This is a genomic window from Roseibium sp. MMSF_3412 (genome assembly GCF_030733265.1).
In the GTDB taxonomy this organism is placed as follows: Bacteria; Pseudomonadota; Alphaproteobacteria; order Rhizobiales; family Stappiaceae; genus Roseibium.
In genome coordinates, this window is the sequence record NZ_JASHJI010000025.1 from 1 (window position 1) to 57,671 (window position 57,671).

The 57,671-nt window shown below is 59.2% G+C and carries 47 protein-coding genes (1 of these 47 running past the window's edge); 25 read left to right on the forward strand and 22 right to left on the reverse strand.

All coding sequences use genetic code 11. From position 1 onward, the window contains the following. Positions 1 to 2,177, reverse strand: a 2,177-nt coding sequence (locus tag RBB49_RS27335; protein WP_306146141.1) for a M10 family metallopeptidase C-terminal domain-containing protein, incomplete at its 3' end; no start/stop codon positions are given. A gap of 571 nt (positions 2,178 to 2,748) precedes the next feature. Here RBB49_RS27335 and RBB49_RS27340 point away from each other — a divergent pair. Both RBB49_RS27340 and RBB49_RS27345 read left to right on the forward strand, forming a co-directional pair. Beyond that, positions 2,749 to 3,966 carry an NADP-dependent isocitrate dehydrogenase gene (locus RBB49_RS27340; RefSeq protein WP_306146142.1) on the forward strand — a complete coding sequence of 406 codons (1,218 nt, stop codon included), beginning with the start codon at positions 2,749 to 2,751 and terminating at the stop codon, positions 3,964 to 3,966. Between the two features lie 150 nt (positions 3,967 to 4,116). Beyond that, positions 4,117 to 4,758, forward strand: a complete 642-nt coding sequence (locus RBB49_RS27345; RefSeq protein WP_306146143.1) for a glutathione S-transferase family protein — start codon at positions 4,117 to 4,119, stop codon at positions 4,756 to 4,758. A 3-nt stretch (positions 4,759 to 4,761) separates the two neighbouring features. Here RBB49_RS27345 and RBB49_RS27350 read toward each other — a convergent pair whose 3' ends face one another. Beyond that, on the reverse strand, positions 4,762 to 5,457 hold the full coding sequence (locus tag RBB49_RS27350; protein WP_306146144.1) for an aspartate/glutamate racemase family protein: 696 nt from the start codon (positions 5,455 to 5,457) through the stop codon (positions 4,762 to 4,764). 139 nt (positions 5,458 to 5,596) lie between these two features. Here RBB49_RS27350 and RBB49_RS27355 point away from each other — a divergent pair, with 139 nt between their 5' ends. Next, positions 5,597 to 5,989, forward strand: a complete 393-nt coding sequence (locus RBB49_RS27355; protein ID WP_306146145.1) for a hypothetical protein — start codon at positions 5,597 to 5,599, stop codon at positions 5,987 to 5,989. A gap of 30 nt (positions 5,990 to 6,019) precedes the next feature. On the opposite strand, the gene RBB49_RS27360 is transcribed toward RBB49_RS27355, so the two are convergent. After that, entirely contained in the window at positions 6,020 to 7,291 is a 1,272-nt protein-coding gene (locus RBB49_RS27360; protein ID WP_306146146.1) for a cyclic nucleotide-gated ion channel, read from the reverse strand. A gap of 253 nt (positions 7,292 to 7,544) precedes the next feature. Between RBB49_RS27360 and RBB49_RS27365 the strand changes: the two genes are divergently transcribed. Then, positions 7,545 to 8,351 carry an acyltransferase family protein gene (locus RBB49_RS27365; RefSeq protein WP_336623447.1) on the forward strand — a complete coding sequence of 269 codons (807 nt, stop codon included), beginning with the start codon at positions 7,545 to 7,547 and terminating at the stop codon, positions 8,349 to 8,351. 521 nt (positions 8,352 to 8,872) lie between these two features. Next, the gene (locus tag RBB49_RS27370; protein ID WP_306146148.1) at positions 8,873 to 8,998 is read left to right on the forward strand and encodes a hypothetical protein; all 126 of its coding nucleotides are present in this window, start codon (positions 8,873 to 8,875) and stop codon (positions 8,996 to 8,998) included. 78 nt (positions 8,999 to 9,076) lie between these two features. Here the strand turns inward: RBB49_RS27370 and alaS are convergent, their stop codons facing one another. Together alaS and recA are read right to left on the reverse strand one after the other, a co-directional pair. After that, positions 9,077 to 11,734, reverse strand: a complete 2,658-nt coding sequence (gene alaS / locus RBB49_RS27375; RefSeq protein ID WP_306146149.1) for an alanine--tRNA ligase — start codon at positions 11,732 to 11,734, stop codon at positions 9,077 to 9,079. A 256-nt stretch (positions 11,735 to 11,990) separates the two neighbouring features. After that, positions 11,991 to 13,082, reverse strand: a complete 1,092-nt coding sequence (gene recA, locus RBB49_RS27380) for a recombinase RecA (RefSeq protein WP_306146150.1) — start codon at positions 13,080 to 13,082, stop codon at positions 11,991 to 11,993. A 311-nt stretch (positions 13,083 to 13,393) separates the two neighbouring features. Here recA and RBB49_RS27385 point away from each other — a divergent pair, with 311 nt between their 5' ends. The 7 genes from RBB49_RS27385 (at position 13,394) to RBB49_RS27415 (ending at position 20,874) form a co-directional block, all read left to right on the forward strand. Then, the gene (locus RBB49_RS27385; RefSeq protein ID WP_306146151.1) at positions 13,394 to 14,335 is read left to right on the forward strand and encodes a PfkB family carbohydrate kinase; all 942 of its coding nucleotides are present in this window, start codon (positions 13,394 to 13,396) and stop codon (positions 14,333 to 14,335) included. 96 nt (positions 14,336 to 14,431) lie between these two features. Further along, positions 14,432 to 15,361: a pseudouridine-5'-phosphate glycosidase gene (locus RBB49_RS27390; RefSeq protein ID WP_306146152.1), complete on the forward strand. Its 930-nt coding sequence runs from the start codon at positions 14,432 to 14,434 to the stop codon at positions 15,359 to 15,361. A 78-nt stretch (positions 15,362 to 15,439) separates the two neighbouring features. Continuing rightward, a complete protein-coding gene (locus RBB49_RS27395; RefSeq protein ID WP_306146153.1) occupies positions 15,440 to 16,279 on the forward strand; it encodes an NAD(P)H-binding protein in 840 nt (279 codons plus the stop codon). A 241-nt stretch (positions 16,280 to 16,520) separates the two neighbouring features. Next, entirely contained in the window at positions 16,521 to 17,726 is a 1,206-nt protein-coding gene (locus tag RBB49_RS27400) for a cell surface protein (RefSeq protein WP_306146154.1), read from the forward strand. A gap of 59 nt (positions 17,727 to 17,785) precedes the next feature. Then, a complete protein-coding gene (locus tag RBB49_RS27405) occupies positions 17,786 to 18,721 on the forward strand; it encodes a DUF6384 family protein (protein WP_306146155.1) in 936 nt (311 codons plus the stop codon). Between the two features lie 37 nt (positions 18,722 to 18,758). Then, on the forward strand, positions 18,759 to 20,210 hold the full coding sequence (locus tag RBB49_RS27410) for a hypothetical protein (protein WP_306146156.1): 1,452 nt from the start codon (positions 18,759 to 18,761) through the stop codon (positions 20,208 to 20,210). Between the two features lie 169 nt (positions 20,211 to 20,379). After that, complete coding sequence (locus RBB49_RS27415) at positions 20,380 to 20,874, forward strand: hypothetical protein (protein WP_306146157.1); 495 nt, start codon at positions 20,380 to 20,382, stop codon at positions 20,872 to 20,874. 84 nt (positions 20,875 to 20,958) lie between these two features. Here RBB49_RS27415 and RBB49_RS27420 read toward each other — a convergent pair whose 3' ends face one another. After that, on the reverse strand, positions 20,959 to 21,387 hold the full coding sequence (locus RBB49_RS27420) for a VOC family protein (protein WP_306146158.1): 429 nt from the start codon (positions 21,385 to 21,387) through the stop codon (positions 20,959 to 20,961). A 121-nt stretch (positions 21,388 to 21,508) separates the two neighbouring features. On the opposite strand from RBB49_RS27420, the gene RBB49_RS27425 reads away from it, so the two are divergent. After that, complete coding sequence (locus RBB49_RS27425; RefSeq protein ID WP_306146159.1) at positions 21,509 to 22,102, forward strand: TetR/AcrR family transcriptional regulator; 594 nt, start codon at positions 21,509 to 21,511, stop codon at positions 22,100 to 22,102. A 131-nt stretch (positions 22,103 to 22,233) separates the two neighbouring features. Here RBB49_RS27425 and RBB49_RS27430 read toward each other — a convergent pair whose 3' ends face one another. Next, positions 22,234 to 22,653: a nuclear transport factor 2 family protein gene (locus RBB49_RS27430; protein WP_306146160.1), complete on the reverse strand. Its 420-nt coding sequence runs from the start codon at positions 22,651 to 22,653 to the stop codon at positions 22,234 to 22,236. A 214-nt stretch (positions 22,654 to 22,867) separates the two neighbouring features. On the opposite strand from RBB49_RS27430, the gene RBB49_RS27435 reads away from it, so the two are divergent. Beyond that, positions 22,868 to 23,578 (forward strand): DUF1287 domain-containing protein, encoded by a 711-nt coding sequence (locus RBB49_RS27435; RefSeq protein ID WP_306146161.1) that lies wholly within the window; start codon positions 22,868 to 22,870, stop codon positions 23,576 to 23,578. Between the two features lie 96 nt (positions 23,579 to 23,674). Here the strand turns inward: RBB49_RS27435 and RBB49_RS27440 are convergent, their stop codons facing one another. From RBB49_RS27440 to RBB49_RS27485, 10 genes are all read right to left on the reverse strand, one after another. After that, complete coding sequence (locus RBB49_RS27440) at positions 23,675 to 25,282, reverse strand: FAD-dependent monooxygenase (protein ID WP_306146162.1); 1,608 nt, start codon at positions 25,280 to 25,282, stop codon at positions 23,675 to 23,677. A 146-nt stretch (positions 25,283 to 25,428) separates the two neighbouring features. Further along, positions 25,429 to 27,246, reverse strand: a complete 1,818-nt coding sequence (locus RBB49_RS27445) for an SLC13 family permease (protein WP_306146163.1) — start codon at positions 27,244 to 27,246, stop codon at positions 25,429 to 25,431. 88 nt (positions 27,247 to 27,334) lie between these two features. Next, entirely contained in the window at positions 27,335 to 28,222 is an 888-nt protein-coding gene (locus tag RBB49_RS27450) for a DMT family transporter (protein WP_306146164.1), read from the reverse strand. A gap of 9 nt (positions 28,223 to 28,231) precedes the next feature. Next, positions 28,232 to 29,104, reverse strand: a complete 873-nt coding sequence (locus tag RBB49_RS27455) for an ABC transporter permease (RefSeq protein ID WP_306146165.1) — start codon at positions 29,102 to 29,104, stop codon at positions 28,232 to 28,234. Continuing rightward, positions 29,101 to 30,108, reverse strand: a complete 1,008-nt coding sequence (locus RBB49_RS27460; protein ID WP_306146166.1) for an ABC transporter permease — start codon at positions 30,106 to 30,108, stop codon at positions 29,101 to 29,103. Before RBB49_RS27460 ends, RBB49_RS27455 begins: the two co-directional genes overlap by 4 nt. Beyond that, positions 30,105 to 30,908, reverse strand: coding sequence for an ABC transporter ATP-binding protein (locus RBB49_RS27465; RefSeq protein ID WP_306146167.1), 804 nt, complete (start codon positions 30,906 to 30,908; stop codon positions 30,105 to 30,107). The genes RBB49_RS27460 and RBB49_RS27465 overlap by 4 nt, the downstream gene beginning before the upstream one ends. Before the next feature lie 6 nt (positions 30,909 to 30,914). Beyond that, positions 30,915 to 31,718: an ATP-binding cassette domain-containing protein gene (locus RBB49_RS27470; protein ID WP_306146168.1), complete on the reverse strand. Its 804-nt coding sequence runs from the start codon at positions 31,716 to 31,718 to the stop codon at positions 30,915 to 30,917. Beyond that, positions 31,708 to 33,276 (reverse strand): ABC transporter substrate-binding protein, encoded by a 1,569-nt coding sequence (locus RBB49_RS27475; protein ID WP_306146169.1) that lies wholly within the window; start codon positions 33,274 to 33,276, stop codon positions 31,708 to 31,710. The genes RBB49_RS27470 and RBB49_RS27475 overlap by 11 nt, the downstream gene beginning before the upstream one ends. A gap of 293 nt (positions 33,277 to 33,569) precedes the next feature. Continuing rightward, entirely contained in the window at positions 33,570 to 35,108 is a 1,539-nt protein-coding gene (locus tag RBB49_RS27480; protein WP_306146170.1) for an arylsulfatase, read from the reverse strand. A 489-nt stretch (positions 35,109 to 35,597) separates the two neighbouring features. Next, the gene (locus RBB49_RS27485) at positions 35,598 to 36,470 is read right to left on the reverse strand and encodes a LysR family transcriptional regulator (RefSeq protein WP_306146171.1); all 873 of its coding nucleotides are present in this window, start codon (positions 36,468 to 36,470) and stop codon (positions 35,598 to 35,600) included. 111 nt (positions 36,471 to 36,581) lie between these two features. Here RBB49_RS27485 and RBB49_RS27490 point away from each other — a divergent pair, with 111 nt between their 5' ends. From RBB49_RS27490 to RBB49_RS27515, 6 genes are read left to right on the forward strand one after another with little or no spacing between them, the layout of a single operon-like run. Beyond that, positions 36,582 to 37,409: a putative hydro-lyase gene (locus tag RBB49_RS27490; RefSeq protein ID WP_306146172.1), complete on the forward strand. Its 828-nt coding sequence runs from the start codon at positions 36,582 to 36,584 to the stop codon at positions 37,407 to 37,409. Positions 37,410 to 37,441: 32 nt separating this feature from the next. Next, positions 37,442 to 38,488, forward strand: coding sequence for a TRAP transporter substrate-binding protein (locus RBB49_RS27495; RefSeq protein ID WP_306146173.1), 1,047 nt, complete (start codon positions 37,442 to 37,444; stop codon positions 38,486 to 38,488). A 10-nt stretch (positions 38,489 to 38,498) separates the two neighbouring features. Beyond that, positions 38,499 to 39,032: a TRAP transporter small permease subunit gene (locus RBB49_RS27500; protein ID WP_306146174.1), complete on the forward strand. Its 534-nt coding sequence runs from the start codon at positions 38,499 to 38,501 to the stop codon at positions 39,030 to 39,032. Then, positions 39,029 to 40,309 (forward strand): TRAP transporter large permease, encoded by a 1,281-nt coding sequence (locus tag RBB49_RS27505; protein WP_306146175.1) that lies wholly within the window; start codon positions 39,029 to 39,031, stop codon positions 40,307 to 40,309. The genes RBB49_RS27500 and RBB49_RS27505 overlap by 4 nt, the downstream gene beginning before the upstream one ends. An 11-nt stretch (positions 40,310 to 40,320) precedes the next feature. After that, positions 40,321 to 40,974: a DUF2848 domain-containing protein gene (locus RBB49_RS27510; RefSeq protein WP_306146176.1), complete on the forward strand. Its 654-nt coding sequence runs from the start codon at positions 40,321 to 40,323 to the stop codon at positions 40,972 to 40,974. Between the two features lie 40 nt (positions 40,975 to 41,014). Next, positions 41,015 to 42,295 (forward strand): amidase family protein, encoded by a 1,281-nt coding sequence (locus RBB49_RS27515; RefSeq protein WP_306146177.1) that lies wholly within the window; start codon positions 41,015 to 41,017, stop codon positions 42,293 to 42,295. A 56-nt stretch (positions 42,296 to 42,351) separates the two neighbouring features. Here RBB49_RS27515 and RBB49_RS27520 read toward each other — a convergent pair whose 3' ends face one another. Continuing rightward, positions 42,352 to 44,307, reverse strand: coding sequence for a M10 family metallopeptidase (locus RBB49_RS27520; RefSeq protein WP_306146178.1), 1,956 nt, complete (start codon positions 44,305 to 44,307; stop codon positions 42,352 to 42,354). Positions 44,308 to 44,851: 544 nt separating this feature from the next. On the opposite strand from RBB49_RS27520, the gene RBB49_RS27525 reads away from it, so the two are divergent. Together RBB49_RS27525 and RBB49_RS27530 are read left to right on the forward strand one after the other, a co-directional pair. Next, positions 44,852 to 45,979: an efflux RND transporter periplasmic adaptor subunit gene (locus tag RBB49_RS27525; RefSeq protein WP_306146179.1), complete on the forward strand. Its 1,128-nt coding sequence runs from the start codon at positions 44,852 to 44,854 to the stop codon at positions 45,977 to 45,979. Then, positions 45,972 to 49,091 (forward strand): efflux RND transporter permease subunit, encoded by a 3,120-nt coding sequence (locus RBB49_RS27530; RefSeq protein WP_306146180.1) that lies wholly within the window; start codon positions 45,972 to 45,974, stop codon positions 49,089 to 49,091. Before RBB49_RS27525 ends, RBB49_RS27530 begins: the two co-directional genes overlap by 8 nt. Before the next feature lie 39 nt (positions 49,092 to 49,130). Here the strand turns inward: RBB49_RS27530 and RBB49_RS27535 are convergent, their stop codons facing one another. Further along, positions 49,131 to 50,885, reverse strand: coding sequence for a CAP domain-containing protein (locus RBB49_RS27535; RefSeq protein ID WP_306146181.1), 1,755 nt, complete (start codon positions 50,883 to 50,885; stop codon positions 49,131 to 49,133). A gap of 578 nt (positions 50,886 to 51,463) precedes the next feature. On the opposite strand from RBB49_RS27535, the gene RBB49_RS27540 reads away from it, so the two are divergent. The 3 genes from RBB49_RS27540 (at position 51,464) to RBB49_RS27550 (ending at position 55,471) form a co-directional block, all read left to right on the forward strand. Beyond that, positions 51,464 to 52,735 (forward strand): DUF3179 domain-containing (seleno)protein, encoded by a 1,272-nt coding sequence (locus RBB49_RS27540; protein WP_306146182.1) that lies wholly within the window; start codon positions 51,464 to 51,466, stop codon positions 52,733 to 52,735. Between the two features lie 54 nt (positions 52,736 to 52,789). Further along, positions 52,790 to 54,460, forward strand: a complete 1,671-nt coding sequence (locus tag RBB49_RS27545) for a sulfatase-like hydrolase/transferase (RefSeq protein WP_306146183.1) — start codon at positions 52,790 to 52,792, stop codon at positions 54,458 to 54,460. Positions 54,461 to 54,745: 285 nt separating this feature from the next. Further along, the gene (locus RBB49_RS27550; protein WP_306146184.1) at positions 54,746 to 55,471 is read left to right on the forward strand and encodes a hypothetical protein; all 726 of its coding nucleotides are present in this window, start codon (positions 54,746 to 54,748) and stop codon (positions 55,469 to 55,471) included. 25 nt (positions 55,472 to 55,496) lie between these two features. Here RBB49_RS27550 and RBB49_RS27555 read toward each other — a convergent pair whose 3' ends face one another. The 3 genes from RBB49_RS27555 to RBB49_RS27565 all read right to left on the reverse strand — a co-directional run. Then, the gene (locus RBB49_RS27555) at positions 55,497 to 55,832 is read right to left on the reverse strand and encodes a cupin domain-containing protein (RefSeq protein WP_306146185.1); all 336 of its coding nucleotides are present in this window, start codon (positions 55,830 to 55,832) and stop codon (positions 55,497 to 55,499) included. 225 nt (positions 55,833 to 56,057) lie between these two features. After that, a complete protein-coding gene (chrA, locus tag RBB49_RS27560) occupies positions 56,058 to 57,386 on the reverse strand; it encodes a chromate efflux transporter (RefSeq protein ID WP_306146186.1) in 1,329 nt (442 codons plus the stop codon). Positions 57,387 to 57,390: 4 nt separating this feature from the next. Continuing rightward, positions 57,391 to 57,671: the 3' portion of a sulfurtransferase/chromate resistance protein gene (locus RBB49_RS27565; protein WP_306146187.1), read on the reverse strand. 538 nt of this gene lie beyond the right edge of the window; only the last 281 of its 819 coding nucleotides appear in the window; its start codon lies off the right edge, out of view — the gene reads right to left on this strand; it ends in the stop codon at positions 57,391 to 57,393.

Genomic DNA, 57,671 nt, shown 5'->3' on the forward strand with positions numbered 1-57,671 from the left:
GTGAAGGTCTCCGTTGCGGTTTCCTCATCGCCCAGATCGTCGAACGCACCGTTCTGGTCATAGGAGAACGTGCCGTCCGCATTGACCGTCAGCAGCGCACCGGAGTCCAGCACGATCTGAGACCCCACCGACGCCGACGAGCCGTTGACAGAAGCGATCGAAAGTGCGTCACCGTCCGCATCCGTGTCATTGGCCAGAAGGTTCTCGCCCGTGAGCAGACCGTCCTCGTCGACCGTGTAGCCGTCATTTTCGGCATCGGGTGCGGTGTTTTCATCGGCCTCAAGCGTGTCGAGGATTGACTGGTAGCTGACCGTTTGATCCGCAAAGCCCAGCCATTCGACCGTGATGTCAACGAGATCGACCGCGACATTGATCACCTGAAGGAATGACCCGCTGACCGCGAAGCTGTAATCGGAAAGATTGCCTGCGAAGAGCACGGTGTCCGAACCCGACCCGCCCAGATAAGTGTCCGAGCCCTCACTGTCGTGGAAGGTGTCGTTGCCGCCATTTCCGCTCAGGACGTTGTTTGCGCTGTTACCGTAGAATGTTTCAGAACCGGCTCCGCCGATCGCATTTTCAATGACAGTGCCTTCCGCGATCGTCAGGTTGCCCGTGCGCCCGCCGATATTGGATGCCGTGACGGACGTGGACTGACTGTCATTCGCGATGAGACTGATCAGCGAGTTGTTGCCGTAGCCCGAGAGGTCGAGCGTATCGATGCCGCCACCATCGACAAGTGTCGACGCCGTCTTGTTGGCATAACTCGACCACTGGGCCCAGATGTCACTGACATCCGAGGTCACCGTCGTGTTGAAGCCCCACGTCGTGTTTTCCGTGAACGCATTGGCGACCCCGAACCCCTGGGAGCCGTAGATTGCGTCGAGAGCCATCCAGTCGACGGACATCGGTGTCTGCAAGAGAGCACCGGAAGCATCGACATTGGTGTTCTCGCCCTGGCTGAAATAGGACATCATTGATGCCTGCCAGCTGTCGTTGGCGAAGTTGTTGCTCTGACCGAAGGTCGCCGATCCGTTGTAATTGCCCTGGTGACCCAAGCCGAGCGCGTGGCCGATTTCGTGGAAGATCGTCTGGAGCGTGTAGTCGTTATAGGTCGATGTGCCGCCCGACCATGAACTGGCGACATTCACATAACTCGTCGCGATGGTGCCGTTGCTGTAGTAGCTGTAATTCGCCCAGGCGCCGGACGAGTTGTCGCTGAAGAAGAAATCGACCTGAGACGTGCTTGTCGACGTCGTTTCCTCGAAATCGATGCCTAGGGTTGCCTCGAAAAGCTTGAAAGCCTCGCGCACCAGCACCTTGCGGTCTTCGGTGATGCCGTTGCTGTCCGAAGAAAAACCGGAAACGTTGTAGTAGAGCACGCCGTTATTGGCGTCGGTGCCCGATGAACCGAGATTGTGCGACAGTGTTCCATCGGAATTGGATGTATTCAAACCCTTGTCGGCCCAGTAACCGCTGGTCAGGTAGTCGGCCATATCGCCGAGCGTCGCTGTTGCCGCTGACGCTCCGGCTGTGTTCATGCCACCTTCGGAGTCGGCGTTGAGCGTGACACTGTCCTCTTCTCGGGCGCCGCAGCCGGGACATGGACACGTCTGGTCATGAAGGATGACGCCATCTTCGCCGACAACGGGTGCAAATGCGGAAAAGACTGCATCCGTTGCGCCGTCTTCACCTTCCCGGGTGCCGGTTTCTTCCGATTGAGAGGACGCGTTGTCAGGTGCGGTTTCGGCATCCGGAGCTGGCTGGCCGATGCTTGTGTCGTGTCCCTCCGGCTGACTTGCAGGAGCACCGTCGTCTCGCTCCCCTTCGAAAAGCGCATCGAGCAGTTTCTTGACAGGTCCGGCCGCGTCGTCTGCGTTCTCATTGCCTGAAGCGGCTCTGAGACCCGGGCCGCTGTTTTCCGCGTTGACTGCGGAGTTGCCCTCACCCGATGAGAATATGGTTTTCCAGGCTGGCTTGTCTCCGAGAAACTGCACCCAGTTTGCCGCAACAGAGCCTTCGGAAGCCTCATCGCTCAAACGCTCATCAATCGCGGAGATGCCTTGCGCCAGCTCCGACTGCCATTGTCCGGACTTGAATTTTGTCGCCAGGGAGAAATCAAATGCGGCCCTGGGGATGACTGGCCCGTTTTTGAAACCGAAGGAAAATGCCGGATGCATGCAGCCTCGCAAAACAGATTGCTCAAGAACCGCTTGTTCAAAATTTCCAAGCAGCTACCAATAATTTTGTTTGAGGCAATCAAAACATTCCACCAACTTCGGGTATACTAGATCAAGAAATACAAAGTATACTTTTTTAAAATTTGACTCTTTTTTTCGAATTATGTTTCTTTTTCATAGTTAAATTATTGTAAATTCGATCAAGTAAACTTACTGACACTCAGAAAGTGCCTTGAAAGGTTTGAATTTTTGATTTGGCACGGCAGTATTTTTACCAATGATTAGGGTCGTATCTGTTTCCTCCCATCCTGTATCGGCACTGCAGCGGGTCGCGTAAAGGCAGAAAATAAATCCAAAAAAGTCCGAATTTCCCGGTTTTCGCCCATTCATTTTTGCTCTCCAAGGCCCCGCACGCGGCCCCGGCCATTGCAATAAGAGCGTCCCGGAATGACGCTATTGCGGCGTCGACAAATATTGTATACAAGCGCGCACAATAAATATCCGCTAAAACAGGTGCCGGAGCACACCCTTTTTCAGATCCCGCCCCCGACCAAACGAGGCAGACCCGTCCATGTCAAAGATCAAAGTCGACAAACCCGTCGTGGAACTCGATGGTGACGAGATGACGCGCATCATCTGGGCTTTCATCAAGGACAAGCTGATCCACCCCTACCTTGATGTCGACCTTCTCTATTACGACCTCTCGATTCAGAAGCGTGACGAGACGGACGACCGGATCACCGTCGACGCCGCCAACGCAATCAAGGAACACGGGGTCGGTATCAAATGCGCCACCATCACACCCGATGAAGCCCGTGTTGAAGAATTCGGCCTGAAACGCATGTACCGGTCCCCGAACGGTACCATCCGCAACATCCTTGGCGGTGTGATCTTTCGTGAACCCATCATCATGCAGAACGTGCCGCGCCTCGTGCCGGGATGGACTCAGCCGATCATCGTTGGCCGTCATGCGTTTGGCGACCAGTACAGGGCGACCGACTTCACCTTCCCCGGCAAGGGAAAGCTGACCATCAGGTTTGTCGGCGAGGATGGAACCGAGATCGAGCGGGACGTATTCGATGCGCCCTCCTCCGGTGTTGCGATGGCCATGTACAATCTGGACGACTCGATCCGCGATTTCGCGCGGGCGTCCCTGAACTACGCACTCCAGCGCAAGGTTCCGTGCTATCTGTCCACCAAGAACACAATCCTCAAGGCCTATGACGGCCGTTTCAAGGATCTGTTCCAGGACATTTATGATGCCGAATTCAAGGAGCACTATGATGAGGCCGGCATCTGGTACGAACACCGCCTGATCGACGACATGGTCGCCTCTTCGCTTAAATGGTCCGGCGGCTACGTCTGGGCCTGCAAGAACTATGATGGCGATGTCCAGTCCGACACGGTTGCCCAGGGTTTCGGCTCTCTCGGCCTGATGACGTCGGTCCTGATGACGCCGGACGGCAAGACCGTCGAGGCCGAAGCCGCCCACGGCACGGTCACCCGCCACTACCGCCAGCACCAGAAGGGCGAGAGCACATCGACAAACTCGATCGCCTCGATCTTTGCCTGGACAAGAGGTCTGGCACACCGCGCCAAACTCGACGGCAACGATGAACTGGCCAGGTTTGCACGTACACTGGAAACGGTTTGCATCGACACGGTCGAATCCGGATTCATGACCAAGGACCTCGCCCTGCTCGTCGGGCCGGACCAGGGCTGGCTGACCACGACCGGGTTCCTCGACAAGATCGATGAAAATCTTGCAAGGGCGATGAACGCGAACTGAGCGGCAACGCCCAAAGCGACAGGATGTGACCCACGTCCTGTTTCCAGGCAGAGAATGAGGTTAGGTTTCCGGCAAAGCTCAGGCCACTTCATCTGGGCACCAAATCGAAGCACGTGCAGATACATCGCACACAAGCGAATGAGGGACACCGTGATCGAACTGTTCGGCGCCGACTATTCCGTTTACGTGCGCTCCGCGCGCCTGGCACTTGAAGAAAAGGGACTGGACTACACCCTCTCGCCGATTGACGTGTTCGCGCCCGAAGGCGTTTCGGAAGACTATCTTGCGCTTAACCCGTTCGGAAAGATCCCGGCGTTCAGACACGACGGTTTCGTTCTCTTTGAGACCAGTGCCATTCTTCGCTATGTGGACGAGGCGTTCGACGGACCCTCTTTGCAGCCCTCGGCTGTTCGTGAAAGGGCGGTCATGAACCAGATCCTCTCGATCCTCGATTCTTTTGCCTACCGGACATGCGTCTGGGAGATTTATGTCGAACGCGTTGCCAAGACCCGGGATGGCAGCACCGCCGACGAGGTCAGGATTTCCTCAGCGCTCGGTGAAGCGCGAACGATCGTCAGCACACTGGAAAGATTGCTCGAACCCGGACCCTTCATGCTTGGAAGCCGGCCATCTCTGGCAGATTGCCACGCCGCTCCGATGCTGCACCTCTTCGCGCAGGCCGAGGAAGGCGCGATGCTCTTGAAAAGAGCGCCCGGTCTGGCGAACTGGCTGGACAACATGCGCTCACGGCAGAGTTTTCAAGATACCGCGCCGCGCCAGAGCCCCGAATAGCCCTCACACGCCAAGCGCAAAGTCGAGTGCGGCCTTCGCATGAAGCGCCGTCGTGTCGAAAGCCGGAATTTCAAAGTCTTCCTGCGAAACCAGCAGCCCGATTTCCGTGCAGCCGAAAATCACGCCGTCCGCGCCGGCCCCGGTTTCCTTCTTTACGATGTCCAGGAAAGTCTGCTTGGAATCCGCCCAGATCTCTCCCTGGCAGAGCTCCTCATAAATGATCCGGTGGATTTCAGCCCTGTCGTCCGCGCCGGGAACCGTGACGGAAACACCGTGGTTGCGCGCCAGGTGCCCCTTGTAGAAATCCTGCTCCATCGTATAGGCCGTTGCCAGCAGCAACGGACGGGAACACCCTGCCTCCCGGATGGCCGGCGCAGTTGCATCCGCGATGTGAAGGAGCCGGATATCGATTGCGTCCTGAACCTCTTCAGCCATCTTGTGCATGGTGTTGGTGCAGATGACGAGACACTCCGCGCCGCCCCGTTCCATTTGCCGGGCTGCGCTCACCATGGCTTCGGCCGCGCTGTCCCAGTCACCTGCCGCCTGAAAGGCCGCGATCTCGGCGAAATCGAAGGACCATGTCAGGCACTTGGCGGAATGCAGACCGCCCAACCTCGCACGCGCCATCCTGTTCAGATACTGATAATAGGTGACTGTGCTTTCCCAGCTCATTCCACCAAGCAAGCCAATGGTTTTCATGTTAGCGTTTCCGGGTTTCAAGGAGCTTTTCTTTTCGAGTCGGATGTCAGGGAAATCCATTATGCACAAGACTTTGTGGCCCAGTGGGCACTTGATAAATTTTCACAGCCTTGCAATCGCGATCTTGAGTCTGTTGCTGTTGGCGGGTTCCACCTTAGGCGGCGTCGCGCAGTCCGTCTACGAACCGCCGCGCGGTTCTGCGGAACGGCGCGAGATCCTCGACGCGGTCCGGCCGATGGTGGAAGCGCGCGTCGGCCCGCCGGTTGAGTTCGTTGTCGGCTGGATGCGGTCCGGGGCAGGCTGGGCTTTCGTCAATGTCAATCCGCAGCGTCCTGGCGGCGGCAAGATCGATCCGTTTCTGACCACATTCGCCAGCCAGGCGGAATACATGGACGGTCTCTCCACCTATGCGCTGCTGCGGTATCAGTATAATCGCTGGAACCTGGTCGATTTCGTGGTAGGCCCGACCGACGTGTTCTGGCAAGGCGATCCGCTCTATGCGCAGGTTCCACTCGGACTGACGCCTTATTGAACCGGCGATCCGCCCCGCTTGGGGCCTGTTTCAGGATTGTTTGGGAGGGTCGGCCGCGGTGTCTTTTTCGAAAGACAGTTCCGGTTCGTCGCCGCCTTCGTTCGAAGAGGCATAGACACCTGCCTGGTGCAGCTCTTCTTCGGCCAGTTCTCCCAGCACCTTCTTGCCTTCATGGACGCGCTCACGTGCCTCGTCCATGATCTTCTTGCCAAGCGAGGCATCCTTGTCCAGCAGGCGGTGCAGCGCTTCCGATTCAAGAACAAGCAACTGGCAGTCGCGATAGGCGGTCACGGTTGCTGTTCGGCGGCTCTGGTTGATGAGAGCCAGCTCGCCGAAAAAGCTTCCCTCACCGAGATAGACCGTGTCGTGCTTGAGGTTGATGGCAACCTCACCTTCCGAAATGAAGTACATTCTGTCCGCAACGTCGCCCTGGGCGGCGATGATCCCGCCCTTGCGGACCGTCTGGGCCTGCAGAAGCTTCGACACTTCGGCAATTTCGGTTGCCGTCAGATCCTCAAAGAGCGGCACGCGCGCCACCATGGACCAGGTCACCACGAAATCGCGCGAGTGGATCTCGCGCGCAAAGGCCGACGCAATGATCCCGACCGGCAACGCGATCAGGCCATAGCCCATTAGCATGACGAAGCTGCCGAGCAGTTTGCCAAGGTTGCTGACCGGGACGACATCGCCGTAGCCAACGGTGGTTATGGTGGTGATCGCCCAGTACATGCCGTGGAGAATGCTGCGGAATTTTTCCGGCTGAACATTGTGCTCGACAAGATACATCAGCGTGGCCGACAGGAGGATCACGCCAAAGATGATCATGCTTGATCCGAGCAACGCCTTCCGCTCACCGACAACGGCCGAAATCAGCGACCTGAGCGCGGGGGAATAGCGGGCAAGTTTCAGGAACCGCAACAGGCGCAGGATCACGACAATCGTGACCGCCTGATTGGGCAGGAACAGAACGAACAGGAGCGGCAACGCGCCAATCAGGTCGATGATCGCGTCCGGATGAACGGCATAGCGCAGACGCGACCAGAGCGGGCCATACCGGCGGAGCGGCGGGTGAAGGTCGGCGACATAGATCCGCAGCACGTATTCCACCAGAAATACGAAACCACTGCCAAGCTGGACAAAGCGAAGGTGATGGCCGAGCGTGGTGCGGACCTGCGGAACGGTTTCCAGAACAGCAAGCACAATGTTCAACAGAATCAGAAAGACCAAGAAATGGCGCAGCGAACGCGCTGCAACCCGTCTTTTGCCTGTGTCTTCAAGCACTTCATAAAGTGCCCGCTTCAAGCTTTGGTCCTGCACCGCCTGCTCCACTCTGGCATCCCGCACATTCATGAATAGCCCAACATCGGCCTGTGAACCAAGAATTCTGTGAGCGGTTGCAGCGAAAACAAAAACTTGCCCGACATAAAACTGATATCAAACAGGTCAGAACCGTTACTGATTCTGGGAGATCGAAATTACAAGGTTACTTTCGATATCTGGTGAAGACCCTGCCGCCCCCAGGCCGGAAAATCGAGCTTCGTCACGGAACGGGAGTATCGATTTACTGCGCTTTGTCGGCGCGATCGGTATCATTCAGTTTCACTGCGATGTGGCCGGTGGCTGGATCGGTCTGGCGGCACTGCCGATGTTTATCATGCTGCTGGTGTACTACGGTGCCGGCAAACCAATCGCACAACAGGCAAGGCGTTTGCTCTTGCCCTGGCTTGCCTGGAGCGCGATCTATGCGTGTCTCAAATACACACGCAGCATCATCAACGGCGCGCCTCTTTCAAGCGAATTTGCCCCCTGGATGGTTCTGACCGGAACGTCATTGCATCTTTGGTTCCTGTCTTTCTCATTTCTGTTTCTTCTGCTTTGCGTGCTGGTGCCGGAGCGAACACCAACGCCCCTTCTCACGCTTGTTTGCGTCATACTCTCCGGTGCGTCCCTTTGGGTCAGCAACACGGCCAACCTGCTGATTCCGCTGGTGCAGTGGATGCCCGTCATTCCTGCCGCGTTCGCCGGTCTGCTGATGCAACGTTTCTCGCATCAAACCGTTGTTCCGGCCGCCCTGGGATGCAGTGCGATCGTTGCGTTATTTTTTGGCCTGGACACGATGACACCCCAACTCGCGATAGCCGGCCTGGCCGTCGCGCTCGCAGTCGCAATTCCAATGCGGCAAACAAAATTGGTCGATACCTTGTCCGGACTGTCGCTCGGAATGTATCTGGTTCATCCCGCCGTGATGGTGTTCATCCTTATCTTCGTCGCCAAGGACGCGGTTTTGTTCTTCCCGCTCGTTCTACTCGGTTCAATTCTGATCACGGCCCTGCTCAAACGGTTTGCGCCTGCAATCGTTTAGGCTGCGGGCAGCGGCATCGAAGCCCTTGCGGTAACGAATAATGGGAACTGAGATCTTCCGGGTCTTGTTTTGACAGGATCTCAAAAATGCCGGCAGCGTTTGTTTTCGCGAAAGCCGGTTCCTCAAAAGGTCACGCGCTTCCCATTCGATCACGCCGTTCGCGCAAAGCTGTGAGAATCCGGCGTCCCAATGTGATTGGGCAAAATTGTCGCAGATCCTATCTCTAGGACACGGACCCAGAAATGAGGCTGAAATGGTTTGAGGCGGCTTGCTTCTCGTCAAGGAGCGGATGCGCAGGGAATGGAGTTCATTTTCAAGCCTTTCGCAACGCCGAGGAGAAGAAAGCCGGTCAAATCCGAAGAACATGGAAATGGCTTCGCCCCGTGGCGTCAGCGTGCTCGACCGGGCAGGAAGCCCGCTCCGCGCACCCTTCCTAACGGGATTTCGCCATTTCACATGCGATCTCAGTCTCATTTATGGGTCCGTACCCTGACGTGGGCACAACCGACAAGGAGAATGAGATGACGATTGAAACGAACAAAGCCCGTGCCGCAGAGACTTCACCGCATCACGTGGTTCTGAAAATGCTGATTGTCTCGACTTTTGCATCCGCCGCCGCCTTGGCTTTGGCTGCAGCACTGCATTGAACCAACTCCAGCATTTCCCAATGAAAAAAGCGTGCCGTTCAGGCACGCTTTTTCATTTTCAGCTGCCGGAAGCGCTGACTACAGACCGGCGAGATGAGACTCGATCGCCTCGATCGCGGAGCCTGCCTTTGAGCCATCCGGGCCACCAGCCTGCGCCATGTCCGGCCGTCCGCCGCCGCCACGGCCGCCGAGGGCTTCAGAGCCGATCCGGACAAGGTCGACAGCGCTGACTTTCTCGGTCAGGTCACCCGTGACGGCTGTCACGATCGCAGCTTTGCCGTCTTCGGCCACACTGATCAGGATGACGACGCCGGATCCCAATTGGGTCTTGGCTTCATCGGCCATACCCTTCAGATCCTTCGGGTTGATCCCCTCAACGGCGCGCGCCATGACCTTGAACGCACCGGCATCCTTCACGGGTTGAGAGCCATCACCGCCGCCGCCCATGGCGAGTTTTTTCTTGGCGTCTGAGAGTTCTTTTTCAAGTTTGCGGCGCTCGTCGACAAGCTGCGCAACCCGGGCCGGAACATCATCCGCGCCGATTTTCAACAAGGCTGCGATCCCGCGCATGCGCTTGTCCTGCGCGTCGAGATAGGCACGGGCCTCGGCGCCGGTCAGAGCCTCGATGCGGCGCACACCGGCCGCAACCGCACTTTCCGAAACAAGCGTGACAAGCCCGATATCTCCGGTGCGCCTGACATGCGTTCCACCGCACAGTTCCAGCGAATAGGGCTTGCCTGACTTGTCGCCGTGCAGCGCCGTTCCCATGGAGACAACGCGCACTTCCTCGCCGTATTTTTCCCCGAAGAGGGCCATCGCGCCGGCTTCGATTGCATCGTCAACCGCCATCAGCCGGGTCTCGACCGGTGCGTTCTGCAGGATGATCTCGTTGGCAAAGGTTTCCACCGTCCCCAGTTCGCCATCGTCCATGGGCTTGGGATGCGAAAAATCGAACCGCAGCCGGTCAGGTGAAACCAGCGACCCCTTCTGGACAACATGACTGCCCAGAACCTCGCGCAGCGCTTCATGTACCAGGTGCGTCGCAGAGTGATTGGCACGAACCGCGCTGCGGCGCGCATGATCGACCTTGAGTTCCAGCGCCAGTCCGGCAACCAGTTCGCCTTCCTCGACAGTCACTGAATGCACGAACAGGCCATCGGCCTTTTTCTGCGTGTTTGTCACAGACACTCTCAAACCGGGCGCGAGCATCACGCCGGTGTCGCCGACCTGACCGCCGCTTTCTCCGTAAAAGGGCGTCTGGTTGAGGACGACGAAGCCGCTGTCACCCGCCGAAAGCTTGTCGATTTCCTTGTCTTCCAACGCAAGCGCGGCAACGACCCCTTCTGCACTCTCCGTTTCATAGCCGAGGAAGTCCGTTGCTCCGTGCTTCTCCTTGAGCGCAAACCAGACGGCTTCCGTCGCGGCGCCGCCCGACCCGGACCAGGCCGCACGGGCCTCTGCTTTCTGCCGCTCCATGGCAGCGGCAAATCCGTCCGTATCAACGGAAATGTCGCGCACGCGCAGCGCGTCCTGGGTGAGATCAAGCGGAAACCCGTATGTGTCGTAGAGCTTGAAGGCGGTTTCCCCATCCAGCTGACCGCCGGCGGTCAGATCTTCCGTTGCACTGTCGAGAAGTCCGAGGCCGCGTTCCAGTGTCTTGCGGAACCGTGTCTCCTCAAGCTTCAGCGTTTCGGTGATCAGGTCTTCCGCCCGGGACAATTCCGGATAGGCCCGCCCCATCTCGCGCACGAGAGCCGGCACAAGCTTGTGCATGAGCGGCTCGCTCGCCCCCAGAAGATGTGCATGGCGCATGCCCCGCCGCATGATCCGGCGCAGCACATATCCCCTGCCCTCGTTTGACGGCAGCACGCCGTCGGCGATCAGGAAGCTTGTAGAGCGCAGATGGTCGGCAATGACCCTGTGACTGCCGAGTGCTTCACCGGCCGCTTCAACGTGGGTTTCGTGCTCCGACGCGGCGATCAGCGCCTTGAACAGATCAATATCGTAGTTGTTGTGGACGCCCTGCAGAACGGTTGCAAGACGCTCGATCCCCATGCCGGTGTCGATGGAGGGGCTCGGAAGATCCAGCCGTTCCTCGCTTGTCTGCTCGTACTGCATGAAGACGAGGTTCCAGATCTCGATGAACCGGTCGCCGTCTTCTTCCGGGCTTCCCGGAGGCCCTCCCCAGATGTGATCGCCATGGTCATAGAAGATTTCCGAGCATGGTCCACACGGTCCGGTATCGCCCATCGACCAGAAATTGTCCGATGTCGGAATGCGGATGATCTTGTCGTCGCTCAGGCCGGCGACCTTCTTCCAGAACCCTGCAGCGGCATCGTCTTCCGCATAGACCGTGACCAGCAGACGATCCTTGGGAAGTCCGTATTCCTTGGTGATGAGGTTCCAGGCAAGTTCGATCGCCCTTTCCTTGAAATAGTCGCCAAAGGAAAAGTTGCCGAGCATTTCGAAGAACGTGTGGTGCCTTGCCGTATAACCGACATTGTCCAGATCATTGTGCTTGCCGCCTGCGCGCACGACCTTCTGGGCCGTAACGGCGCGCGAATAGGGCCGTGTCTCCAGACCGGTAAACACGTTCTTGAACTGGTTCATGCCCGCATTCGCGAACATCAGCGTCGGATCGTTGCGTGGAACAAGCGGCCCGGATTCAACCACTTCATGATCGTTTTTCTTGAAGTAGTCCAAGAACGTGGAGCGGATTTCATTTACGCCGGTCATTCGGGTCTCGCATCGGTCCGGCCCTTCGAACGGGCCAATTGAAAAAGGCTTCCGGCACGAAGTTTCCACATCGGGATCCGCGCCGGAACAGCCTTTTAACTTTGACCTTAAATCCTGTCCAGCAATTGCACGCATTCGCGCCTTCGCCGGACGCATTCATTTGTCAGACGCAGTCACAGCATCAAAAAGGAAAGGCTCTCTCCATTTCCGGAGAAAGCCCTGTCCAATTGCTTGTGCCTGAACTGGTCGAAAGGGATCAGGCCTCCGGTGCGGGTTCCCTGTCTTCCAGAGCGTCTTCGGCACCTTCCGGGTCGATAATTGCTTCGGCGATCAGGCCGGCATTTTGGCGGATGGCCAACTCGATCTCGTCCGCAATTTCCGTGTTTTCCTTCAAGAACTGCTTGGCGTTCTCACGGCCCTGCCCGAGGCGCTGGCTGTTGTAGGAGAACCAGGAACCTGACTTCTCGACGACATTGCCCTTGACCCCGAGATCGATCAGCTCGCCCATCTTGGAGACGCCTTCGCCGTAGACGATATCAAACTCGACCTGCCGGAAAGGAGGTGCCAGCTTGTTCTTGACGACTTTCACCCGGGTCTGGTTGCCGACCACCTCGTCGCGGTCCTTGATCGAACCGATACGGCGGATGTCAAGGCGCACGGACGCGTAGAACTTGAGTGCGTTTCCGCCCGTTGTTGTCTCGGGAGAGCCGAACATCACGCCGATCTTCATGCGGATCTGGTTGATGAAGATAACCATGGTGTTCGACTTGGAGATGGATGCGGTCAGCTTGCGCAGGGCCTGGCTCATCAGACGTGCCTGCATGCCCGGCAGGCTGTCACCCATCTCACCTTCAAGCTCTGCTTTTGGCGTCAGGGCCGCGACGGAATCGATCACCAGCACATCGATCGCCCCGGAGCGGACCAGCGTGTCGGCGATTTCAAGAGCCTGTTCACCCGCGTCCGGCTGCGAAATCAGAAGATTGTCGATATCGACGCCCAGCTTGCGTGCATAGACGGGGTCGAGCGCGTGCTCCGCGTCCACGAAAGCGCAAATACCGCCGTCCTTCTGCGCCTCGGCGACCGTGTGAAGCGCAAGGGTCGTCTTGCCCGAGGATTCCGGCCCGTAGATCTCCACGATCCGGCCGCGCGGCAGCCCTCCGATTCCAAGGGCGATATCGAGACCGAGGGACCCGGTCGACACCGCCTGGATCTCAACGGCCTGCCCCTGCCCCATCCTCATGATGGACCCCTTGCCAAAGGAGCGTTCGATCTGGCTGAGCGCTGCATCAAGCGCTTTTGTCTTATCCATCTGGCTGCTTTCTACGAGACGAAGTGTACTTTGCGACATGGCTCACGCTCCTTATTCCACGATGGACGCGTTGTTTCAATATTGGGATTTGTACTCTATTTGTTCTCAATTGGCAAGTCGCAAGAACCGATTGGTATTAAATCAAGAATTACGTTTTGTTTCCAATATGTTCCGCACAGGCCTCAGCAAAAGTCCCGTTACGTCAAACGAAAATGGAAACAGACCGTGATTCTCCTGGCGGACAGAATCGCAAGCCCTGACACGGTTGCCGTTGACCTCATGATCTGTTAGCCCGCAAACGTCAATGCTGCCGGCCTGGCGGCCTCCTGAGGAACGAAGGTCTCCACCCCGTGCAAACAGCCCTCTCCCGCCGTCTCGTTTCCATTGGCGCCGCCCACGTCGATACGATTGCACATGCAGGAGAAGACATCCGGCGCGAGACCTCGACACCCGCCCGTCTTTCCTCATCGCCCGGCGGTGTCGCCACGAACCTTGCGCGCGCGGTCAGCGCGCTCGGTGTGCCTGCACACCTGGTTGGAACCGTCGGCGATGACGCGGCAGCGATGTCACTGGAGGAGCATCTGACACGCGAAGGCGTGGAACACACATTTGTCCCGCGTCCCGGATGTTCGACAGGCCAGTATCTTGCGCTGCACGATCCTGACGGTTCGCTGGCTGCCGCCTGTGTCGATGACCGTGTTCTGTCCGAAGCGCCACCGGACATTTTTGACCGCGCGATCGCCGATTTGCGGCAGGTTTCCGATAACGACCTGCACTGGTTCGTCGATACCAACCTGCCTGAAAAAACGCTGGCCCGCGTGATAGACCGTATCGGCGGTGGTGCCATCTCCGCCAATGCCGTGTCGGACGCCAAGGCCCCGCGTCTGAGGCCCTTCCTTGCTGATCTGGATTGCGTGTCGCTCAATCGCGGTGAAGCTGCCGCACTGCTGGAGATGCCGGGTCATTCGCCCCCGGAAGACCTGGCAGCCGCGTTGCGCGAGGCCGGCCTGAAACAGTTTATCCTTACGGCAGGCAGCGGTGATCTCTATGCTGCGTCCGAAGACAGCCTGGACCGCATCAGCCCACCCGTCGCAAATGTCGTAAACGTGACAGGGGCCGGCGACGCGCTTGCTGCCGGTTTCCTGGCAGCCAGACTGCGCGGCATCGATTTCTTCAAATCCGTCGGGTACGGGCTCGCGGCAGCGGCACTCACCCTTGAGAGTACGGCCGCATTTGCCGAAGGTTTGTCCTGGGACGAAGTCGTGAAATTTGCCCAAGTGGACAAAATTTGAACTTGGCGCAATCTGGCACCCTCCCTATAAGGTGCCTGAAACGCGGTCCGGAACCTGTGACCTGGAAAAACGTCATCAAGAAAGGCTTCGCCAGAGATGCACTCTCCCGACAAAACGGAACTCAAAAAGCTGATCGTTCAAAGCGACGAGGTTAGCGATGCCTTCGCATCAGGCAAGCCGGTTGTCGCGCTTGAATCGACGATCATCACCCATGGCATGCCTTTCCCGCGCAACCTCGAGACTGCGCGGCAGGTCGAAGCGGATATCCGCAGCGAAGGCGCGGTTCCCGCGACCATTGCGCTGATGGACGGAAAAATTCACGTGGGGCTGAGCGATGAAGACCTCGACCGACTGGCCCGGGCCGAAAACGTGATGAAATGTTCAAGGGCCGATTTGACCTTTGCTCTGGCAACCGGCGCTTATGGCGCAACAACGGTTGCCGCCACGATGATGGCGGCACATCTGGCGGGGATCGACGTCTTCGCAACAGGTGGCATTGGCGGTGTGCACAAGGGCGCGGAAGAGACTTTCGATGTTTCCGCTGACCTCGAAGAACTGGCGCGCACACCGGTGTGCGTGGTCTGCGCGGGTGCCAAGGCTCTGCTGGATCTGCCGAAGACGCTAGAGGTTCTGGAAACGAAGGGCGTCCCGGTGATTTCGTTCGGAACGTCGGAACTTCCGGCATTCTGGTCACGCGAAAGCGGTCTTGACGCCCCCTACTCCCTCAACACGCCTGCTGAAATCGGCGCGCTCTTGAAAATGAGGGCCAACTTCGCCGATCATGGCGGCGTCCTGATCGCCAATCCGGTTCCTGAAGCGCAGGAGATCCCGCGCGCGGAAATGGCCGGTTACATCGATGCGGCAATCGACAAAGCCGGCTCCGAGGGCATCAGGGGCAAGGACGTGACGCCCTATGTCCTTGGCGCGATCCTGGACCTGACAGATGGCCGCAGTCTCGACACCAACATTGCACTCGTCCGCAACAATGCACGTCTGGCGGCAAGGATCGCGTCCGAGCTGACCTGACGCGTTCAGAATTCCGCTTGACGCTCTTGGATCGAAACGGTCTTCTCGGATCTCGATAACATTCCGGGGACCGCCGCCATGAAACTTGCCGTCACCGCAGCATCGGGCCAACTCGGGCGCGCGGTTATTGACCACCTGAAGACATCGCACCCGGTTGAGAACATCGTCGGCATTGCCCGAACCCCTGAAAAGGCGGCAGATCTAGGCGTTGAAATCCGTCAGGGAACCTATGGCGATCGCACCGGGTTTGAACAGGCGCTCGCAGGCGTCGAGGCCATGCTGCTGATCTCCGGAAATGACGCGCCTGAAAAACGGATTGAACAGCACCGGGCCGTGATCGACGGTGCGCGCGCCGCAGGCGTCCAGCGCTTCATCTATACCAGTGTGCAAGGTCCCGAACAGGGAGGCGGTTTTGCTGACATCGTCCGCAGCAACCGACAGACCGAAGCTGATGTGAGGCAATCCGGTCTGAACTGGGCAATCGGCCGGAACGGCATCTATATCGAACCGGACGTTGAATACATTGACAGCTACAAGCGCCTCGGCGGCATTCGCAACTGTGCCGGCGGCGGCTTGTGTGCCTACACCACGCGCACCGAGCTGGCTTATGCCTATGCCTGCCTTCTCAAAGACGGCAGCCATGGCGGCAAGACCTACAATCTGAGCGGCACCCCGATAAGCCAAACCGATCTTGTCGGCTTCATGAACCAGGTTCTCGGCACACGGATGACCTACGAGTTCGTCGACGCGGACAGTTTCAAGGAGGACCGCATCGCAGAAATCGGCGAATTCTACGGAACGGTCGTGGCAGGCATTTATGCGGCGATTGCAACAGGTGCCTTCGACAACGAAAGCCAGTTCATGGCCGCAACCGGACGCGAACACGTTTCATGGCCAGACTTTTTCTCCAAAATCTGAGCAGCGGAAAGTGACCCGGTGACTTGTGCGCCGCCTTTCATGCGCATGAAATGTTCCCAAGGTATCCGGTTTCAGCATTCGCGGCACGGCTTCGCCGTTCAAATATCCCTAAGCCGTTGACACAGCGGCGATAGCCTGCCCTTACTTGCGGCATAAAACATTTGACTGGAATGACCGGGCAGCATTTTACCGGGCGCACCAGGCGCTCAAAAACAGGTCATTTCAAAGAGGAGGCTCAATAATGTCAGAAGCGCCAACACCAGATTCCAATGCACCCGAGACGGCACCGGCAGGCAGCTTCTCTCCGCTTCAGTATCTCGACCGGGCCTTGTCCACGCTGCGCGACATCGGCATTACGCCGGAATCGGAAGCAGACGCTCCGATCAACGCGCTGCTGGAACAGATTTCCGATCTGTCGCCAGACAAGGTTCTGGTAATTTCGCGCACGCTTGCACAGGCTTCCAACTTCAACGAAGTCGTCCGCACGCAGGTCCAGCAGATGGACATTGGCGAGCGCTACGAGGAAATAACCAACGCATTCAATTCCATTCGCGATGACGCAAAGACCCTGGTCGACCAGCTTGCGGACGGCAAGATCTCGTTCACGGAGAACCTGTCCAACAAATGGCGCGATATGCGCCGCGGCACCATCTCGGACCGCTTCCAGGATATCCGCGGGACCTACAAGGACGTAGCCCGCGCCACCAAGGACCAGATCGAGCGGGAGCAGACGATCCTCGAAGCTTACCGGGATTTCCGCGGTGCGCTGAAGCAGGCGGAGGTCACGGCGCTCGAACTGCTGAACATGGCAACGGAGAAGCTGAACGGAAAGAAACTGGCTCTGGAGACAGCCTCCAAGGAGGTCGAAGCCTATGCCGGTGACGACCCGGCGCAGAAGGCACGGCTCGAACTTGCCCGTGATGAGCGGCTTCGCGAAATGCAGGATGAGGAAAAGCGGTACCAGATCGCCAAGGACCTCTCCGACAACCTGACCGTCGGCTACAACACGTCCGAAGTGATCATGGCGCGTCTGGTCCAGACCACCAACGCCAAGGAACGCGTTTATGCCCAGTCCGTCAGTTTCTTCTCAACCAATGAGTCCGTCCTCACGGCACTGAATGCCTCGTTCACCGGATTGCAGGGCCTGCACGAAAGCACTGAAACCCTGAACGCCATGAAAGAGGGCATCAACAAGAGCCTGGAGACGCTGGCCGAAATAGGTGATGCGGTTCAGAAGGAAGCGCTCAAGGCCGGCTATGGTCCGACGGTGGCCGCCGCTTCCGTAAAAAAGCTGGTCGATTCCGTCGTCAATTTCCAAGTGCAGTCCCGGGAGATCATCACCGAGATGCGCGACATGTCGACGAAGAACTCCGAGGAGATCCGGAACGCGGTCGAAGAAGGAAAGCGCCGTCTTGCCAAACTGACCGCACAGGGACAAGGTCTCTGACACCAGTCGGCTGAAGCGGGCCGGCATCCAGCCGGCCCCTCCATGGAAAACAGGTTCTGATGGCTAGCAGGGCAGATAAATCCGACGCGCCGCTCGACGACCTCATGATGGTCATGGATGTCGTTGACACACTGCGCCACGAAGAAAGCCAGGTCGCGCGCGAACTGAAGGCGGACGACCGCGATGCCGCGATGGTGGACAGGCTGCGGCAGGTCTATGCCTCGCAAGGGATCGAGGTTCCCGACCACATTCTCAAAGCCGGTGTGGAAGACCTCAAACGTGACCGCTTCGTCTACTCACCACCCAAGACCGGGTTCCAGCGCACGCTGGCCATGGTCTACATATCCAGGGGCACATGGTCCAAGTGGCTTGCGGGAGCCTGCGCGGTGCTCCTCGTTGCGGTCGTCGCCTGGTACTTTTTCATTGTCATGCCGAAACAGCGCGCGGAGGCAGAACTCACGGCACGCCTGGAAGCACTGCCTTCGGCCTATACCGAACTGGTCGGGCGCATCGACGCCCTGACCGAAGACACCGGTGTGGAGGCGACTGCTGCGACCCTTGCCGAAGACGGCCGCCTGGCGCTTCAGGACGGTAAAAACGAGGCTGCATTCAAGGCGGAACAGGATCTGCGTGATCTCGCTGCGCGGCTGCAGCAGGTGTTCGAAGTTCAGATCGTCTCTCGCGAGGGCGAACCGACCGGGCTGACCCGGATCCCGGAAGCGAACCCGAACACCGAGAACTTCTACATCGTTGTCGAGGCGGTCGACCCGGATGGCAATGTTGTTGAGCAATCCATCCAGTCGGAAGAAAGCGGGAGCGCAGAACGCGTGACCAAATGGGGGCAGCGCGTCTCGGAGAACATCTACGACGCCGTGCGCCGAGACAAGCTGGAAGACGGCATCGTTCAAAAGGGTGTTCTTGGCCAGAAGCGGCGCGGAGAGTTGGACATCAACTGGAACAGCGGAGTGCAGGACGGAGCGATAACCAAATGGTAGCGGCGCTTTCTTCGACCCAGGCCTCGGAGGCTTTCCAATGCTGACCGGGCGGCAGACACTGGGCACCATCGAGCACTCGATGGCGGACCTCAGGCGTGAGGAAGCCGAGCTGAGCAAGCGTATCGAACGCTCCACGCGCGCCGTCACCGACCTTCAGGAACGGCAGAGCGAGGCCTATCGCGATCTTGCCCGTTTCCGGCTCGACACCGACGCCGCCGGAACCCTGAACACGCGCCTGGACAGCGCCGCACGCGAGGCCAGGCGTCTGCTCGACAAGCGCAACGATGACTACAAGGTCCTGAGCGAGCAATTGCGCCAGAGCGAAACGGAGCGCAATCAGAAACTGAAGAAACGCCAGGAACTGGACGAGGCGCGCGATCTGGCGGAGAACCAGATGGACGAGTTGATGGACGCCGTTGACGGCCGTCTGGAGAACGACAGCGCCTACCTGGCACAGCGCGAGGCGACGGAACAGGCGATCGCGACCGCCGAAGCTGCTGCCGACAAGGCCAGAACATCGGAACAGGACCGGGACAGCAAGGGCAAGGCCTATGACGCCGACCCGCTCTTCGTCTATCTCTGGGAGCGCGGTTACGGCACCCAGGACTACACCTATCGCGGCCTCTCCCGTTCGCTGGACCATTGGGTCGCGGGTCTGATCCGCTATGACGATGCCCGTGCGAACTACGCCATGCTCACCGGCATTCCGGACCGGATGGCAAGGCACGCGGAACGCTGCGCGGAGATTGCGGAAGAAGAAGAGGAAAAGCTCGCCGAGTTCAGCCGCAATGCCATGACCGACGCGGCCGGTACCGACCTCGTCGGCTCGATTGAAGCCTATAGCGACGAGATCGAGCAGATCGATGCCGATATCGAAAAGCTGGAGCAGCAGATCGACACGCTGTCAGGCGCGCTTGCCGAGTTCTCCGGTGGTGAAGATGCCGATTTTCAAAAGGCCGAGGAGCATCTGTCGGTGTCGCTCAAGTCCGATGACCTGAACGATCTCTGGCGCGCCGCCATCGATACGCCCTCGCCCGAAGATGAAAAGATCGTGCAACGTATCGAAGACTTCAGGGAGCGTGTCGAACAGGTCGCACGGGAAATTCGTCAGGATCGGGAGTTGCAGCGTGATATCGGCCGCCGGCGTGCGGAACTCGCCGACGTGATCAAGCGCTTCCGGTCCAAAGGCTACGGCAGCTGGGAATCGACCTTTTCCGACGACAAGCTGACCACGGTTCTGCTGGGCGAACTCGTCAAGGGTGCCATAACCGGCGCAGACTATTGGGCCCGCGCAGAAAGATCGCACAAGCGGCGCAAGCCGCGCGGCCGCAAGGTGGCGTTTCCGAATGGCAGCGGCTTGCCGAAATCGATGGGCGGTTTCGGCCGCTCGCGGCGCAGGTCCGGCAAGAGCGGCGGTTTCGGTGGCGGCGGATTCAAACGCGGCGGCAGCTTCGGCGGCGGCGGCTTCAAGACCGGTGACCAGTTCTAGCTGGAGCGCAGCCGGTGCCGGGCCAAGAAGGTCACCGCGTGCTTTGCTTCTTTGCCTGAAACAAGGAAACGTGAGAATCTCACAGTACAGTTGTATCAGGGACGCGACATGGACTAGAAACAGGTGAGATCACCTGTTGAAACACATCTTCTGGATTTTGGACTGCTCAATGCGACACCCCGTCATCTTCAGCCTTTGCGCCCTTTTTCTCGCCGCTTGCCAGTCCTCGTCCAACCAGTCGGCTTCTCTCGGCAACCAGCCCCGGCTGGATGTGCCTGCCGGTGCGCAGAGCGTCAACATCGGTGCCGATCCGGGAACGGTCCGCGCGGCACTCGTTTCCAGCGCCAGGGAAAGAGGAACGGCTGTCCTTCAGGATCAGCCGAACATGGTCATTCTGGAACGGCCCATGGCGGGCGAGAATCCGACGCTCGACAGCGAATTCGGTCCCTCGGACAATGGCGACAGGGTCATTCGCATCCGCGTTCGCTTTACCGGGACGCAGTGTCAGACGCTTGCGGTACAGGACCTTGCCGTCATCAACAACGTCCGCACAGCACTGGAGCAGAGCTTCGTGCTGCCCGGCGACCCCAACACGATGCAAAGCCTTCAGGGCCTGAAATCGCGCGCTGAGCAGAGCAGCAGCTGCCCGCCAGTCGCCTCCTGACCGGGCAGCCTGCATACCTATATCGCATTCAGATTTATGAGCGGACGGCCCGCACGGGCTGACAGCAAGGACGCGTGCCCCCGATCAGACGGGGACGGCTTCCGGGGCGAACTGCGCGAGAAACTCCGCGCTTGGCGGGATCGGCTTGATGACATCGATCATGACGCCATTGGGGTCCTGCGTAATGAAATGGCGCTGGCCGAATGGCTCATCCCGGAGCTCCAGAAGCATTGGCAGTCCTTTTTGCCTGAGCGCCTCGTAGATCGTATCGACGTCCTCCACTTCAAAGTTGAGCAACAGCCCCCCTGCTCCCTTGCCGCGGCCGCTTGCCGGGATGGTTTCATGGGTCTTGTCCATCACCGCAAGGTTCACCTTGTCGTCCTCCTCTGACTGGAGATGGACATACCAGTCGGCTTCAAAGACCGCCTTGAACCTGAAGTGTTCCTTGTAAAAGGCAGTCGTACCTCTGACATCGTCCGTCATCAGAACGGGGTAGTATTGAGTCGATTTCATAGCATCCTCCATCTCTTCATCAGCGACAAACACACCCGATTTCCTTCCAGAAGGGCTTTTCAGGCGCAACAAAAAAACATACAGTATGTTTGTAAGATACATAAACATACAGGCTGCATGTATGCAAGAGGAAAAATCACGCCGCACGCAGGCCGAACGCCGTGCGGAAACAAGATCCGCCCTGCTGGATGCGGCAAGACGGCTGATCGTGGACAAGGGTTATGCGGAAACCGCGACGCCGGAAATCGTGAAACAGGCTGCGGTAACCAGAGGTGCGCTCTATCACCACTTCAGGGACAAGGCGGATCTCATGCGCGCGCTGGTGCATCAGGAATCCCGCGCCGTTGCGGCGGAAATCGATGCGGATACGGATACGGGCCAGTCACCGCTCGATGCCTTCATGGCAGGCGCAAAGGCCTATTTCTCTGCAATGTCCCACCCGGGACGAGCGCGGATCCTTCTGCTTGAAGGACCCGCCGTTCTGGGGGTTGAGGAAATGGCCGCGATCGACCGCGAAACCGGCGGCGCGACGATCCTTCAGGGACTGCAGCACGCGGCAGATCATGGCGCATTCAAGGATGTTCCGCTGGAACCCCTCGCCGATCTGCTGTCTTCAGCCTTCGACAGGGCCGCACTGGCAATTGCCAATGGCGAGGATCGCGAGGCCTATGAAAAGGCCACGCGGCGGCTGCTTGAAGGCATGCTCAAGGTCTGACGCACGCGCGTATCAAGAGGCTTTGACAATCGGAAGCGACCCGGAAACGTCCGCGGTCCGCCGCCTCCTCAATACGGTTTCCGTCCAGCATAGAGCCTGAAAAGTCGCGCGCGGTGCTCACAGGCAGCGTCTCACGCGCGTGCTGCGGATATCAGCCCTGCGGTATCGTAAAACTCGTAGAAGAAAACGATTTTTCCGTCCTTGAACTTCACGAAATCCAGTTTCGGTGTATCCAGCAACGTGCCGGTTTTCCTGTTTGTCCAGGCGGTTGAGCCATAGGCACAGATCCGGTCGCCGTCGACCACATATTCATCGATCGTGTAATGCTCCATCGCCCAGTCGGCTTTCAGGCCTGAAAGATACTGGATCACCTCGGTCTTGCTGCAGCAGGGTTTGGTGAAATCGACGCTCGGGTCCCGCGCCATCGCGAGGGACCGGAAGTCTACCGTGTCGTCAAAAAGGTTCAGCCATGCATCGACGCTTTCGCCCTTGGTCTCGTTCCAGAGCTCGTAACAACGTTTCAGCGCATTCAAATTGTCAGCAGTAGCCATGTTGCTCACCTCCCCATCAGATAAAGCAGAAATCTTGCCAGCGTGAAATATACATAAAGCACGCAACCCAAGATAGATTTCACACGCCTTTTCTCTCTCTACGTCACCACTGAAGAAGACGGCAGGCAGGCCAAACCCACAAATATGCCTGCCCGCCCCATTCCTGACTCAGAATCCGCTTATTTCAATTGCGGGCGAGAAAAATGGATGGCGGATGAAGCGCAGAGAGTTTCTGATCGGGGCGGGATGTGTGGCCGGCGGTGGCCTGGCAGCGGCAGCCATGATACCGGGACAACTGGAAGCCGGCCTGCAGATCGCGCAAGACGCAATCGCACACAGCAGGGAGCCGCTTGTCCGGATAAATTTTCAGCGTGACCCACTGGAAGCCGAACCCTGGGCGGAAAAGCTGATTTCAGCCGCCGAAGACCAGATTGGCGTCACGGTTATCTACGACCCCGCCTATGTGGGCCTGACCTTCCCAAACGGCGATCTTCCCCGTGAAAGGGGTGTATGCACCGACGTTGTCATCCGTGCCTATCGCGATGCCTTCGGCTTCGACCTGCAGGAAGAAGTCAATGCGGACATGAAGCGCGATTTCAACGCCTATCCGAAGAACTGGGGGCTAAGGCGCCCGGACAGGAACATCGATCACCGCCGCGTTCCAAACCTCAGGGCCTTCTTTGAACGCAAGGCGGCGTCGCTGTCGGTGAGTGACGATCCATCGGTCTACCTTCCCGGTGACCTTGTCTCCCAGATGCTGCCGGGCAACCTGCCGCATATTGCGATCGTGACCCACTACCGGTCACAGGATGGGAAACGGCCGCTTGTCATTCACAACATCGGAGCGGGAACGCGCCTGGAAGACCGCCTTTTCGATTTCCCGATAACGGGCCACTACCGGTTCCGGCCTGGTGTCAGCAGCTGAGATCACGTATCCGGTCAGAGCACCTGATACCACCCTGATTTGCGACGCGCCGGTTTCAACGAACGGCTGCGCGATGCCCCGGCACGCTCCACGCCGTTATCCGACGGTCAGTCCGGTTTGCTCGAAATAGGTACCGGCGCTGGCCAGGTCCGAGCTGCGATAGGCCACATATCCATCCGGACGAACCAGATAGATGCAGGGAAGGTCCGCTCCGTAGATGCGGTGCATGTTGCGCTTTTGGTCGATGATCACGGCATGGCCCGGAAATGCGCTGCCTGTCTCTTCGGCTGCCACAATGTAAGGCTTCAGCCACCGGGCCAGATCCCTGGCCGCATCCGCTGCCTTCCGGACCGCCTCGACGGCCGGGCCATCCGAAGCGCCGCAAAAGAAGAACAGTCTGAATTGATCATCCGCGGGCAGCCTGAACAGGCTCGTCGGCTGCCCGTTGTAAACCAGATCCGTTGCATCGGGAGCACGCAGTCCGGGCCCGGGGCCGCTCTGAAAGATATCGGCAGGCGAAACGCTGAGCGGGCTGGCACTGTAGTCGAGATCGACTTCCTGCAAGTGGCGCGCGGCGTCCAGACGCGCAGCGTCCGGAGTGTAAAGGTGCGAAATGAAGGTTTCCCGATCGCCCGGCGGGAGTTCGGCGTAGCTCTCCATTACCTGCGTAATTTTCCGTGTTGTTTCAATGACCTCCGCGGCAACAATTCTCCGCTCTGCTTCGTATGTGTCCAGCAAATCGGCGGATGCGCTGCCCCTGACGGCCTGCGCCAGTTTCCAGGCCAGGTTGTGGGCGTCCTGGATCCCCGTATTCATGCCCTGCCCTGCCAGAAGACTGTGGATGTGGGCGGCATCACCCGCCAGAAAGATCCTGTCCTGCCGGTAGCGTGGAACAAGACGGTAGTTGATCCGGAAGAAACCGAGCCAGTGCGGATCGCGCAATCGCAGGGAGGCCCCGGCCCTTTGCGAAACGATGGTCTGCAGCTGCTCGAGTGTCGGCTCGCCGTCCGTGCCGGCTTCCTGCGCAAGACTGGCGACGAGGAAATGTCTGTTTTCCGGTAGTCTGGTGAAAGCGAACAAGACCCCATCGTCATGGAAAAAGACATGCCCCTTGTCGGGTTCCAGGTCTTCGTCACCATCGATCAAAACATCACCAAGGACATATGGAATGTCATCGGCGTCGCCCGGAAACGCTTCGTCGAGATGGTGGCGCACGGTGCTGTGGGCACCGTCGCAGGCGATCACCCACTGGTAGCGCGCAGTCTCTTCCCCCCCGCCGCCATGTTGCAGGGTCACGTTCACACCGGCGTCGTCCTGGATCAGGGCAGTCAGTGAGACATCGCGCTCAACCTTGCCCCCAAGGGTCTCCAGATGTGATTCAAGAGTGGCTTCGGTATGCGCCTGCGATTGTGACATGCCGTACGGAAACGGAGAATCGATCGGTGCATGCGGGCTTTCCCCCACGCGCTCCCCGTTCCGGTAGAAGACAAACCCTATCTCGGCAACGGAACCGAGCGTTACTTTCTCATCGAGCCCGAGGCCCTGAAGGATTTCCAGCGTACGCGAATGCAGCAGATTCGCGCGCACATGCGGGTCGATACCGGGAGACTTGTCGATACATCGCACCGGGATACCGCGCCTTGCCAGTTCCGATGCCATCATCAGCCCCGTCGTTCTCCCACCGACAACCAAGACCTTGTCCATGGTGCATTCTCCCACACGCTACCGATTGCCCTGCGGACTGCGACAGACCGAAAGCCATGCCAAGGCTAACCGGGTCGGACAACAGGCTCAACTTCTTCCACCCGGCAATCAGACTGCCGGGACACTGTTGCAGGCCTTGCCTCGCTTCAATACGGGAAAAACAGCGGTGCGGTGAGAACCGTGATGATGCCGGTCAGGATCGTGAGCGGAACGCCCAGCTTGAGAAAGTCGGAAAAGGCATATCCGCCCGGGGTGACGACCAGCGTGACAACCGGTGTCGAGACAGGCGTGGAAAAGGCCGCAGACGCGGCAATCAGCACGGAGATTGCGAAGGGATACGGCGAAACCTGCATCGTCTCTGCCGCCGTGATCGCAATCGGCGCAACCAGCACCGCCGAGGCCGTGTTGGAAAGCACCAGGCCAAGCAATGCGGTCAGGAGGAACAGGGCCCCGGCCATGACGCTCGGGTTGGCCTCCCCGACCACATCCAGCAGGAAGCCGACAATCAGCCCTGAACCGCCTGTCACCTCAAGCGCATTCGCCAGCGGCAGCATTCCGGCGATCAGGACCAGGGTCGGCAGGTTGATGGATGCGTAGGCGTCTTCCGCGCTCATGGTCCTGAACAGGATCGCGGCAAGCGCTGCCAGCAGCACGGCGACGGTGACCGGAACGAGGTTGAGCGCGCTCAGGACGACCATCGCGCCCAGAATGCCGACGGCAACCCCGTATTTCGGGAGATTTGGAACCGCGTCCTGCCGCTCTTTGGGATAGGCCAGCAGCACGAAGTCGTCCCGCTGTTCCACGAGCGTGTCGAGTTCGTCCCAGGGACCGAGCACCAGGAGCCGGTCGCCCGCCTTCAACTGTGTTCCCTCGACATCGTCAACCGGTTCGCCGCCGCGCAGAAATCCGAGCGCGTCCAGTTCGCGCGCATCATGCGAGAGGGCTTCTTCCGGTTTTTCGCCGATGACCGTCGCTTCCGGGTGCACCATGACGTCGGCAATGCCCAGGCTGTCCTGCCAATCCTCTGCTCGGACACCCAGCGCGGACCGTCGGGTAAAATCCGGCCGCGCGGCGATGTCATCCAGCACCTCCTGCGGCCCGTTGACGAGAACCAGATCATCACGCCTTAGTTCCATCCCGTCACGAAACAGGACTGTTTCCCGTTCCCGGTTGCGGTCGCGGCGGCGGCGTGCAACGAAGTTCACTCCCTTTGCCCTGAATTCACGAATTTCGTCGATGGAGACGGGTCCGCCGATCCAGTAGTCGTAGACCTCGCCTCCGATCTGGTAGGTTGTCCAGAGTTCTGCCGCCGCGCGGGCCGGACGCTTGCGCCTTGTCGTCTTGACCGGTTCGCGCGACCCGAGCAGATGACGGCCCCATAAAAGCATGTAGGCAATCGTTGCAGCCAGGATGATCACGCCAAGCGGGAAAAACGAAAAGAAGCCCAGCGCCTGATAGCCTTGCGCCACGAGTTCATCGCTGACGACAAGGTTCGGTGTGGTCGCTATCAGCGTCAGCATGCCGCTGATCAGGGCCGCATAGGACATGGGCAAAAGCAGGCGCGACTTGTCCAGCCCGGTCTCCGCGGCAATGCGAAGGACGATGGGAATGAAAATCGCCACGACGGCGGTGGAACTCATCACGCTGCCGAGAAAGCCCGCGCTGACCATCAAAAGGATCATGAGGCGGGTTTCGTTCGACCCGCCCCGTTTCAGGATCAGGTCGCCAACGGACCGCGCCACTCCGGTCCGCTGCAGCATCTCGCCGACAACGAGCAGGCAGGCCACCAGAATGACCACGGAACTGCCGAAACCGGACAGGGCCTGGCCGACGGTGAGGACATTCCCCAGAACCAGCGCCAGAACCACCATCAGGGCAACAAGGTCATAGCGCACACGGTTGCTCGCCATGAGGACGGCGGCAACCCCGATCAGAACAAAAACAAAAGCGGCATCTGAAGTCATGAAGTCTTTATAGCGTCACCTGTTGGCAGGCACATCAGGAACTTCGCTGACGCTGCGCGTATAAACGGGCCTTGATTTGCCACAGTCACTAAGCCGTTGACGGTTTTGGCGCCTTGTCCTTCAGCGCCACAACGAGCGTCGCACAGATGATGCAGGCAGCCGCGGCATAGAAGGCGGGCCCGGGGAGAATGTCGAAGAAAAGCGCATCGGCGATCACCGCGAAGACCAGCGCCAGGTATTCGAACGCGGCCAGTTTCGATATTTCGCTATACTGGTAGCTCAGCGTCATCATGATATGCGCGATCCCTCCCGCGAAGCCGGTGCAGACCAGAAGACCGAGCTGGTTCCAGCTCGGTGTTGCCCAGTCGAACGGCAGGGTCGCAAGTCCTGCAAGCGTACAGGTCAGCGCAAAATAGAACGCGATCGCGCCTGCGTTCTCGGTCAACGCAAGGCTCCTGATCTGGATCTTGGCGCCTGCGGTCAGGATCGCCATCGCCAAAGCCAGACCGACACCCGTCAGGTAAGTCACGTCGACATCTGCGCTTGACGCTGTCGGCAGGACCAGCACCAGCATCCCGAGAAATCCGAACAGAACGCCGAACCAGCGCGCGGCGCTGACGCTTTCCTTCAGCAGGAACCCGGCCAGCACGACGGCAAGGATCGGTGCCATGTAGCCGATGATCGACGCGTGAGACAGCGGCAGGTACTTCAGGCTCGCAAAACTGGCAAACATGGCAAGACAGCCCAGGAAGCACCGAGCCACATGCCCGCCCGGCCGTTTCGTGCTGAGCCCGGATGGAAAATCGCGTGTCCACATCAGGAACAGGACAAGCGGGATCAGAGCAAATGCGCTTCGGAAAAACACGACCTGTCCGACGGGTATCTCGTCGGAGAGCCACTTGATGAAAAGCACCATCAGCGTGAAAAAGAACGTGGCACCCACCCGCAGGCTGATACCTTTGAAATCAATCGACATTTTCTAGTCCTAAGTTGCGCTGCCGCTGCCGAGGAGGTCGCGCAGTCGATCCCCTGTCAGGTTGATGGCCAGCACGGAAACAAGGATTGCAAGGCCGGGAAAGATCATGAGATGCGGTGCAGTCTGCATATAGGCCTTGCCGTCGAGCAGCATGGCGCCCCACTCCGCATTTGGCGGCTGTACACCAAAACCCAGGAAGCTCAAACCGGAGATCGACAGAATGGTCCGCGACCAGGAATTGGTCCACAAAACCAGCAGACTCGGACCGATATTCGGCAGAATGTGACGCCAGAGGATCAGCCGGGACGGCAGACCGTTGAGTTTGGCCTGGGTGACAAAGTCGCGATGGGCAATGTCCACGCTCAGGCCGCGTGCCAGGCGCGCAAACCGCATCCAGCCGACGAGGATAAGCGCCAGGACCATGTTTGCCGTGCTCGGCCCGAGGACACCGGCAATGGTGATGGCGGCGATCAGTTCCGGGAAGGCGAAGAAACTGTCGGTCACGCGCATCAAGGTGGCGTCGGCAACACGGCCGAAATGGCCGGCCGCGAGACCGATGATGGTGCCGGCAATCGCACCGAACACCGTGATCAGAAGCGCCAGCCCGACTGACCACAGCCCTCCGTAAAGCAGCCGCGTCGCAACATCACGGCCAAGCTGATCCGTCCCGAACCAGTGCGCCACCGACGGAGGCGAAAGCCGGTTCAGGAAGTCCGGCGTGTTCGGCGCATACGGGGTAAGGAAAAAGCCTGCACAGACCAGCGCGCCCAGAACAACCAATACGGCGCAAACACCTGTGATAAACCGTTTCAGGCTGCGGTTTTGCAGCCTTTGCTTCAGGTCGACCTGCTCGGCAAGAACTGAACTTTCCGCAACCGTCATAACCGGGCCTCCTTGCCGACTGCCGGACCGGCAGCCCCCAAAAGGCTGGCTTTCGGATCGAGTGCGTCCTGTATGATTTCAATTAGGGAATTGATCAGGACATAGACCAGGGCGAAGAACATCACCAGGAACAGGATCATCGGGTAGTCCCGCGACAGCACAGCCCCGGCCAGCAACGATCCGACACCGCCGCGCGCGAAAGTCAATTCGACGATCACTGTTCCCTCAAGCAGGGCGGCGACGTCCAGACCGATCATGGTGAGCGCCGGAACGGCCGCATGGCGCATGACGTGACGCCAGAAGATCTCGCTCTCGCTGACGCCGCGCAAGCGGAGTGTTTCGATATAGGGTGCCGATTTCGCTTCCAGGAAAAACGCGCGCAGAAGACGCGTCTGCGACGCGGTGATCCAGAATGCGAGCGTCACTGCGGGCAGAACGATGTGCGCCGGTGTTCCTGTGCCATAAGCCGGCAGCCAGTTGAGATGGGCGGCGAAAAGCAGGATCAGCAGGAGCCCGAGCCAGTAATTCGGCATCGCTGCACCAATCGAGGCAAGCGCGACGGCCAACCGGTCGGCGAGGCTGCCCGGACGCCAGACCGAAACGGCGCTCAGACAAAACGCCGCTGCCAGACCGATGACCAAAGAGACGGCGGTCAGCGTCAGCGTCTCGGTAATATTGGCGGCAAAGACATCCCAGACCGGAACGTTGGAGGCAAAGGAGTTGCCGAAATCGCCTTGAACAAACCGCGAAAGCCATTGAAAAAACTGGACCAGGAACGGCTCGTTCAGCGAGAATTCCTCGCGAATACCCTCCAGGATCTCCGGCGGGAAACTCTGGGTTTCCGGATAGCGTGCATGCGCGATCGCCGCCGCTTTGTCGCCGGGAGCGAAATAGGTCATCGTGAAAGTGATGAAGCTGACGCCGAAAAGAACGGCCATCAGACCGGACAGCCGTTTTGCAAGTGAGCCGAGAGGCCCGGACAGGCGAAAAGTCCTTATGGTCACAATGACACCTCTGCTTGATTGCGGGCCCCTTCTGCAGCCTGCGGCAGACTTCCCAAGTCACGTGCCGCATCGACAAGGTCCACGCAATACCGGCTTGCCTGTGCCTCGAAAAAGGACTGTGCCGGTTGATACGCTTCAACCTTGCCGTTGCGGAGCACCAGCATCTGATCCGCAAAGGCCGCCGCGAAACCGAGATCATGGGTCACGATCACGAAGGTGATGCGGTACCGTTCCTGGATGCGTTTCATCGTCGCCGCGATCTGTTTCTGGACAATCGCGTCAAGCGCACTGAGCGGTTCGTCGAAGAAGATGAGCGTTGGCCGGGCGATCAGGGCTCGCGCAAGACATGCGCGCTGGGCCTGTCCAAGGGAAACCTCGGACGGCTTGCGTTCCGCCATGGCGGGAGGCAGCTCGACATCGGCAAGCGCGGTAGCAGTGGCACTGGCGAGATCTGCCGCGTTGGGCTTCTTTGAATAAATGCTCTCGCCGATCGACCTGCCCAGCGTCAGCTTCGGGTTCAGGGCCGCAATCGGATCCTGCATCACCCAGCGGCTGCCCCTGAGGCCGGGCTTTCCGTGCCATTGGCCTTCGTGCGTTATCTCGCGATGGGTCTGCGGACGAAAACAAAGCCTGTCAAACCGCGCTGGCATCAAACCGTTTATCGCCTTGAGAAGGCTGCTTTTTCCGGACCCGCTCTCCCCAGCAATGCACAAGGTCTGCCCTTGCTCGACGGCAAAAGAAACGTCGTCAAGGATCGGTTTCCCGCCGATCGCCATTTCAAGGTTGTCGACAAGCAGCATGTCAAATTATTCCGCGGCAATGGACCGTGACGTGTGAGCACCCTCAAGCGCCATCCAATCCCGGTGTTTCACAAGCAGGCGGCCGTAGTCCGATTGCGGGTCTTTCAAGAGAGTGGCGGTTTCACCACTCTCGACCGCGCGGCCAGCGTTCATGATCACCGCACGGTTTGCATAGCGAGCCGCAAGCGACAGGTCGTGCGTGACGATCAGTACCGCGACACCGAGCTTTTCGGCGTGCCGCATCACCGCGCGCAGAACCTGGGCGGCAATCAGAGGGTCGAGCGCCGACGTCGGCTCGTCCAGAACAAGCAGGTGCGGCTCCCCCATCAAGGCCATGGCCAGGAGAAGACGCTGCTGCATGCCGCGGCTCCATTCGTGGGGAAAATGCCTTTCAAACGGTTTCAGTCCAAGCTCTTCAAGAAGCCGTGCCTGTGTTTCGGAAATCCCGGCGCGGCCGGTCACCACCCGGGCCGCCTGCCTCCACTGCCAGTCAAGGCGCTTGAGCGGATCGAACCCGTGGTTCGGATTCTGCGGAACATAGCCGATCCCGTGTGGCCGCTTGATCCTGCCAGACCCTGCGAAATCGATGTTTTGGCCATTGAAACAAAGGCGCCCCTCAAATGGTTTTGCCGGACGGGTCAATCCCATCAGGCAGCGAAGGAGTGTGGACTTCCCTGCCCCCGAACCGCCCACCACCGCCAGGCATTCGCCGCGTGAAACACGAAGGCTGACGTCATTCAACAGCACCTGCCGGCCGATACGGGCCGACAGGTTCTCAAGCCTCAGCAGTTCGGTTTCATCACTCGGCAAGTGTCAGATCCGGGGTCACGAGATAGGTTTCTGCAGGGTGGATGTTGTAGCCCTGCACGTTGCCGTTTCCGACCGAAACCTGTGTTTTGTGAAAGACCGGGATCAGCGGCAGTTCTGCGTTGATGATTTCCTGGATGCGATCGTAGTGTTCCTTGCGAACCTCATCGTCGAAATCCTCGCGGCCTTTTTTCAAAAGCCCGTCCAGTTCCGCGTTGGAATAGCCGGAGAAATTGTACCCGACCCCCGATTCCACGAGTGTGCTCGGGAGGTAGTCGGGATCTCCCTGCGGAGCGGTGCCCCAGGCCTGAAGGTGCATGTCGATCTGGCCGGCTTTCAGGGCTTCATTGTTGGCGTCGTACTCGCCCATGGCGATTTCAGCACCGATGCCGATCTGCTGAAGCAGGGCCTGTGTGATCTCCAGGGTCGGACGCAACGCGGCACGTCCCTCGTAAGACCGGATTTTCAGCGAGATTTCCTCGCCGTCCAGTTCCCGGTTGCCATCGCCATTGGTGTCCTTGATCCCGGCTTCGTCCAGAAGTGCCATGGCCTTTTCCGGATCATATTCGAGCGTCAGGTCACCATTGGCCCAGGAGGCCATGCTTGCAGGAAAGAGACTGTTCGCCACTTCGCCGCCAACACCGTTCAGGGACGCGGCAACGATCGTCTCGCGATCAAGACCGAGCGAAACAGCCGTGCGCAGCGTGTCATTGGCCAGAGGGCCATCAGCGGTACGGACCTGGAAAAAGAAGAGACGTGTGGTCGGGTTGGCGAACAGCTGCCCCTCGCCTTTTTCCTTGAGAGCGGCGAAATCCGGCTCCGGATAGTTGGTCACCAGGTCGACGTCGCCGGCCTGCAGTGCCAGGGCCGCAACGGACGGATCGGACAGCGCATCCATCACGATCCTGTCCAGCTTCGGTTCGCCGCCCCAGTAGTCGGCAAATTTCCGTGTCTGGTAGGTCTTGTCCGGTTCGGCCATCACGAACACGAACGGACCGGTTCCGATCAGCGGCAAGTCATCCGTTCCATCCTTCAACACGGCCGCGGAAGGTTCTGTCAGAGACCACAGGAAAGCCGAATTCGGTGACTTGGTCTTGAACACGAGTGTGTGGTCATCTTCGACCGTGATGCTCTCGATACCGAGCAGCCTGGAGAGGCGCGGGTTGTGGCCCGGATGCCCCTCGACATCGAATTTCTCGAAGGAAGCCTTCACGTCCATCGCCATCATGTCCGAGCCGTCATGGAACTTCACGTCGTTGCGCAATGTCAGTTTCCATTCGGTCGGAGACAGGTTCTGGAATGTCTCCGCAAGACGCGGCTGCATGGTCATGTCGTAGCCGAGCCCGATCAGTGTCTCGGAGACACCCGCCCGATTGCTGAGCCAGCCGTTCTGGCGGGCCCTTGGATCCGGCACGCTGCTCTTCGGTCCGAACGGCACGGCAATGCGCATGGTTTTCTCTGCTGCCTGGACGGGCAGTGAGGGGATCGCAAACGCGGCAAATGCAAGGGCGCCGATGCCCATCAGCGCGGCGACGGAGGGTCTGGTTTTCTGATTTGACAAGGTTGAGCTCCGGAAACGGAAAACATGACTGTGGAACGCAACATTGGGTACATGTTATAATATTACATTACAAGCAAAAAAGTGGCCTGAGAGCTGGCTGCAAACCGGCACCAGGGCAACATCAAATCAGCCTGTTACGCGAACCTTGAGGTCGCGGAACGTGCCCGACAGAATGGTGAGTTCGTGATGTCAATGGGCTCGCAGATTTCGCTGCATTCGTTGACCGGATGCCCAAGAGCAACAGGACGACCGCAGCCGCCCTGTTGTCAGTCCGCAGATAGGCTCAGAGCCGACTACTGGTTGCCCTGAGATCCGGCCGTCATCGCTTCCATCACGTTATCAAGATTGAAGCTTCCCGGTTTCTGACGTGGCGGGAATTCCTGGAAGCTGGAAAGCCACTGGGCCACATAGGCACCGGCAGGTGCGAAGACGAACATGTGTTCGACCCACCAGCGCTGATACCCCATCGCGTCCTCGGCTTCGGCCCGTTCAAACGGATCCATGCGCAGGTTTGTCAGCGAAGGCGCCCTCAAAACCTCGAAGGGTGTCGTCCACACCTTGTAGCCTTCGGCATGCTGCTTGAGATAGGTGAACTTCCAGTCGTTCCAGCGCAACGCTGCAACCGATCCGTCATCCGTCCAGTAGATGAACTCTTCGCGCGGCCAGTCCGCTTCTCCCCTCAGCGCTGGTCCGAGATCGTAGCCGTCCAGGTGAACCTTGTAGCTGCGTCCGATGGCCTCCACACCGCCTTCAAGCAACTGCGCCTTGATGTCGGGATCGCCGGCAGCCGCAAGGATGGTGGGCAGCATGTCTTCATGCGCGCCAATGTTGTTGACGACGGTTCCAGGGTCGATCGTTCCGGGCCAGCGGATCAGCGTCGGAACGCGGAAACCGCCTTCCCATTGCGTGTTCTTCTCGCCCTTGAACATTGTCGTGCCGCCATCCGGCCACGTGAATGTTTCCGCGCCGTTGTCGGAGGAATACATCACGATGGTGTTGTCGGCGATGCCCAGTTCCTCAAGCTTGTCGAGCAACTGGCCCACATGGCCGTCATGTTCCACCATGCCGTCTGCGTAGATGCCATAGCCGGTCACACCCTCGCTTTCGTCCTTCAGATGGGTGAAGATGTGCATCCGTGTCGAATTCCACCAAAGGAAAAAGGGCTTGTCCTGGTCGACGGCACGCTGCATGAAGTCGAGCGCGCCGCTCGTGACTTCCTCATCAACGGTTTCCATGCGTTTGCGGGTGAGCGGCCCGGTGTCTTCGATGGTCCCATCCGCACTGGATTTGATGACCCCGCGGGGGCCGAATTTTTCACGAAATGCAGGATCCTTGGGGTAGTCCGGATGTTCCGGTTCCTCTTCCGCGTTCAGGTGATAGAGATTTCCGAAGAACTCGTCGAAACCGTGGTTCGTCGGCAGCATTTCGTCCCGGTCGCCAAGGTGGTTCTTGCCGAACTGACCGGTGACGTAACCGTGGTTCTTGAGCAGACCGGCAATCGTCGGATCCTCGATCTTCATGCCCTCCGGTGCACCGGGCAGACCAACCTTGGTCAATCCGGTCCGCATCGGCGACTGTCCGGTGATGAAGGCCGCCCGCCCGGCGGTGCAGCTTTGCTGACCGTACCAGTCGGTGAAATAAGCGCCTTCGGCAGCGATCCTGTCGATATTGGGCGTCCTGTAACCCATCATGCCGCGATTGATCGCGCTGATGTTGAACTGGCCGATGTCATCGCCCCAGATCACAAGCACATTCGGCTTGGCAGCGTCCTGGGCAATGGCAAGACCTGGCAGTGAGGCCGCAATGGCCGCAACCAACAGTCTTTTCAGCATGAATTGATCCTCCCTGATAAAATTGAAAAAACTAGCGCTAGGGTACTGACTCATAAATGAAGTCAATTTGGTTTGGATCGTTTTGACCAACTGCGAGAAGCGAAAGCGCAGGAAATGTGGTTCATTTTCAAGCCTTTCGCGACGTGGCAGATGGCCAAAACGGCCAAATCCGAAGGACGGCAAAATGGCTGTATCTCGCAGCGTCACCGCGCTTGACCGGGCATAAAGCCCGCTCTGCACACGCTTCCTCCCGAGGTTTTGCCATTTCTGCCGCCAAATCGGCGTCATTTATGAGTCCGTACCCTACGGCAGTTTATCGGCTAACCACCGATAGAACAGGCCTTTTTCCGGATTTGCGGCAAGAAAGGCGGTGAATTTTGCCTCCAGCGTCAGGGCGATCGGATTCTGGCGGAAAATGCACGTTTTGGGCGGGCAAGGGACTTGGCAGATTTCACGACCCGAGAGCGCGATTGCGCTCGGCGTCTTCCGCTACCCCGCCTCACCAAAGTCACGCGCGACCTCCTGGGCGATGCGCGCGGCCCGTTCGATCAGTTCGTTCCTGGGTTCGCCGATAAAGGTTGCGGTGAAGCGCAGCGGTGTTGCCTGCCAGCCCGGATCGAAAGTCGTTATCCGCTTTTCTTCGACCAGCCGCCGCCCGAGAACACGCGGCAGAATGCCGACACCGATGCCCGATGCCACCATCTCGAAACCGGTCGACAGCGAGTTCGTCGGAAAGATCTGGGCGGAACTGCCATAGCGGTCGCGAAGTTCCTGTGTCAGTTCCCGGTGCGGGCGCGAGTTCCGGTTATAGGTAATGACCGGTGTGGTGCTCAGGTCCGGGTCCGGCAGATCGATCGGCCGGTACCAGGACAGTTCGAAAGGTGGCAGATCCAGGTTGTCGACGCTGTATTCGGAGACGGGGCCCATCAGCATTGTCAGATCGAGCGACCGGTCCAGCAGCATTTCCCGAAGGTTGACGGATATGTCGACCGACACCTCGATCTTGAGTCTCGGAAACCGGCTGTGCAATTCACGGATGAAATCGGGCAGCCATGTTTGCGCCACGGTCTCGGCAACGCCGAGACGAAGCAGGCTGCTGACGCTGTCATCAGCCATCACCTCGCCCTTGATGCGTTCCATGATTTCCATGATCTGTTCGGCATGGTTGCGGAGCAAAACGCCCTGACGGGTCAGCACAACACCCGTCGACACCCGGCTGAACAACTCCGTACCCAGATAGGTCTCGAGGCTGGAAATCCGTGTAGAGACAGCCGGTTGCGAGACATTCAGCTGCTCCGCCGCCCGGCGCACACCACCCATGCGCGCGACACTGAGAAAGGTTTTGAGTTGCTCGAAAGTCATGGCATCCCTCCGCAAAGTGATAAAAAAACCTGATCACTTCGGACAAAAAATCACGATTTGACTTGATAATAGATAGACCGCAGCATTTTGCCACCGACTTTCGAGGTGGAAATGACCAGCGAGCGTGCACAGCTTCCCGACCTGTTTGATATGGACCTTGCGGCCCAGCGCCAGCTGATCCGGGACGGTCACTACAACGGGCACACGGCGGGACTTGCGAAGGGCAATCTGCAGTGCAACCTGGCCATCCTGCCGGCAGATCTCGCCGATGACTTTCACACCTATTGCCGGCTGAACCCGAAGCCCTGCCCGCTGGCAGGTGTGTCGCGCGCCGGTGAACCGACCATTGCGCGCCTTGGTACGGACGTCGACATCCGGACAGATGCCGCGCGCTACAACATCTATCGGCACGGTGTCCTGGAACAGCAGGTCAACGATCTTTACGCGTATTGGCGCGACGATCTCGTCGCCTTTGCAATCGGCTGCTCCTTCACGTTTGAGGACGCGTTGCGCAAAGCCGGGATCGTCATGCGGCACATCGACAGCAACGTAACCGTTCCGATGTTCCTTTCCTCCATCCAGACCACACCGAGCGGTCCCTTCCACGGCGGCATGGTTGTCTCCATGCGCCCGATTCCCGAAGACCGGATCGGTGAAGTTGTCGATATCTGCGCAAAGTTCCCGCTGGCGCATGGTGCTCCGGTTCATGTGGGCGATCCGGCCGACATCGGCATTCCGGATCTTGACGCACCCGACTGGGGTGAAGCGGTCGAGTTCAAGCCGGGCGAAATTCCGGTTTTCTGGGCCTGCGGCGTCACTCCGCAGGCGGCTATCATGAGATCGAAACCGCCCCTTTCCATCACCCATGCACCCGGTGCGATGCTGATATCAGGCGTCTCGGAGACGACCGGCCCGCTTTACACCTATAACGATAACTAACTGAAAAAAATGAGAAACAGAGGACGAACGATATGAACAGACTGGTATTGATGTCAGCGATTTCCGTGATCGCATTTGCGGCCGGGACACACGCCAAGGCAGAAGAACTTGCCGTGGTCGGCAGCTGGAGCGGATTGCCGCTGCACAAGCAGTATGAAGCGCCGTTCTGGAACGAAAAACTCCCGGAACTTTCCGGCGGTGACCTCTCCGCAGCGCTGACGACCCACGACCAGATGGGGATCGCCGGAGGTGATGTTTTCCGCATGCTCTCCCAAGGCGTGTTCGACGTCGGCATGACGGTAGCCGACTACGCGGTTTCCGACAGCGTCGCCCTGGAGGGCCTTGATGTACCGCTGATCGCAACGGATGCCGCCACAGCGCAAAAGGCCGTCGAAGCCGCCCGCCCGATGGTCGACGACATCTACAAGGATGTCTTCAACGCCAAGGTGCTCGGGATCGCGCCCTACCCGCCACAGGTGGTTTTCTGCAATGCGGAGATCGGCTCCCTCGACGACCTGAAGGGCAAAAAGATTCGCGCGTCCGGCAGGATGACAGCCAAGTTCCTGGAAGCCCTCGGCGCGGAAGGCGTTAATGTCGGTTTCGGCGAGGTTCCGGGCGCTCTTCAGCGCGGCGTTGTCGACTGCGCCATCACCGGCGCAGGCTCGGGCTACAACGCCGGCTGGTGGGAAGTTTCCACCCACCTCATGCCGCTGCCGCTCGGAGGCTGGGACCCGGTCGTGACCGCAATCAACCTGGACAAGTGGAATTCCCTGTCCGACGCCCAGAAAGCAGCGCTGGAAAAAGGCGTGAAGGAAGGTCTTGAGGCACCCGCCTGGGAAACCGCCCAGAATGCCCTTGAAAATGATGTTGCCTGCCTGACGGGCAACGGCGAATGCCCCTATGGCGATGCACGCGGTCTGATCCTGGTTGAAGCCAGCGAGGCAGATCAGGCCAAGGCCAAGGAAGTTCTCATCACCGAGGTGCTTCCGGACTGGGCCGAGCGCGCAGGCGGTGACTGGGCGGCACGCTGGAGCGAGAGCGTCGGCAAGGTCACCGGTGTGAAACTGGAAACCAACTGAGGCACAAACGATGACGTCCCTGGCTCTTGCCCTCCGGCGGATCAATGATCGCCTGGCAATCCTCGTAGGCCTGATCCTTCTCGCCTGCGTTGCGTTCACGCTCATAGAGATCATTGCACGCCGGTTGGGCGGGTCGCTCGGGGGTGTCGATGAAATCTCCGGCTACGTCATGGCCGTGACCACAAGCTGGGGAATAAGCTACGCCCTGACGGAGCAGGCGCATGTGCGCATCGACCTGCTCCGCCAGCGCCTGGTGCCTCTTGGCCGCGCCGTGTTCGACATCATTTCCCTGGTATGCCTTTCCGGCACGGCCATCGTCGTCGCCTGGCGCGGCTGGGGCGTCCTTGAAAAGACCCTCTCGACCGGTGCGCGCGCCAACACGCCGCTGGAGACACCCCTGTGGATCCCGCAGTCCCTCTGGTGGGCCGGCTGGGTCTGGTTCGCGCTGTCGGCCTGCGTGCTGCTTGCCTCCGTTCTCGTCAGCTTTCTGGCCTCCGACTACAAATCCGTCGACGCGGTCGCCGGTGCGAAGGGGGAAGCATGATTGCCTTCACCTCCGTCGGACTGCTCGGCCTTCTGACCCTCTCCATTCCCGTCGGCATCGTGCTGTTCCTGCTGGCCTTCGGTATCGACGAATTCTTCAGCCCTTTCCCGCTGATGCGCGGGCTCGGCCAGATCGTCTGGTCTTCCTCCAACTCCGCAACCCTCATCGCCATTCCGATGTTCGTGCTCCTCGGAGAGATTCTGGTCCGCAGCGGCGTCGCGCGGCGCACCTATACGGCGCTTGAAAAGTGGGTTGCCTGGATGCCGGGCGGGCTGATCCACGCCAATGTGGCAACTTCGACGATGTTTTCGGCGACATCCGGCTCCTCGGTTGCAACAGCAGCCACTGTGGCGACCGTTGCCATGCCCCAGGCGCAGGCGCTCGGTTACAATCCGAAGCTCTTTTCCGGCGCAATCGCCGCCGGTGGAACGCTCGGGATCATGATCCCGCCCTCCATCAACCTGATCGTCTACGGGTTCCTGACGGAAAGCTCCATCCCGCAACTGTTCCTCGCCGGCCTGATACCGGGTCTGTTCCTTGCGGGACTGTTCATGCTGATCACGGTGATCATCTGCATTTTCAAACCGTCCCTCGGCGGACCGCGCCAGTCGAGCACACTGAAGGAAAAACTGGACGGTCTGGCCGATCTCCTGCCGATCTTCGGGCTCTTTGCGGCGATTGTCGGGTCGATCTATGCCGGATGGGCCACACCCACGGAGGCGGCGACAGTCGGTGTTGCCATTTCTCTGCTCATCGCCGCGCACCAGCGGGCACTGAACTGGGAGATGCTGCAGGACGCGCTGCGCGGGTCCGTCAAGACTTCGGCGATGATCATGCTGGTCGTCATCGGCGCATATGTCCTCAATTTTGCGCTGACAGCCGCCGGTGTCAGCCGGGCTCTGCAGGATGTCCTGTCCGGTCTGGGACTGGGTCCGCTGGAAACGCTGCTTGTGATCATCCTGATCTACATCGTGCTCGGCTTTTTCATCGAGACCCTGTCGCTCATGGTCGCGACCATCCCGATCGTGGTCCCGATCATCGTACAGCTTGGCTATGACAAGATCTGGTTCGGCATCCTGATGATCATTCTGGTCGAAATGGCCCTGATCACGCCGCCCGTCGGGCTCAACCTCTACGTGGTTCAGGCCGCACGCAAATCGGGCAGTTTCAGCGACGTCATGCTTGGCTGCATTCCCTATGCGCTGGCGATGCTGGCGATGGTCGGCCTGCTCATTCTCATGCCCCAGTTGGCCCTGTTCCTGCCATCAACCCTGTAAGAGAAGAATTCATGAAGTTTCAGACCGAAACCGGTGTGCTGGAAAGCACGCCCGAAAGGCTCATTGTGGCCGGCTGGACCGGCCGCGACCGGGCCGCCGTCGATCACCACATAGAGGAACTGGCCGCAATTGGTGTTCCCGCTCCATCAACCGTGCCGCTGTACTATCAGTGTTCGCCCGCTCTCCTGACGCAGGCAACCGCAATTCAGGCACTCGGAGAAGAAACATCGGGTGAAGCTGAGCCTCTTCTGCTCCAACAGGATGGCAGGATCTGGATCGGCCTTGGGTCTGATCACACGGACCGCGCCCTGGAAGCCCATTCCGTCGCCGCCTCAAAGCAGATTTGCGCAAAACCCATTGCGGATGTCCTGTGGCCGCTGGAGGCGGTGGAACCGCATCTGGATGATCTTGTTCTGAAATCATGGATCGAGAAAGACGGAAGCTGGGTTCCCTATCAGGACGGAAAACTCGCTTCGATCCTGCCGCTGGAGCAACTCGTGGCCGGGGCAGCGCTTACCGACGGAACCGCGATGCTGTGCGGCACGCTTCCGGCAATTGGCGGCGTGCGCCCGGCCCCGGCCTTCAGGATGTCGCTGACGGATCCGGTCCGCGGCCAATCCATTGACTGGAGCTACCGAACGGCTACTCTTCGCAGCATCTCGTGACGCCCTTCCCGCCTTTTTCGCCATCACAGGACTGCCCCGAATGAGCGCATCGTTTCCCTGGACACCCGACACCGCCGCCAGCCGTCTTGAAACCACGCTGGAGCGAGCGGCCGGGGAGCAGGCGGCGAAGTCCGTCTTTCTGAAACTCCTGGGTGACCGGGCAAGGGAGCAGGCTGAAAGGGCGTCGGCGGCAGACGGCCCGCTTGCGGGCGCTCTGATAAGCGTGAAAGCGCTGTTTGATGTTGAAGGCGAGACAACGACAAGCGCGACCAGGGTCCTTGCCGGTGATCCGCCGGCAAAGGCGGATGCGCCCGCGATTGCGCGCCTTGAGGCGGCCGGCGGTGTCTTTGTCGGTCTCACCAACATGTCCGAGTTCGCCTATTCCGGACTGGGGCTCAACCCGCATTACGGCACGCCCGAAAACCCGGCCTATCCCGGCTGCGCTCCGGGTGGCTCGACAAGCGGTGGTGCCGTTTCGGTGGCCCTCGGATTGTGCGACATCGCAATCGGAAGCGACACCGGCGGCTCCCTGCGCATTCCTGCCGCATTCACGGGCATCACCGGTTTCAAACCGACGCAGAGTTCCGTTTCGATGGACGGGGGCAAGCCCCTGTCCGACAGTCTCGACAGCTTCGGCCCCATGGCGAAAACCGTCGCGGCCTGCGAGCTGGCCTGGCAGGTCATGGCGGGGAAAGACACAACTCCCGCCAATCCTGCACCCGCGCGCCTGATCATTCCCGCCAATTTCGGCTTCACCGAGATGGACCACGCCGTTTCAGAAGGTTTCAGGGCGGTGGTCGCAAAGCTGCGGGCGGCGGGGTTGGAAGTCGTCGAGCGGGAGATAGCCGCCATGTCGATGTATGACGGCGTGCCCCCCTGGCACATGACCTCGGTGGAATCGCGCGCACACTACGAGCGGCACTTTCAGGCATCGCCCGACCGGTTCGATCCGCGGGTCCATGCCAGAATGGGCCGGGCGGAGGAAATCTCGGCGGTTGAGTACCGGCAGACACTGAACAGGCGTCAGGAATTCATTGCCGCCTTCCGGGAAGAAATCGGCGAGGACATGCTGCTTCTGCCGACCACCCCCAAGCTGCCGCCCCGAATTGAGGAGCTTGCCGACGATGACGCCTTCAACCGGCTGAATCTCCTTGCGCTTCGCAACCCGTCGCTTGCCAATGTCGCCGATGCCTGCGCAATAGCGATGCCCCACCGGCACGAGGAATTAACATTGAGCTCAATGCTTGTCGCCGCAGGCGGGCGGGATGCGGAACTGCTCGCTTGCGCGAAGGTTGTTGAGGCTGGTCTTCAGACCATGTGAAGACAAGGCGGAGGCTGACCGCACTCGGTTGTCGGCCTCCCGCAACACTTCAGAGGTCACACAAACGCAAAGTCGTCCGCCTGGAATATGGTTCCGTCCGAAAACTCGAAATTCTCGATATGGGTGCCGAGATCGTTGATCCGGACCTGGCCTGCCCCGCTTGCCCAGGTGAGCAGCATGTTGCTGTCGCTGTCAGTCGAGGCCTCGACATCGGCAACCTTGAGATCCTTGAACAGCAGGGTGTCGATCCCCTTGCCGATCAGTTCGACAATATCGATGAAGCCGCCATCGGAGGAAACGACATAGCTGTCGTTGCCCGCCTCTCCCTCCAGTTTCTGCCAGCCGCCCGAAGACCCGCCTGCATCCAGCGTGTCATTGCCTGATCCGCCGATCAGCGTATCCGTTCCACCGTTCCCTTTCAGGACATCATTGCCGCCGCCGCCATTCAGCCAGTAATCGACACCGGCTTCGTTGCCGACAACACGGTCATCCTTTTCCGCGCCCTGAAACTCCTCGAACCCGTACCAGGAAAGACCGGATGTGTTGAACTTGGAGCCGGTTTCGATGATCAGCTTGTCCCGTCCGCTCCCGCCGATATCCCTGGGCGTGCCGTTATCCCAGAACAGGTCGCCGCTGCCATAGTAGACCGTGTCATTGCCGGCGCCGCCGGAAACGGTATCCCTGCCCCAGCCTCCCCGGAGGAAGTCGTTGCCGTTGCCACCGATCAGTTCATCATCGCCGCCGCTGCCGATCAGCGTGTCGTTGCCGCCGCCGCCATCGAGCAGATAGTCCACGCTATCGTCGTTGCCGACGACCCGGTCGTTGCGTCCCGCACCGATGAATTTCTCGAAGCCGTACCAGGACAGGCCGCTGGTATTGAAGACAGACCCGTTTTCCATGACCAGCGTATCAACGCCGCTGCCACCGATATCCTTCGGTGTGCCATTCACCCAGAATGTGTCACCGTTGGTATAGTAGATCGTGTCATTGCCAGCTCCACCTGACATGTTGTCGTTACCATACCCCCCGCGCAATATGTCGTTGCCGCCGCCGCCGATCAGGTCGTCGTTGCCATTGTTGCCCAGGAGCGTGTTGTTGGCACCGTTTCCGATCAGCGTATCGTTGCCGCTGCCGCCATAGGCGTTTTCGATGACCGTTCCGCGCGCAACAATCAGGTTGCCGGTCAGACCACCGACATTAGAAATGGCTTCCTGGTTGAGATCGATCCGCTGATTTGCGCCATAGTGGGAAAAGTCGAAAAGATCCGTTCCACCATTGTCGTAGATTGTCATCGCAGCGGTTTGATTTGAATCGAAAAACGTCTCCAGGTAACCGCCCGCATTGGAGTTGTTGCCGTAAACCGTCGCGCCGGTGCGAATGCTGGTCGGTATGCCGTAAAGGTCCTGTACGGCGATGATGTCGGCCACCATCGGCGTGATCACGTAGGCGAAGCTTGCGTTGATGGAGGTATTCTCGGTCTGGCTGAAATAGGACATCACCGTCGCTTGCCAGGAATCGTTCTGATAGTGGTTGTCCACCCCGTAGGTCGCCGAACCGTTGTAGTTTCCGCCGTGCCTCAGACCCAGAGCGTGGCCGATTTCGTGAATGTAGGTCTGGAACGAATAGCTGTTGATGCTCGTGCCGTATGAATTGAGCCAGTTCTTGGAAACATTGACGTCGGCGGATATCAGATCACCGTTGCTCCACCATGAAAAGCTGGCATAAGCGCCGGAATTTTCGTCATCGAAAGTGATCTGGGCACCGCTCGAGACGAAGGAAAAATTCAGCCCGGTTACGTTTTCCCAGGCTTCGAGCGCGTTGGTGGCGAGAAACTTGCCGGCGCTGGTCAGACCGGTGATGTCAACGGTGATCGTGTCGCCCGGCCCGGCATCGAACGAGATCGGAGCGCCGCTTGACGTCTCCCGGGTGAGTTGATCCGCGATCTGGTTGTTGCTGAAGACGGGAAGCGGTGCGGACGAAACGCCTGATCCGTCACCGGGTGCGTTTGCCATCGGCCCAGTACCGTCATCGCAACTGAAGCCGGCAACAATAGGAATATCTTCGGTACGGCCGGTCGCGAAACACAGTTCACACATGTCGAACTACCTCTTGGTATTTTGATCCGATGAATCGTCATCACCGCGGTGCCCGGCCACGAGAGATGAAGCGAACCGTTTCTGAGGTGTCACTTCATCCAGCACCACACGTGAATTCGAACGGAGTAGGGAATTTCTACCGTTCTGGAAGCGATTCACAGATCGACGCTAAAGATTGCCCCTCACACACTCAAGTAAAATTTAAAAACAATTACCAAAAGAAAAACAAAAAACGAATCCAGATAATTTAAAATTGAAGAAATTACATTGAATTTAAAAATAAAAACGAAAGAATCAGAGATTTCGCAATCAATATACCTCGGGATCGTCTCATCAGCGACACTGCCTGGGTCAGCTTCAGGTCACGCATCGACCTTCAACGCCTTGCAAAAATCATATTTGCTGTGATCTGTTCGACCGTGATGAAAAACGTTTCGGGAAACGCATGAGGGCTGATTCCATGATCAGGATTGCGGGGTCGATTGTTGCGCTTTTTTGCGCGTTCGCCTTGGGCATCTGGATTTCAGCAAGCGGGTTGTTTCCTGCTGCTGAAAACAGGGCCGGTCAACAAGACCCGGCTCAAGCCACGGAAAGTGAAAGCCCGGATGGGCAGACGTTTCCGGGCAACGCCATTGTGGTGACGACGGCAGACGTTGCCTTTACCCCGCCCCGCTCGCGGATCCAGTCAATCGGCACCGGCAAGGCGATCCGCCTGATCCACGTAACGGCAGATGTCGCCGGGACTGTGGAGAAAATCCACGTTCAGCCGAATACAGATGTCAGCGCCGGTGACCCCATCGTAACGCTTGAGCGCAAGACCCAGGAAATCATCCTCGACAGCGCCAAGGCCGAGCTTGAGCAGCAGTCGGCGTCGTTCAACCGGTACCAGACACTGTTGAGCCAGAGCAGCAACGCCGTTTCGCAGGCGCAGGTCGATGAAGCAAGGGCATCCCTCGCTGTTGCCGAAGCCAAGGTTGCCGAAGCACAGTACGAATATGATCGAAGGATAATCAGGGCTCCCTTTTCCGGCCGGATCAATCTGAATGACCTCACCGTCGGCAGCTATCTTTCGCAAGGCGCGGAAATCGTGACGCTGGTCGATGCCAGCAGTCTGCTTGTCGAATTCACCGTGCCGGAAACCGCGATCAGCCAGATCAGCACGGGCGTGCCTGTCCGCCTGACCACGCCCGCCCTTGTCGGCCGTGTCTTCAATGGCGAAATCACCGCGTTCGACAGCTCGATCGACGAAGAGTTCCGCACGGTACGGGTGCGTGCGCAGGTCAAGAACCCGGAGAATTTGCTCCTGCCCGGCATGACCTTCAGCGTCAGCCTCGCCAGCGCCGACACCCCGATGCCGATGGTTCCGGCCGTTTCAATCCTCTGGAGCCCGAACGGAGCCTATGTCTGGAAACTTGGCGCGGACAATGCGCCCGAAAGGATCGACGTGGTGCTGCGTCACAGGCTGGGCGACAGCGTCTGGCTGGAAGCAGATCTGAAGGAAGGCGACGTGGTTGTGAAGGACGGTGCCTTCAAGGTCAGTCAGGGCGTGGCCGTTGCCGTCGAGATCGCGGAGCACACCGATGGATGACGCGTCACCGGACAAGATGACACGGGACCGGCTCGGCTTTGCGGCGACATTCGTCGGCCGCCCGATCCTGGCACTCGTGCTCAACCTGCTCGTGATCATAGCGGGCATCACCGCGCTGAACGGCGTGGAGGTCCGCGAATTGCCGAACGTGTCCAGTCCGGTCATTTCGGTGCGCGCCACCTATCCCGGCGCGGCTGCCAGCACGGTGGACTCCGAAGTCACCAGCGTTCTGGAAGATGCACTTGCACGGCTGGAGGGGCTTGAAAACATATCCGCGACCTCCTCCTACGGTAGTTCCAGCCTGACGCTGGAGCTCAATGCCTCAACCGACGTCACCAACGCTGCCAATGACGCGCGGGATCTCGTCTCCCGGGCGCAACGCAATCTGCCCGACGATGTCGAAGACCCGACTGTTCAAAAGAGCGATGCGGATGCGGATCCGATCATGCGTCTCGCCCTCAGCGGAACTCTGCCGCTGACGGAGCTGACCTCGCTCGCAGAAGGCATTGTCTCCGACCGACTGCTTTCCATTGACGGTGTGTCGGAAGTGCAGGTTGCAGGCGACTACGCGCGGATCATGCGGGTCACCTTTTTCCCGGTCGCGCTTGCCAGCCGCGGTATCTCCCTTGCCGACATGCGCGCGGCCCTTGCCAGCGCCAATCTGGACATACCGCTCGGCGCGCTGGAAACCGGCACCCAGGAACTCGTTGTCAGGTCCGTTGCCTCAACAACGACAGAGGCGGAAATCTCCGCGATCCGCCTCAACCGCGAGACGGTGATCGGTGACGTTGCCTTTGTTCAGTTCACCTCCGACGATCCCTCGGTGATCACCCGCATCAACGGTCAACCCGCCGTCGGACTGAACATCATCCGCCAATCCCATGCCAACACCCTGTCGATATCCAGCGCGGCGCGTGTTGCGGTGGCTGGACTGCAGGAAGATCTGCCGGACGGCGCTCACTTGATGATCGTGGCCGACGACGGCGTTTTCGTGGAGCGATCCATTTCGGGTGTCGTCACCAGCATTGCCATGGCCATCGTGATCGTCGTCGCGGTGATATTCCTGTTTCTGCGTTCGCTGCGTGCGGTCGTTGTGCCCGCTGTCGCCGTTCCGATTGCACTCACGGGAACCCTCGGCGCGATTTGGGCAGCCGGCTTTTCGGTCAACACGATCACGCTGCTCGCGCTTGTTCTGGCAACGGGCATGGTTGTCGACGACGCCATCGTGGTTCTGGAGAACATCGTGCGCCGCCGCAAGCAGGGTCTCGGCGCCTTCGCAGCAGCCGCCGTCGGCACAAGAGAGGTCTTTTTCGCCGTCATTTCCACAACGGCCACGCTTGCCGCGGTCTTCATTCCGATTTCCTTCCTCCCCGGTCAGGCGGGTGGCTTTTTCGGGGAATTCGGCTTTGTCCTGGCGTTTTCCGTCGCCCTTTCCTCCTTCGTCGCACTCACTTTGGCCCCGGCCCTTTGTTCTTTCGTCGATCCGGGAAAACCCGGCGCGGCGAAAGGACAGCATGAGGACGAAGCCGGCGAAAGCGCATTTCTGACGGGCTTCGGCAACCTGATCGGCTTCATTTTGAAGGCGCGCTACCTTGTCCTGTTTGGCGCGCTGGCATTCGCCGGAGGGTCCCTGGCACTTTACGGTTCCCTCCCCCAGGAAATCACGCCTTCGGAGGACCGCGGCACCGTGATGATCGCGCTGAGGACACCTTCCTCCGCGAGCCTCGACTACACGAGCCAGCAGGTGGCCCGTGTCGAAAAGATCCTCGAGCCGCTTGTTGCCTCCGGCGAGGTTGTGGCTGTCCAGTCCCTGATCGGCTTGAGATCGACCAGTTTTGCCCTTGTCTTCGTACGCCTGGCACCGTGGGAGGATCGGGTACGCAGCCAGCAGGAGATCGCGGCGCAGATACAGGGACCGGTCAGCCGGATTCCAGGTGCCTTCATTGCGCTGCGCGCGTCCAACAGTCTCGGCATTCGGGGCGCCGGACGGGGTGTCCAGTTCGCCGTTGTCGGCAAGGAGTACGATGTTCTCGGCGATCTGGCGGGCGAGCTGATTGCAAAGATGGACGAGGATCCGGCCTTTGCAAACGCTCAACTCGTCAACGAGATCAACCAGCCGCAATTGCTGCTGGAAGTCGACCGCGACCAGGCCGCCAACCTTGATATCGAGCCAAGGGATGTGATCGAGACACTCAACACGGTCATCGAGGGCTACAAGGCGTCAGAGATCTTCCTGAACAACGAGACCGTCGAGATCCGGCTGGAACGTGGCGGGCGGCCGATCAACGATCAGGGCGATCTGGAAAACACCTTCCTGCGCGCCGGCAACGGCCAGTTTGTTCCAATCTCCTCCGTCGCGACGCTGTCGGTCGCGGCCTCCGCCTCCACCTTGAGCCGCGAAGCCCGCGAACGGGCGGTCACCGCCCAGGCCAATCTCGGAAGCGGTGTCGACCTGGGAACCGCGGTCGATCGTCTGAAGGAAATCGCACCGGACATTCTCGGCAACGACGGGCGTCTGGTCTTTCTCGGCGAAGCCGCCACGCTGGAAACGGGTGAAACGACCACTCTGCTGGTGTTCGGTGCTGCCATCCTGATCGTCTTCCTTGTGCTCTCCGCACAGTTCGAGAGCTTCTCCAGCTCCCTGATCATTCTGATCACCGTCCCCTGCGGGCTTGGGACCGCCTTGCTGGCCATCCTGGTCTCCGGTGGGAGTCTCAACTATTACAGCCAGATCGGCCTCGTGATCCTTGTCGGCATCATGGCAAAGAACGGCATCCTCATCGTCGAATTCGCCAACCAGCTGCGCCAGCAGGGAGAGGACGTGGACACCGCCATCCGCAACGCCATGCGGATCAGGCTGAAACCGGTGATGATGACCATGGCGTCAACGGTCGCCGGAAGCATACCGCTGGTGCTGGCAACAGGTGCCGGCGCGGAGGCGAGAACCGCCGTCGGCTGGGTTGTCGTCGGCGGTCTCGGCCTTGCCACCATTTTCACCCTGTTCCTGACACCGGCGGTCTACCGGATCATTGCCGGCTGGTCGCAGCCACCCGGTGCATCGGAAAAGCGCCTTGCGGAGGAACTGGAGGGCGGCAACGCCAACACAGCCTGACGAGAGCCTGTCCCCGGTTGGAACAGGCTCGCGGAATGCTTAGAGAATGGCGAAATCGTCCGGCTGATAGACCGCACCGTACTGGAATACGAACTGATCCAGATGCGCGCCGGAATCGTTGATTGTCACGCTCCCGGCCCCGTCGGCCCCAACGTCCCAGGACAGGACCATCTTGTCGTTCGCGTTGATCGAGACATCGACGTCCGATCGTTTGAGGTCCTTGAAGATCAGCTTGTCATTGCCGTTTCCGGCAAGCTCCACAATGTCGACCCGGCCTGATTTCGAGGTCACAACATAAGTGTCGTTTCCTGACTGGCCCGAGAGTTTCTGAACCCCGCCGGAGGACGCACCCGGCTCCAGCCGGTCATTGCCTGCGCCGCCGATCAGCGTGTCGGTTCCTGCATTTCCTTTCAGGAAATCATTGCCGCCGCCGCCTTTCAGAACGTAGTCCACATTGCCACTGTCACCGAAGACCTTGTCGTTCTTGTCGGCGCCAGTGAACTTCTCGAACCCGTATTTGGAAAGGGCCGACGTATTGAACTTGGAGCCCGCCTCGATGACGAGCGTATCAATGCCGGACCCGCCGATGTTGCGCGGTGTGCCGTTGTCCCAGAAGATATCGCCATTGCCGTAGTGGATCTCGTCGTCACCCGCGCCCCCGAACATGATGTCCCGTCCGGCACCGCCCTTTATGACGTCGTCCCCGGCCTTGCCGTAGAGCCGGTCGTTGCCCGGTCCACCGAGCAGCGTGTCGTCTCCGGCATTGCCCTGAAGCGTGTCGTTGCCACCGGCACCGCTCAGCCGGTAGTCGACGCTCGCGTCATTGCCGACGACACGGTCGTTCCCGTCCGCACCGATAAAGCGTTCAAATCCGTACCAGGAAAGGCCGGAAGTGTTGAAGACCGAGCCCTTGTTGATGATCAGCGTGTCGATCCCGGCTCCACCGATGTCTTTGGGCGAACCGTTCTCCCAGAAGTCGTCGCCGTTTGTGTAATAGACCGTGTCATTCCCGCTGCCGCCCGTGGGTGGTGGTGTCGTTCCGCCGCCCTCCGATCCGTCCTTCACGTCAACCTTGACGTTCTTGCCGGAGATCGAAAACGACTTCTCGATCGTGCCGTCAATGCCGGTGCCGGTGTACCTGGCGGTATAGGACCCGTTTGCCAGCGCAATGCTGTAGCCGCCTCCCGGATCGGTCGAGGCCGTGGCAACCGTCTGACCCGATGCGTTGACGATCGTCACCTTTGCCGATCCGAGTTCCTCGCCGATATCGAAGAACTTGTCGCCATCCTCATCGTCGAAAACAACGCCGGTGACATAGTTTTTCGTTGTGCCGGCAAAATTCTGTGTCGCATAGCTGGTTGAATGGTTCGGGGAACTCGGATGCCCGCCAATCGCATCGCCGATACCGATCACCGTGTAGTTGGAACTCAGGATGTTGGCCCTGTGACCGGATGAGTTCATCCAGCCCGTATGCATGCCCTCAACCACTGCCTGGGGAACATAGGCGCCCGAAATCGGCTGATGCTGGTTGAACGGATTGTAGGCGATGTTTTCGCCCATCGGATATTCCGTCCAGCCTTCCGCCTTCATGCGGTCCCAGGGGCTTGAGCCGCCAGAACCTGTGTGATTGAGCACCCGCTCGTCCGCCATCCATTCGGAATGCTTCTGCGCGGCGGCATTGATCCGCCCGTCCGTTGCAAGCGGTTCTAGCCCCGCCGCTGCCCGTTCCTTGTTGACAAGCTCCAGGATCAACTGCTCGCTGGCACTGAGCGCCTTCACGGGATTGTCGACCATAGCGTTTCCTTTCCTTATCTCACATCGCACCGGGAGGCTCGCGATGAATTCGGGCGAAAGAAACGCCGCTTTGCGGAGGGATTTTGCTAAAGATGTGTCAGAAAAACTGTCCCGCGATACGGGCAGGGACGGTTGTCGGCGGGCTGGCTTGAACGAATTCGGACAAATGTATCCAAACGTTGCGTAACCTGACCTGTCGTTCGCGAAGAGCCACGGCAAACCAATTCACCGGGCACCATTTTATCGGCGAAAACATGATCTTCGGTTGCAGGGACAACGCGATCAAATTGAATCTAAATTACTGAAAAGAAAGAGAATAAATCGAGTTCTATTCAAACAGCTTTCGATTGCCAGCCGCTCCGGTCAAACCCGGAATTTCAGACTTTCATGGCAAGCGAAATTCAGGTCCAGATGCTTGAAATGACAACATCAAGCAGCTTCAGACATACGCAAGAACACCAAATTGACGCTTCGGAAACTTCGGGCAAGATGGTCGGCAACGCATCCGGATTAGGCAACGGATCCGCTTACGAGACCGGGTAGTCCGACAAAGATGCGCTCATGTGGGGGGTGTGTTCGTGGCTTTGATCGGAAATCTGTTCTTCTACGCCGGCCTTGCCGTGTCCCTTGCTATCGGTCTCCTCTACTTCCGCGATCTCGGCGACGTCACCCAGATGGTGCTGAAGGTGAAGCGGGAAAACATCGCCCGCTTCATCCGCAACGAGCACCGGCTTCTAGCTATTGGTCTTGCAGCAGCCGTTGTCATGACACTTGCCCATTTTGCATTCGGTGGCGGCCCTTTCTGGCTCTGGCTGCCATCCATTCTTCTGATCCTCGTTCTGTATGCTTTTCCCTATGTCTGGGTCCATGTCGGCCTCAGAAACCAGAAGAACACGGCCAAATATCTGCCGATCAAGGACGCAATGGAATGGGTCAGCCCATCCAGCCCCGTGCTTGTCATTGAAAACAACGGCATCGCCCGCGCCCATCCCGATGCCCAGATCATGCGCCCTCACCTGGCCGGAAACCGGGAGGGACTGGACGGCGAAAATGTCATCATGACCTATTGTGCGATGGCCAACCTCGGGATTGGCTACGTGCCGCAAATCGAGGGACAGGACCTGGATCTTGAAGTGCTGGCACAGCACGGCAACAATCTGATCCTGCGCGACAACCGGACCGGTGAGCCGATCCAGCAGATTTACGGTTTCCGGGACCGGGACAGCACGCCTTCGCAAAACGGCCCCGCCTGCCCTGTCCGGCCGCAGATGGCCATGCGCCCCTGGCCGACATTCCGGATGACCATGCGCGGATTTCAAAAGGCCTATCCGGACGGCAGGGTTTTCATCAACAGGCCGTCGGAAAACCCGATCCTTTTCCTGTTCGATCTTGCCATAGAGACCATCTTTTCATCTGAAATCTCGCGCCAGCACCGGGTGAGTGAACCGATCATCCGGAACATGAACCGCGCCGCCGACAAGCGTCTGCACAACAAGACCTATGTCTGGGGCGTCGACATTGACGGCGACGTGGTCTGCTGGACGGACGATTTCGTCATCGAGAACGGCAGTATCATCAATGCCACGGTCGGGAACAGCGATCTGGTGATTGCCTGGGACCGGAAATTCGAGAGCCTGGGCATCTGGTACAACGACACGGGCGCACCGATCACCGGGATCGATTTCTATGGGGTGACATCGGCCGGAAAACTCAAACGCGTTGAAAATGTCCGCCCCGGGATGTTCTGGCATGTTTGGGCCGAATACTTCCCAAATACCGACCTCAACCGTATTGGCGCGGCGTCGCCGGTTGGCACGGAAAAAAGCGCTGCAACCGAGGCAGCACAATGATCCGTTGCTGCTCGAACCGGCCTGAAGCACCGAACAAAAAAGCGGGAGCCTGGAATGAACAGACTGCTGACGACAATGACACTTGCACTTATGGCGGCGCCGGCCTTCGCCGATGACGCACCCATCGTCCATGATGCGGAATACTACATTCTTCAGGCCCAGAACGGCGAAAAATGGGCTGAGGAAGACGCCGCCCTTGATGCGGCCCTGGCCGAAATCCGCGCTCGCAATGACGGCAAGCCGCCGAACATCTTCTACATCCTGATCGACGATATCGGCTTTGGCGACCTCGGCAGCCCAACCCTTAATGCCATTCGCGGCTACAAGACACCGTCTATCAACGAGCTTGCCAGCGAAGGCATGCGCCTGGCCCGCATGTACACCGAGCCGTCCTGCACACCCACCCGTGTCGCCTTCATGACCGGGCGCCAGCCCCATCGCAACGGCATGGGAAACACCCAGGTCGAGCTCTCGGGTTTCGGCCTTGCAGACGCGGAAGTCACGCTTGCGGAGGTCCTGTCGGAAGCCGGCTACAACACATCACATGTCGGCAAGTGGCATATGGGCGACATTCAGGCCTCCTGGCCGAATTTTCAGGGCTTCGACTACGCAGCCTTTCCCGTTCATCAGCAGGGTCAGCTCACCATCTACCACGACGACGCTGCCGACGAGGAAGTCTCGATTGGTATCGGCGACAACAACTACAATGACAGGTTCACGCTGGACCGCTGGTTCCGGACCGACGCCTCCCGTCTTGTCACAGGTGTCGAGGGCACACGGAACGAACCTGTTCAGGAAGTGGAGATGGCCTCCGGCGAACGCTGGACCGAAGCCAAGTACCACGACATGAACGTCCGCTATCAGGCCCAGGCGATGGCGCAACTGCGCGAACTCGCGGCAAGGGACGAACCTTTCTTTCTGCAATACTGGCCGCTCTACCCGCTGACCGGGCCGCGCACCACGACCGATCAATTTACAACCCCGAATGGCGGCATTTACGTAGAGAAGATGAAACTGGTCGACCAGTGGATCGGCGGGCTGATGAGCGAGATGGACACGCTGGGTGTCGCCGACAACACCATCGTCATCGTCATGGGCGACAACGGCCATTTCACCAAGTACTCACCGCAGTCGGGCTATACGCCGATGATTTTCCAGGGAGGCAAGGGCAAGACAACCGAAGGCGGCGTGCGCGTCGATGCCTTCGTGCGCTGGCCCGGTGTCATCGAGGCGAATTCGGTCGTTGGCGACATGGTGCATGTCAGCGACCTCTTCACCACCCTTGCCCGTCTGGGCGGCGCATCCGGCAGCATCCCGACCGATCGCGTCATTGACGGGATCGACCAGACATCGTTGCTGCTGAACGGCGAGGAGCACGGCCGCCGGGATTACGTTTTCCTTTACAACATCAACAAGCTGGAAGCCGTGGTAAAGGAGCAGTACAAGCTGGCGATCCCGGGCGGCAGTATCGAAAATGCCATTCTCGCCGACTTCTACGATCTCTTCCGCGACCCGCAGGAAAAGTACCCTGTTTCAACGGAGATCGGGGCCTGGGGCAGCGCGAAGTTTGTGAACATGCTCCAGCGCCATCTGATGCGGAAACAAAAGTATCCCGACATGGAACCGGATGTCGGCATGCCTTATGACGGTGTGACGAACCTGCGCCCGGAGACGCAGGCGATGCTCGAGGAATGGCTGTTCATGCGCAAGACACCGGAGCAATGAAATGCGAAAAGACGCTCAGTGAATTGCCGCCATCCTCATCTTTGACGGTGTTGCATTTCCGCCATGCTGCGGCACATATTGCGCGCAGCCGGTAGCGACCGCATCATGCATATGTTTAAATAAAAACAATCAGTTCGATTGAATTGAATTGAAAATGCGGCGAAAAGGCAAGAATTCATGCGTAATTTTACCAGTATTTCTGCAAAATCGTGCTGCTTGGCGCTGACTTTACTCTTAGCAAGCTTGCCTTTCGCAGCGTCAAACGCAGCAGACCTGCCGCAGCCCGTGAGTGAACCCACTCCGGTCAACGAACGGGTCAACCGGGCCTGGGAGTTCATGATCGCACCCTATTTTGTCGCTGCGAACATCACCGGCACCACCCAGGTTGGTCGTCTTCCGGCAACCGATATCGACGTCGACACGGGCACCATTCTGGAGAACCTGCGTTTCGGGGCAATGGTGCGGGCCGAAGCACTCTACCAGCAGAAGGTCGGCGCAATGATCGACATTGCCTATATGGGCCTTGGCGCATCTGCGGATGTGCGTGCCGGTGGCGGGCGCATCAGCGTCGGGATAGACCAGTTGATCGTCGAGGGAATGCTCTTCTACCGGGTTTACAACTCTCCGCAGACGTCGGTCGACGTCTATGCGGGCGGGCGCTACTGGGACATCAATATCGACCTCAACGCACAGGGAACCTTTGCCGGCAACTTCGATATCTCGCGCGGCGATGACTGGATCGATCCTGTCGTCGGCATTCGTGCCTTCCACATGTTCAACGACAAATGGTCCGCCAACGCCAGGGGCGACATTGGCGGCTTTGGCGCGGCATCCGACTTCACATGGAACGTTCAGGGCGGCATCGGCTACCATTTCAACAAGACCTGGTCGGCGCATATGCAATACAAGGCCCTGAGCGTCGACTACGACAACGACAAGACCGGCACAGACAGCTTCGCCTATGACACGATCACGCACGGACCCTTGCTTGGTGTCGTCGCCCGCTTCTGATCATTGACGCCGTTCTGGCTGCCCCTCACCCCTTGACCGGGTAACGGTAGGCTTCCTCGAAGACGTCGATGACTTTCGTGCCCGCCTTGATGACAGCGCCGTGCTCGGCGCCGCTCGGGATGTCGTAAATCGCCCCCGGACCGAGGGTCCGCGTCTCCCCGTCGATCGTGAATTCTATCTCTCCGTCCAGCACCGTGCCCCACTGCGCGAGATGGGCATGGGGCGGCAAAACGAAATCCTTCTGAAAATCGAAGAAGACAACAAGCCCGGCATCCGACTGGATGGCATGCGAGGTCACCACGTCCTCGGGAAACGGGATATCCAGTGCGGGAAAATTCTTGATGAAATCCGGTAACTGCATGCTTCTTCCCCAAATGCCATGACACAATGCGAACAGAGTGCCTGTTCGAACGCGCCCGTTCAAGCTCCCTGGTGAAGCAATGAAACATCACCACGAGAGCGTCTTTGTCAATTGCGGTCCAGCGCCTTGCGAGTGTCAGGACTCCGAAGTGAAAACAATAGCTTGAAGTCACAACCGGAATCAGTTTCTGACCTTGCTCGTCACCCCCTCAGATCCCGCGCAACATCAACCGGACTGAGACAAAACCGCACCTCCCAGCGCGGCCGCAAGCAAGGTCCAGACAAGGCTGACATGGAACCGGAGCAGAAGAAGCCCGCTAAGTGCCGCGAGCACGGGCACCCGCCAGTCCAGGCTTGTCAGGTCCGGTACCCAGAAGGTAAGCCATCCGTGCCTTTCGGCACTGACATCCGTGAAGAAAACGTGCAGGGCAAACCAGACCGAGAGATTGAGCACGACTCCCACCACGGCGGCGATGATGGCCGAAAGAGCCGATTGAAGCCGGGGCAGTGCGGATATCCGGTCAATGTAGGGCGCACCGGCAAAGATCCACAAAAAGCAGGGAACGAACGTCGCCCAGAGCGCGACGAGCCCGCCGGCCAGCCCGAGCCAGAGGCCGCCGCTTTGAAAGGCGGCGAGAAATCCGACAAACTGGGTCACCAGTATAAGCGGACCGGGTGTCGTCTCGGCAAGACCGAGCCCATCCATCATTTCGCCCGCGCCCAGCCATCCATGCAGGGTGACCACGTCCTGCGCCATATAGGCAAGAACGGCATAGGCCCCGCCAAAGGTGACAACGGCGAGTTTTGAAAAGAACCATCCGATCTCGCTCAATATCGGTGCTCCGCCCCACCAGTCGAGAAGGGCCAGAGGCGCAAGCCACACAAGCAACCAGGTGGCAACGCGCACCACGGTACGGACCGACGAGGTTCGGCTACCGGCAGCGCCTGCATCCTGATCGCAAACGGGTGCGTGACCGGCCGCGGCGCCAAAAAGTGCGGCGGCCAGCACAATCAGCGGAAACGGCAGCGACAAAAAGAAGATGGCCACAAAGGCCAGTGCTGCAATGACCCGTTCTCTGTTTTCGCTCAATGCCCGTCTGGACAGCCGCAGCAGCACTTCCAGCACGACGATGAGAACCGCAGCCTTGATACCGAGGAACAACTGGGACATCAGGGCTACGTTGCCGAAAGCGGCATAGAGACCGGCCAGGACAAAGATGGCGGCGGCTCCGGGGATGACGAAAAGCAACCCCGCGAGAAGACCGCCCGGGACTCCCCTCAGTTTCCAGCCGCAATAGGTCGCAAGCTGCATGGCCTCCGGCCCGGGCAGAAGCATGCAGAAACCGAGAGCATTGGTGTAGACGCGCTCTGAAAGCCAGCCGGCCTCCTCGACAAGCTTGCGATGCATCAGCGCGATTTGAGCGGCCGGGCCTCCGAACGACAGGAGACCGATGCTGCCGAAGACGAAGACCATGCGCTGCCACGGGACCGGTGTACCCTCGCACAGCGGAACGGGCCCGGCGGTTGACCGGTTGGACGATGACGGTGTCGGCATGAGATCAGCCTTTCCGGCTTACGGTTGGCCAGTCGTGTCCCTCGTCGCTCGCATCGCGCGCCCAGCGGTAGAAGGCATCATAAAGGCCCATGCCCGCCTCAAGCTGGCGCAGGTCATCCTTGTACATGCGCGACAGGCCGAGCGAAGCTGCCAGCAGTCCTGCAGCTTCCGGTGCCAGGTCGTGACGATTGGTATCGGCAGCCCGCACGATCGTGGCGAGCCTGAGAAGCGGCTCGGTCTGCAGCTGAAACTCTTCAAGCATCGTGTCGAAGCTGCAGCGGTCGC

Coding starts and splice junctions, on each gene's coding strand:
- RBB49_RS27340 (WP_306146142.1), top strand. CDS start 2,749: ATGTCAAAGATCAAAGTCGACAAACCCGTCGTGGAACTCGATGGTGAC.
- RBB49_RS27350 (WP_306146144.1), bottom strand. CDS start 5,457: ATGAAAACCATTGGCTTGCTTGGTGGAATGAGCTGGGAAAGCACAGTC.
- RBB49_RS27370 (WP_306146148.1), top strand. CDS start 8,873: ATGACGATTGAAACGAACAAAGCCCGTGCCGCAGAGACTTCACCGCAT.
- alaS (WP_306146149.1), bottom strand. CDS start 11,734: ATGACCGGCGTAAATGAAATCCGCTCCACGTTCTTGGACTACTTCAAG.
- recA (WP_306146150.1), bottom strand. CDS start 13,082: ATGTCGCAAAGTACACTTCGTCTCGTAGAAAGCAGCCAGATGGATAAG.
- RBB49_RS27390 (WP_306146152.1), top strand. CDS start 14,432: ATGCACTCTCCCGACAAAACGGAACTCAAAAAGCTGATCGTTCAAAGC.
- RBB49_RS27395 (WP_306146153.1), top strand. CDS start 15,440: ATGAAACTTGCCGTCACCGCAGCATCGGGCCAACTCGGGCGCGCGGTT.
- RBB49_RS27400 (WP_306146154.1), top strand. CDS start 16,521: ATGTCAGAAGCGCCAACACCAGATTCCAATGCACCCGAGACGGCACCG.
- RBB49_RS27405 (WP_306146155.1), top strand. CDS start 17,786: ATGGCTAGCAGGGCAGATAAATCCGACGCGCCGCTCGACGACCTCATG.
- RBB49_RS27410 (WP_306146156.1), top strand. CDS start 18,759: ATGCTGACCGGGCGGCAGACACTGGGCACCATCGAGCACTCGATGGCG.
- RBB49_RS27415 (WP_306146157.1), top strand. CDS start 20,380: ATGCGACACCCCGTCATCTTCAGCCTTTGCGCCCTTTTTCTCGCCGCT.
- RBB49_RS27420 (WP_306146158.1), bottom strand. CDS start 21,387: ATGAAATCGACTCAATACTACCCCGTTCTGATGACGGACGATGTCAGA.
- RBB49_RS27425 (WP_306146159.1), top strand. CDS start 21,509: ATGCAAGAGGAAAAATCACGCCGCACGCAGGCCGAACGCCGTGCGGAA.
- RBB49_RS27430 (WP_306146160.1), bottom strand. CDS start 22,653: ATGGCTACTGCTGACAATTTGAATGCGCTGAAACGTTGTTACGAGCTC.
- RBB49_RS27435 (WP_306146161.1), top strand. CDS start 22,868: ATGAAGCGCAGAGAGTTTCTGATCGGGGCGGGATGTGTGGCCGGCGGT.
- RBB49_RS27440 (WP_306146162.1), bottom strand. CDS start 25,282: ATGGACAAGGTCTTGGTTGTCGGTGGGAGAACGACGGGGCTGATGATG.
- RBB49_RS27445 (WP_306146163.1), bottom strand. CDS start 27,246: ATGACTTCAGATGCCGCTTTTGTTTTTGTTCTGATCGGGGTTGCCGCC.
- RBB49_RS27450 (WP_306146164.1), bottom strand. CDS start 28,222: ATGTCGATTGATTTCAAAGGTATCAGCCTGCGGGTGGGTGCCACGTTC.
- RBB49_RS27455 (WP_306146165.1), bottom strand. CDS start 29,104: ATGACGGTTGCGGAAAGTTCAGTTCTTGCCGAGCAGGTCGACCTGAAG.
- RBB49_RS27465 (WP_306146167.1), bottom strand. CDS start 30,908: ATGCTGCTTGTCGACAACCTTGAAATGGCGATCGGCGGGAAACCGATC.
- RBB49_RS27480 (WP_306146170.1), bottom strand. CDS start 35,108: ATGCTGAAAAGACTGTTGGTTGCGGCCATTGCGGCCTCACTGCCAGGT.
- RBB49_RS27485 (WP_306146171.1), bottom strand. CDS start 36,470: ATGACTTTCGAGCAACTCAAAACCTTTCTCAGTGTCGCGCGCATGGGT.
- RBB49_RS27490 (WP_306146172.1), top strand. CDS start 36,582: ATGACCAGCGAGCGTGCACAGCTTCCCGACCTGTTTGATATGGACCTT.
- RBB49_RS27495 (WP_306146173.1), top strand. CDS start 37,442: ATGAACAGACTGGTATTGATGTCAGCGATTTCCGTGATCGCATTTGCG.
- RBB49_RS27500 (WP_306146174.1), top strand. CDS start 38,499: ATGACGTCCCTGGCTCTTGCCCTCCGGCGGATCAATGATCGCCTGGCA.
- RBB49_RS27505 (WP_306146175.1), top strand. CDS start 39,029: ATGATTGCCTTCACCTCCGTCGGACTGCTCGGCCTTCTGACCCTCTCC.
- RBB49_RS27510 (WP_306146176.1), top strand. CDS start 40,321: ATGAAGTTTCAGACCGAAACCGGTGTGCTGGAAAGCACGCCCGAAAGG.
- RBB49_RS27515 (WP_306146177.1), top strand. CDS start 41,015: ATGAGCGCATCGTTTCCCTGGACACCCGACACCGCCGCCAGCCGTCTT.
- RBB49_RS27520 (WP_306146178.1), bottom strand. CDS start 44,307: ATGGCAAACGCACCCGGTGACGGATCAGGCGTTTCGTCCGCACCGCTT.
- RBB49_RS27525 (WP_306146179.1), top strand. CDS start 44,852: ATGATCAGGATTGCGGGGTCGATTGTTGCGCTTTTTTGCGCGTTCGCC.
- RBB49_RS27530 (WP_306146180.1), top strand. CDS start 45,972: ATGGATGACGCGTCACCGGACAAGATGACACGGGACCGGCTCGGCTTT.
- RBB49_RS27535 (WP_306146181.1), bottom strand. CDS start 50,885: ATGGTCGACAATCCCGTGAAGGCGCTCAGTGCCAGCGAGCAGTTGATC.
- RBB49_RS27545 (WP_306146183.1), top strand. CDS start 52,790: ATGAACAGACTGCTGACGACAATGACACTTGCACTTATGGCGGCGCCG.
- RBB49_RS27555 (WP_306146185.1), bottom strand. CDS start 55,832: ATGCAGTTACCGGATTTCATCAAGAATTTTCCCGCACTGGATATCCCG.
- chrA (WP_306146186.1), bottom strand. CDS start 57,386: ATGCCGACACCGTCATCGTCCAACCGGTCAACCGCCGGGCCCGTTCCG.